This is a genomic window from Saccharopolyspora sp. NPDC049357, from assembly GCF_040677225.1.
GTDB lineage: Bacteria > Actinomycetota > Actinomycetes > Mycobacteriales > Pseudonocardiaceae > Saccharopolyspora.
This window is the reverse complement of record NZ_JBFAQJ010000053.1, coordinates 1-45,447: the sequence shown is the minus strand read 5'-3', so window position 1 is coordinate 45,447 and position 45,447 is coordinate 1. Positions and strand designations below refer to the sequence as shown.

General features: G+C 68.9%; 49 protein-coding genes and 1 pseudogene. 16 read left to right on the top strand and 34 right to left on the bottom strand.

Translation table 11 applies throughout. From position 1 onward, the window contains the following. Positions 1–156: 156 nt before the first annotated feature. Both ggt and AB0J91_RS29825 read right to left on the bottom strand, forming a co-directional pair. The gene (ggt, locus tag AB0J91_RS29830; RefSeq protein WP_363875525.1) at positions 157–1,932 is read right to left on the bottom strand and encodes a gamma-glutamyltransferase; all 1,776 of its coding nucleotides are present in this window, start codon (positions 1,930–1,932) and stop codon (positions 157–159) included. A 168-nt stretch (positions 1,933–2,100) separates the two neighbouring features. Beyond that, the gene (locus tag AB0J91_RS29825) at positions 2,101–3,684 is read right to left on the bottom strand and encodes a putative glycoside hydrolase (RefSeq protein WP_363875523.1); all 1,584 of its coding nucleotides are present in this window, start codon (positions 3,682–3,684) and stop codon (positions 2,101–2,103) included. 176 nt (positions 3,685–3,860) lie between these two features. Here AB0J91_RS29825 and AB0J91_RS29820 point away from each other — a divergent pair, with 176 nt between their 5' ends. The 9 genes from AB0J91_RS29820 to AB0J91_RS29780 all read left to right on the top strand — a co-directional run bounded on the left by AB0J91_RS29820 (position 3,861) and on the right by AB0J91_RS29780 (position 12,783). Then, on the top strand, positions 3,861–4,880 hold the full coding sequence (locus tag AB0J91_RS29820) for a polysaccharide deacetylase family protein (RefSeq protein ID WP_363875520.1): 1,020 nt from the start codon (positions 3,861–3,863) through the stop codon (positions 4,878–4,880). Positions 4,881–5,173: 293 nt separating this feature from the next. After that, positions 5,174–7,276 carry a nitrate- and nitrite sensing domain-containing protein gene (locus tag AB0J91_RS29815; RefSeq protein WP_363875517.1) on the top strand — a complete coding sequence of 701 codons (2,103 nt, stop codon included), beginning with the start codon at positions 5,174–5,176 and terminating at the stop codon, positions 7,274–7,276. After that, positions 7,273–7,653: a roadblock/LC7 domain-containing protein gene (locus AB0J91_RS29810; RefSeq protein WP_363875514.1), complete on the top strand. Its 381-nt coding sequence runs from the start codon at positions 7,273–7,275 to the stop codon at positions 7,651–7,653. The genes AB0J91_RS29815 and AB0J91_RS29810 overlap by 4 nt, the downstream gene beginning before the upstream one ends. Before the next feature lie 5 nt (positions 7,654–7,658). Further along, entirely contained in the window at positions 7,659–8,009 is a 351-nt protein-coding gene (locus tag AB0J91_RS29805; RefSeq protein WP_363875511.1) for a DUF742 domain-containing protein, read from the top strand. Then, the gene (locus AB0J91_RS29800) at positions 7,993–8,589 is read left to right on the top strand and encodes an ATP/GTP-binding protein (RefSeq protein ID WP_363875508.1); all 597 of its coding nucleotides are present in this window, start codon (positions 7,993–7,995) and stop codon (positions 8,587–8,589) included. Before AB0J91_RS29805 ends, AB0J91_RS29800 begins: the two co-directional genes overlap by 17 nt. Before the next feature lie 114 nt (positions 8,590–8,703). After that, positions 8,704–10,002 carry an MFS transporter gene (locus AB0J91_RS29795; RefSeq protein WP_363875505.1) on the top strand — a complete coding sequence of 433 codons (1,299 nt, stop codon included), beginning with the start codon at positions 8,704–8,706 and terminating at the stop codon, positions 10,000–10,002. Beyond that, positions 9,999–11,141 carry an aspartate/glutamate racemase family protein gene (locus AB0J91_RS29790; protein WP_363875502.1) on the top strand — a complete coding sequence of 381 codons (1,143 nt, stop codon included), beginning with the start codon at positions 9,999–10,001 and terminating at the stop codon, positions 11,139–11,141. The genes AB0J91_RS29795 and AB0J91_RS29790 overlap by 4 nt, the downstream gene beginning before the upstream one ends. A gap of 28 nt (positions 11,142–11,169) precedes the next feature. Next, the gene (locus AB0J91_RS29785) at positions 11,170–12,075 is read left to right on the top strand and encodes a polysaccharide deacetylase (RefSeq protein WP_363875499.1); all 906 of its coding nucleotides are present in this window, start codon (positions 11,170–11,172) and stop codon (positions 12,073–12,075) included. 42 nt (positions 12,076–12,117) lie between these two features. Then, entirely contained in the window at positions 12,118–12,783 is a 666-nt protein-coding gene (locus AB0J91_RS29780) for a GntR family transcriptional regulator (RefSeq protein ID WP_363875496.1), read from the top strand. Positions 12,784–12,790: 7 nt separating this feature from the next. Here AB0J91_RS29780 and AB0J91_RS29775 read toward each other — a convergent pair whose 3' ends face one another. Genes AB0J91_RS29775 through AB0J91_RS29765 form a run of 3 tightly spaced genes read right to left on the bottom strand, consistent with a single transcriptional unit; the run spans position 12,791 to position 16,365 of the window. Beyond that, positions 12,791–13,357: a GNAT family N-acetyltransferase gene (locus tag AB0J91_RS29775; protein ID WP_363875493.1), complete on the bottom strand. Its 567-nt coding sequence runs from the start codon at positions 13,355–13,357 to the stop codon at positions 12,791–12,793. After that, on the bottom strand, positions 13,357–15,381 hold the full coding sequence (locus AB0J91_RS29770; RefSeq protein WP_363875490.1) for a primosomal protein N': 2,025 nt from the start codon (positions 15,379–15,381) through the stop codon (positions 13,357–13,359). The genes AB0J91_RS29775 and AB0J91_RS29770 overlap by 1 nt, the downstream gene beginning before the upstream one ends. A gap of 60 nt (positions 15,382–15,441) precedes the next feature. Next, on the bottom strand, positions 15,442–16,365 hold the full coding sequence (locus AB0J91_RS29765) for a YafY family protein (RefSeq protein WP_363875487.1): 924 nt from the start codon (positions 16,363–16,365) through the stop codon (positions 15,442–15,444). A 61-nt stretch (positions 16,366–16,426) separates the two neighbouring features. Between AB0J91_RS29765 and AB0J91_RS29760 the strand changes: the two genes are divergently transcribed. Both AB0J91_RS29760 and AB0J91_RS29755 read left to right on the top strand, forming a co-directional pair. Continuing rightward, complete coding sequence (locus tag AB0J91_RS29760) at positions 16,427–17,125, top strand: SDR family oxidoreductase (protein WP_363875485.1); 699 nt, start codon at positions 16,427–16,429, stop codon at positions 17,123–17,125. Between the two features lie 43 nt (positions 17,126–17,168). Then, complete coding sequence (locus AB0J91_RS29755) at positions 17,169–17,624, top strand: tRNA (cytidine(34)-2'-O)-methyltransferase (RefSeq protein WP_363875482.1); 456 nt, start codon at positions 17,169–17,171, stop codon at positions 17,622–17,624. Here AB0J91_RS29755 and AB0J91_RS29750 read toward each other — a convergent pair. The 23 genes and pseudogenes from AB0J91_RS29750 to AB0J91_RS29640 form a co-directional block, all read right to left on the bottom strand. Continuing rightward, positions 17,611–18,306, bottom strand: a complete 696-nt coding sequence (locus AB0J91_RS29750; RefSeq protein WP_363875479.1) for a TIGR02206 family membrane protein — start codon at positions 18,304–18,306, stop codon at positions 17,611–17,613. The genes AB0J91_RS29755 and AB0J91_RS29750 overlap by 14 nt on opposite strands. A gap of 497 nt (positions 18,307–18,803) precedes the next feature. Continuing rightward, complete coding sequence (gene metK, locus AB0J91_RS29745) at positions 18,804–19,985, bottom strand: methionine adenosyltransferase (protein ID WP_363875531.1); 1,182 nt, start codon at positions 19,983–19,985, stop codon at positions 18,804–18,806. 55 nt (positions 19,986–20,040) lie between these two features. Next, positions 20,041–21,291, bottom strand: a complete 1,251-nt coding sequence (gene coaBC / locus AB0J91_RS29740; RefSeq protein WP_363875476.1) for a bifunctional phosphopantothenoylcysteine decarboxylase/phosphopantothenate--cysteine ligase CoaBC — start codon at positions 21,289–21,291, stop codon at positions 20,041–20,043. After that, a complete protein-coding gene (gene rpoZ, locus AB0J91_RS29735; RefSeq protein ID WP_132627363.1) occupies positions 21,288–21,581 on the bottom strand; it encodes a DNA-directed RNA polymerase subunit omega in 294 nt (97 codons plus the stop codon). Before rpoZ ends, coaBC begins: the two co-directional genes overlap by 4 nt. Before the next feature lie 52 nt (positions 21,582–21,633). Further along, on the bottom strand, positions 21,634–22,236 hold the full coding sequence (gmk, locus tag AB0J91_RS29730; protein WP_363786466.1) for a guanylate kinase: 603 nt from the start codon (positions 22,234–22,236) through the stop codon (positions 21,634–21,636). Continuing rightward, on the bottom strand, positions 22,233–22,550 hold the full coding sequence (gene mihF / locus AB0J91_RS29725) for an integration host factor, actinobacterial type (RefSeq protein ID WP_093154362.1): 318 nt from the start codon (positions 22,548–22,550) through the stop codon (positions 22,233–22,235). Before mihF ends, gmk begins: the two co-directional genes overlap by 4 nt. A gap of 701 nt (positions 22,551–23,251) precedes the next feature. After that, positions 23,252–24,025 (bottom strand): ESX secretion-associated protein EspG, encoded by a 774-nt coding sequence (locus AB0J91_RS29720; RefSeq protein ID WP_363875473.1) that lies wholly within the window; start codon positions 24,023–24,025, stop codon positions 23,252–23,254. 218 nt (positions 24,026–24,243) lie between these two features. Then, complete coding sequence (locus AB0J91_RS29715) at positions 24,244–24,546, bottom strand: hypothetical protein (protein ID WP_363875534.1); 303 nt, start codon at positions 24,544–24,546, stop codon at positions 24,244–24,246. A gap of 648 nt (positions 24,547–25,194) precedes the next feature. After that, positions 25,195–25,413 (bottom strand): annotated as a pseudogene (locus tag AB0J91_RS29710) (hypothetical protein); the annotation flags it as partial. Between the two features lie 69 nt (positions 25,414–25,482). Next, complete coding sequence (locus tag AB0J91_RS29705) at positions 25,483–26,049, bottom strand: DUF3558 domain-containing protein (protein ID WP_363875470.1); 567 nt, start codon at positions 26,047–26,049, stop codon at positions 25,483–25,485. A 6-nt stretch (positions 26,050–26,055) separates the two neighbouring features. After that, positions 26,056–26,457 carry a hypothetical protein gene (locus AB0J91_RS29700; protein WP_363875467.1) on the bottom strand — a complete coding sequence of 134 codons (402 nt, stop codon included), beginning with the start codon at positions 26,455–26,457 and terminating at the stop codon, positions 26,056–26,058. 239 nt (positions 26,458–26,696) lie between these two features. Further along, a complete protein-coding gene (locus tag AB0J91_RS29695; RefSeq protein WP_363875464.1) occupies positions 26,697–26,912 on the bottom strand; it encodes a DUF397 domain-containing protein in 216 nt (71 codons plus the stop codon). Positions 26,913–26,929: 17 nt separating this feature from the next. After that, positions 26,930–27,304, bottom strand: coding sequence for a DUF5753 domain-containing protein (locus AB0J91_RS29690; RefSeq protein ID WP_363875461.1), 375 nt, complete (start codon positions 27,302–27,304; stop codon positions 26,930–26,932). Beyond that, positions 27,291–27,782, bottom strand: coding sequence for a Scr1 family TA system antitoxin-like transcriptional regulator (locus tag AB0J91_RS29685; protein ID WP_363875458.1), 492 nt, complete (start codon positions 27,780–27,782; stop codon positions 27,291–27,293). Before AB0J91_RS29685 ends, AB0J91_RS29690 begins: the two co-directional genes overlap by 14 nt. Before the next feature lie 194 nt (positions 27,783–27,976). Next, positions 27,977–28,447, bottom strand: a complete 471-nt coding sequence (locus AB0J91_RS29680; protein ID WP_363875528.1) for a DUF3558 family protein — start codon at positions 28,445–28,447, stop codon at positions 27,977–27,979. Between the two features lie 265 nt (positions 28,448–28,712). Next, positions 28,713–29,246 (bottom strand): hypothetical protein, encoded by a 534-nt coding sequence (locus AB0J91_RS29675; RefSeq protein WP_363875455.1) that lies wholly within the window; start codon positions 29,244–29,246, stop codon positions 28,713–28,715. Next, the gene (locus AB0J91_RS29670; RefSeq protein ID WP_363875452.1) at positions 29,230–29,580 is read right to left on the bottom strand and encodes a hypothetical protein; all 351 of its coding nucleotides are present in this window, start codon (positions 29,578–29,580) and stop codon (positions 29,230–29,232) included. The genes AB0J91_RS29675 and AB0J91_RS29670 overlap by 17 nt, the downstream gene beginning before the upstream one ends. A 1-nt stretch (position 29,581) precedes the next feature. Beyond that, positions 29,582–29,881 carry a hypothetical protein gene (locus tag AB0J91_RS29665; protein WP_363875449.1) on the bottom strand — a complete coding sequence of 100 codons (300 nt, stop codon included), beginning with the start codon at positions 29,879–29,881 and terminating at the stop codon, positions 29,582–29,584. A gap of 27 nt (positions 29,882–29,908) precedes the next feature. Next, positions 29,909–30,571 carry a hypothetical protein gene (locus tag AB0J91_RS29660; protein ID WP_363875446.1) on the bottom strand — a complete coding sequence of 221 codons (663 nt, stop codon included), beginning with the start codon at positions 30,569–30,571 and terminating at the stop codon, positions 29,909–29,911. Between the two features lie 14 nt (positions 30,572–30,585). After that, positions 30,586–31,821, bottom strand: a complete 1,236-nt coding sequence (locus AB0J91_RS29655) for a hypothetical protein (protein ID WP_363875443.1) — start codon at positions 31,819–31,821, stop codon at positions 30,586–30,588. Further along, entirely contained in the window at positions 31,818–32,129 is a 312-nt protein-coding gene (locus AB0J91_RS29650) for a hypothetical protein (protein WP_363875440.1), read from the bottom strand. Before AB0J91_RS29650 ends, AB0J91_RS29655 begins: the two co-directional genes overlap by 4 nt. A 544-nt stretch (positions 32,130–32,673) precedes the next feature. Continuing rightward, on the bottom strand, positions 32,674–33,093 hold the full coding sequence (locus tag AB0J91_RS29645) for a DUF6578 domain-containing protein (protein WP_363875437.1): 420 nt from the start codon (positions 33,091–33,093) through the stop codon (positions 32,674–32,676). A gap of 95 nt (positions 33,094–33,188) precedes the next feature. Beyond that, positions 33,189–33,866: a hypothetical protein gene (locus AB0J91_RS29640; protein ID WP_363875433.1), complete on the bottom strand. Its 678-nt coding sequence runs from the start codon at positions 33,864–33,866 to the stop codon at positions 33,189–33,191. A 172-nt stretch (positions 33,867–34,038) separates the two neighbouring features. Here AB0J91_RS29640 and AB0J91_RS29635 point away from each other — a divergent pair, with 172 nt between their 5' ends. Next, positions 34,039–34,410, top strand: a complete 372-nt coding sequence (locus AB0J91_RS29635) for a hypothetical protein (RefSeq protein WP_235875311.1) — start codon at positions 34,039–34,041, stop codon at positions 34,408–34,410. Positions 34,411–34,509: 99 nt separating this feature from the next. On the opposite strand, the gene AB0J91_RS29630 is transcribed toward AB0J91_RS29635, so the two are convergent. Beyond that, positions 34,510–35,328 (bottom strand): SDR family NAD(P)-dependent oxidoreductase, encoded by an 819-nt coding sequence (locus AB0J91_RS29630; protein WP_363875430.1) that lies wholly within the window; start codon positions 35,326–35,328, stop codon positions 34,510–34,512. 66 nt (positions 35,329–35,394) lie between these two features. Here AB0J91_RS29630 and AB0J91_RS29625 point away from each other — a divergent pair, with 66 nt between their 5' ends. Beyond that, complete coding sequence (locus AB0J91_RS29625) at positions 35,395–35,688, top strand: hypothetical protein (protein ID WP_363875427.1); 294 nt, start codon at positions 35,395–35,397, stop codon at positions 35,686–35,688. Between the two features lie 216 nt (positions 35,689–35,904). Further along, positions 35,905–36,558, top strand: a complete 654-nt coding sequence (locus AB0J91_RS29620) for a maleylpyruvate isomerase family mycothiol-dependent enzyme (protein ID WP_363875425.1) — start codon at positions 35,905–35,907, stop codon at positions 36,556–36,558. 109 nt (positions 36,559–36,667) lie between these two features. On the opposite strand, the gene helR is transcribed toward AB0J91_RS29620, so the two are convergent. Then, on the bottom strand, positions 36,668–38,842 hold the full coding sequence (helR, locus tag AB0J91_RS29615) for an RNA polymerase recycling motor ATPase HelR (protein ID WP_363875422.1): 2,175 nt from the start codon (positions 38,840–38,842) through the stop codon (positions 36,668–36,670). A gap of 358 nt (positions 38,843–39,200) precedes the next feature. Here helR and AB0J91_RS29610 point away from each other — a divergent pair, with 358 nt between their 5' ends. Together AB0J91_RS29610 and AB0J91_RS29605 are read left to right on the top strand one after the other, a co-directional pair. Further along, positions 39,201–39,410 (top strand): hypothetical protein, encoded by a 210-nt coding sequence (locus AB0J91_RS29610; RefSeq protein ID WP_363875419.1) that lies wholly within the window; start codon positions 39,201–39,203, stop codon positions 39,408–39,410. Then, a complete protein-coding gene (locus AB0J91_RS29605; protein WP_363875416.1) occupies positions 39,401–40,207 on the top strand; it encodes a hypothetical protein in 807 nt (268 codons plus the stop codon). Before AB0J91_RS29610 ends, AB0J91_RS29605 begins: the two co-directional genes overlap by 10 nt. 139 nt (positions 40,208–40,346) lie before the next feature. On the opposite strand, the gene AB0J91_RS29600 is transcribed toward AB0J91_RS29605, so the two are convergent. The 4 genes from AB0J91_RS29600 to carB form a co-directional block, all read right to left on the bottom strand. Beyond that, positions 40,347–40,703 carry a hypothetical protein gene (locus tag AB0J91_RS29600; protein ID WP_363875413.1) on the bottom strand — a complete coding sequence of 119 codons (357 nt, stop codon included), beginning with the start codon at positions 40,701–40,703 and terminating at the stop codon, positions 40,347–40,349. Next, positions 40,700–41,782: a serine/threonine-protein kinase gene (locus AB0J91_RS29595; protein ID WP_363875410.1), complete on the bottom strand. Its 1,083-nt coding sequence runs from the start codon at positions 41,780–41,782 to the stop codon at positions 40,700–40,702. Before AB0J91_RS29595 ends, AB0J91_RS29600 begins: the two co-directional genes overlap by 4 nt. A gap of 401 nt (positions 41,783–42,183) precedes the next feature. Beyond that, complete coding sequence (gene pyrF, locus AB0J91_RS29590; RefSeq protein ID WP_363875407.1) at positions 42,184–43,035, bottom strand: orotidine-5'-phosphate decarboxylase; 852 nt, start codon at positions 43,033–43,035, stop codon at positions 42,184–42,186. A 6-nt stretch (positions 43,036–43,041) separates the two neighbouring features. Further along, on the bottom strand, positions 43,042–45,447 hold a 2,406-nt coding region (carB, locus tag AB0J91_RS29585), incomplete at its 5' end, for a carbamoyl-phosphate synthase large subunit (RefSeq protein ID WP_363875404.1).

Genomic DNA, 45,447 nt, shown 5'->3' with positions numbered 1-45,447 from the left:
CCCTCTTCCCCACCCCCCCGCTCTCCCTACCTCCCCCCCCCGGGCGGCCCGCGCGGGCGGTATTCTATTTCCGCGCGAAGTTCGAGTCCGGAAGTTCCCGGTCAAATTTCGCGCGAAATTCGAATCCCCCACTGCGGTCCGCAGCGTTTCCGCTGGTCAGGGGGTGGGTATGACGACGCCGGCTGCGCCGCCGCCTCGGCGGTGGGGTTCTGCCGCGGCGATCCAGCGTCCGTCCGGGAGGAGTTCGACGCCGGTGGCGGCGCCGATCTCCTCGCTGGTCTTGAAGCGGTGGCCGAGGGCTTCGAGCTTGGCCGCTTCGGGCTGAGACAGGAAGCCGGGCTCGGCGTCGGTCGTGGCGCTGTTGCGCTGCGAGGCGCGGGGCTCGGCGATCGCCTCAGCCAGCGTCTGTCCCCGGTCCAGCCGACCGGTGAGGGTCTGCAGCACCGTGGTGATGATCGTCGAGCCGCCGGGGCTGCCGAGGGCCAGCACCGGCTTGCCGTCCCGCAGCACGATCGTCGGGCTCATCGAGCTGCGGGGCCGCTTGCCCGGTCCCGGCAGGTTCGGGTCCGGCACACCGGGGGTGGCCGGGGTGAAGCTGAAGTCGGTGAGCTCGTTGTTGAGCAGGAATCCGCGTCCGGGCACCACGATGCCGCTGCCGCCGGTCTGCTCGATGGTCAGCGTGTAGGACACGATGTCGCCGCTGGCGTCGGCCACGGTCAGGTGGGTGGTGTTGGGGCCTTCGTAGGGCTCGCCGCCGCCCCGACCGCCGTCGCAGCCCTGCGGCGACGCGGGATCACCCGGTGCTGCCGGGGCCGGGAGCACGGCGTCGTCGCTGATCAGGCATTCGCGGGAGGCCGCGAAGTCGTCGCTGAGCAGGTCCCCGGTGGGCACGTCCGAGAAGGCCGGGTCGCCGACCCACCGGTTGCGGTCGGCGAAGCCGAGCTTGCTGGCCTCCAGGTAGCGGTGCAGGTAGCCGGTCTTGTCGGCGGCCGCGAGGTCACCGCGTTCGAGGATGTTGAGCGCTTCGCCGACGGTGGTGCCACCGGATCCGGAGGGGGCCATGCCGTAGACGTCGTAGCCGCGGTAGTCGGAGTGGGTGGGCTCGCGGTCGATGACCTGGTAGTCCTCCAGGTCGGAGGCGGTCATCGCGCCCGGTCGGACCTTCAGCCCGGCGGCGGGGTCGACGGGCGGCTGGTGGACCGTGCCGACGATGTCGGCGCCGATGTCGCCGGTGTGCAGCGCCTGCGCGCCTTCGTCCCCGAGCCGCCGGTAGGTGTCGGCGAGGTCGGGGTTGCGGTGCACGCTGCCGACGGCGGGCGGCTGCCCGCCGGGCAGGAACAGTTCGCGAGTGGCGGGGAAGGCGCTGAAGCGCTCCTGGTTGTCGGCGGTCTGGGAGCGGAACGTCTCGTCGACGACGAAACCGTCGCGGGCCAGCTCCTCGGCGGGCCGCAGGACCTCGCCGAGGTCCTGGCCACCCCACCGCTCCAGGGCGCGTTCCCAGGTCCGCGGCGTGCCGGGGACGCCGACGCCGAGCCCGCTGGTGACGGCCTCGTCGAACGGGATCGGACGGCCGTTCTCCAGGAACAGGTCTTCGCGCGCCGATGCGGGTGCGGTTTCGCGGCCGTCGATGGTGTCGATCTCGCCGGTCGCGGAGTCGTAGTGCACGAAGTACCCGCCGCCGCCGATGCCCGCCGAGTACGGCTCGGTGACGCCCAGCGCGGCGGCGGTGGCCACGGCCGCGTCGGCGGCCGTGCCGCCCCGGCGCAGCACGTCGAGACCGGCTCGGGTGGCGTCGGGATCGACGCTGGAGACCGCACCGCCGAAACCGACGGCCTCGGCCTGCTTGGGAGGTTCGGGCGCGGCCTGCGCCACCGGCGCCACCAGCGCGCACACCCCGAGCACGCCCAACCCGACCCGGACACTCGATCGCATCGTCCCGAACCTCCTGCTTTCCTCTGCTGTGCGAACCGCTCGCCGCCATCGGCACGCATCAAGATCGGTGCCCGGGCCGTGCTGCGCGACGACGCCGAGAGCAGTTTCCCCCGAACCTGGTGAACGGGCCGCTCGTCCGGTGGAACCGGGACGAACGGCCCGTCGCGGTCAGCCCCTCGGCACCAGTGCCGCGTCGTGGTAGCGGCAGTTCGGCGCCCACAGCAGGAACGAGTTCATGCCGTTGCTGCGCGCGGCCTCGATCTGGGCCGCGACCTCTCCTGGACCGTAGGTGACCCCGAGGCTGAAGTCCTGCAACCACGGGATGATCTGCACGTCGGTTCCCTCCACGGCCTTGCCGAACGCGGCCAGCGAGCGGGCCACGATGTCGTAGGGCTGGCTGTTGGGGTTGCCGACGCCGAACTCACCGGCCGCCCAGTGCGAGGGGTAGACCATCGGCGCGATGTAGTCGACGTAGTGCGACATCTGCCGGACGTCCTGGGCGATCTCGGTCGGCCGGTCGACGGCGATGCCGAACACCGATGCGCCCAGCAGCGCGCCGCGCGAGCGGACCTCGGTCTGCGTCTGGCGCAGGAACTCCGCGATGGAGGTCTCCGGGGTGCCGACCAGGTTCGGGATGCGCATCTGCTCCATGTGGCCGTCCGGCCGGCGCACGTAGTCGTAGAGCACGTCGTCGAACCCGAGCTGGGCTGCTTCGGCTGCGATGTCGACGTTGTACTGGCGCACCACCGGGTCGGCGAAGTTGGTGAAGGCGAACTGCCCGTAGCCGCTGGACCAGGGCGAACCACCCGAGGTCTGCACGACGCGTTCGGGGTGGCCGCTGTTCCAGGAGGCCGCGCCGAGCACCGGGTCCTTGAACGCCACGAGCCTGCCGACGACCCGCACGCCCATGCCGTGCAGCTGGTCGAGCGCCTGGCGCGCGTTGTAGTAGCCCTTGACGGCGCCGATCTGGTGGGCCATCGGGACCGCGGAGTCGTAGACGACCTCGCCGCTCTCGTCCTTGAGGTCGAGCTCGACGGTGTCGATCTTGCCCTGGCGGGCCAGCTCCAGGATCGGCTCGCGCAGCGAGTCGCTGGTCCAGGCCATGCCGGTGACGTGCACCGCGCGCATGCCCGGGTGTTTGATGTGGACGGTCATGACCCGTTCGGACCGGTTGCCTGCCACGTCGGTGGCGACGACCTTGACGTCGCGGTCCGGCTTGTCGACCACGACGCTGAACGCGCCCTGCGGATCGGTCTTGACCTGCTTGCCCGCGACCTCGACGCGGTCGGCTCCGTGGGCCTTGCCGTTGACGGTCACCGGACGGTTGGGGCCTTCTGGCCGCAGCGAGTCCTCGACCTGGAGGTCCGGCGGCGTGCTGTCCACAGTGAACTCGTGACTCGTGGTGTCTGAACCGAGCCAGGAGATGCTGCGCGGTGCGTCGACGACCAACTCGTGCGGCCCATCCGGCAGACCGGCCGGTGCCAGCGCCATACCGCCCGCGACCTGCCGCGCGGCGACTTCCCGGCCGTCGACCGTGATCTTGGCGTTGCTCACTCCCCGGATACCGACTTCGGCATTGGTGTTCACCGGCTGATCCAAACCGGTGATCTTCACGTCCTCAGTGGACAGTGCGCGTAACAGGAAGAAACCGAAGACCAGCACCAGCGCGGTACCGACTCCGATCACGACGTACTTGGGCATTCCGGCGCTGATGGCCTTGATGCGGGCGCGCGCTGAAGCAGCATCCGACATCGGTTTCGCCTCCCCGACTTAGGCGAACTCGCGCGGTGCACGAATTTCCTTGCTGGACAATTGTGTTCCGGCCGCTCCCGGCGTCCGGAAACCCACTGTCGCAGTCGGATCGGGCTAGATCAATTGGCCAGTTGGAGTATCCCGCTACCGGAACCGGATCTATACCGTTGGTCCCGATGTTGCCCTCCAGAACCACGGTTCGCGCCGCCGCGCTCGCGATGTTGCTCGCGTCCGCGGCGTGCAGCGCACCCGCCGCGCCCGCTCCGCCGCCGCCTCCAGCTCCCGCCGCACCGCCCGCTCCCCCGCCGCCACCGGATCCCGCATCGGTCGGGGCCAACGAGCTCGGGGACGTTCCGGTGCTGATGTACCACCGCATCACACCCGCTCCGAGCAGCGTCTACGACCGCACTCCGGCCGATTTCCGGGCAGAGCTGGAACGGCTCGCCCGCGAGGGTTACGTTCCGGTGACGGCCACCGAGTACGCCTCCGGGAAGATCGACATCCCGGCGGGGAAGCACCCGGTGGTGCTGACCTTCGACGACGGCTCGGCCACCCAGTTCACTGTGGACCCGGCGGGGAACCCGGCGCCGGAATCGGCCGTCGGCATCCTGCTCTCGGTGGCTCAGACCAACCCGGGCTTCCGCCCAGTGGCAACGATGTACGTGTTCAATCCGCCGTTCGAGGAACCCACCGGTCGGCGCAGCCTCACCTGGTTGCACGACAACGGTTTCGAGATCGGCAACCACACGATGAACCACCCCAACCTCGGCCGGGTCTCCTCGGCGGAGGCGCAGCAGGAGATCGCCGGGATGCAGCGCGTCATCACCGACGCCGTTCCGGGCATGCGGGTGGACTCGATCGCACTGCCGCTGGGCATGCACCCCGACGACGAGCGGCTGGCCTCCGACGGTTCGGCCGACGGGGTCACCTACCACCACACGAGCGTGATGCTGGTGGGTTCGAACCCGGCTCCGTCGCCGTTCACCACCGACTTCGACCCGGCCAACATCCCGCGGATCCGCTCGCAGGGCCCGGTCGGCGAGGACGCGGGTTACGGCTCGGCGGCCTGGCTCGACAAGCTCGCCGCCGACCCGGCGTCGCGCTACACCTCCGACGGAGATCCGGCCAAGACCTCGGCACCCCACTCGGCGAGCGCCCAGCCGGCGCCGGGCGCACCGAACGTCCAGCGCTACTGACACCGGTTCGCGCAGCTGCGGGCGGGACCTCGCGGCTGCGCGAAGTTGGTTGCACGGTTTGTGGTTCCGCATGCTGATCGTGACCACCGCGTAGCCTGCGTTGGTATGAACGTGTCACATGCGTTGACACGACCTCCACTTCGCGACACGCAGGGTTGATCAGCTGCTAGCGTCCGTGCACTCATCATCGCCGCTGAAACCGGAGGGGGTTTCCGCTGGTGACGTCACAGGACGCCGACACTCATCACCGGACCATCAAGAGGCGTCTTTCGCGCGCGCTCACACTGCCGATCGTGCTGCTGTCGGTCGTGCTGCTGTCCTCGACGGTGCCGCAGGGGGTCGAATCCTTCGTCGTCTGGAGGATCGGAGTCGCGGCCAAGGAGGCCGGTACGTCCGCGATGCGCGGTTTCGAGGCGCTCCAGCACGAACGCGACCTGTCGGTGCGGACCGGGATCCCGGCCGCGGAACTGACCGCCGCGCGTGCCGCGACCGACCGCAACGTCGCCGAGCTCAACGCCACGCTGGACTCCCTGACGGGATACGCGCCGGAGCCGATCGCCGAGAAGACCGCGCAGTTCCAGCGCCGCCTGGCCGAACTGCCGCAGCGCCGCACGCTCGCGCAGGGCACCGAGCTCAACCGGCGCGCGACCGTCGACTACTTCAACTCCGTGATCGACTCGGGCATCGACCTGTTCGACACCCAGTCCCGCCTCGCCCACGACATCCAGGTCACCCAGGACGGCATCACCGCCACCGAGCTGCTGCGCGCCTCCGACCTGATGCAGCGCGCCGCCATGATCGGCGGGGCCGCGGTGGACTCGGGTCGTTTCGACGCGGGCGAGCACCTCGCGTTCGCCGAGCGGGTGTTCACCTACCGCAGCCGGATCCGGGCCGAGAGCGCCCATTCCGCGCCGCAGGTGCAGGAGCGCTACCGCGAGCTGACGCGATCGGGGGCCTGGCAGCGGCTCACCGCTGTCGAGGACCAGCTGATCGCGGCCGGTGCCGACGCGCCGAACGCGATGTCGCCGCAGCAGCAGCGGGCCTGGCACACCGACGTCAGCACCGTGGGCAGCGAGCTCAACGCGATGTCGATGGCCCAGTCCGACCACGCGATCACGCTCGGCATGACGCAGAGCTACGCGAAGTTCGTCTGGACGATCCTGGTGGTGCTGGTCGCGGTAGCGGTGACCGCCGGCTGCTGGTGGTACTCGTGGCGCAACATCGGGGTCACCGAGCAGGTGCTGGCTCGGCTGGCCCGGCTGCGGGACGCGGTGCTGCGCCGCACCAACGACCTTCTGCCGCCGATCCTGGAGCGCGCCCGGGAGGGCAAGCGGGTCGACGTCGACGGCGAGCTGGGCGAGCTGGACTTCGGTCGCGACGAGATCGGCCAGGTCGCCGACGCGATGGAGGTCTCGCAGCGCGCCACCATCGACGCCACGATCAACGAGGCCGCCACTCACGCGGCGTTCCGCAGCGCCATCGCCGCGATCGCCAGCGGGCAGCAGACGCTCATCCAGCAGGCGATCGTGCTCATCGACGCCGCCGAGCACGACGAGCAGGACCCGGCCAAGCTCCGGCGGTTGCTGCAGGTCGACAGCACGGTCACGCGGCTGCGGCGCAAGATCGAGAATCTGCGGGTGCTCTCCGGTGACCGGCCAGGTCGCCGCTGGCGCGACCCGGTGCCGCTGGGCAAGCTCGTGCAATCGGCGATCGGTGAGACCGAGCACTACACGCGGATCAACGTCCGCGCGGTGCCCGCGGTGGCGGTCAAGGGCCCGGCGGTCACCGACACGATCCGGGTGCTGGCGGAGCTGATGGACAACGCCACCCGCTTCTCGCCGCCGAACTCGCCGGTGGTGGTGCGGGTGGAGCGCGCCGACGACGACGGCGTGCTGGTGGAGATCGAGGACCGCGGTCTGGGCATGAAGGATCCCGACCGCGAGCGGATCAACCGAACCCTCGCCGCGCCACCGGATTTCACCGCCACGTCGGTGCAGGACGACGTGCGGCTCGGCCTCGTCGTGGTCAGCCGGCTCGCGCAGCGGCGCGGCATCGCCGTCAGCCTGCACCCCGGTGAGGGTTCGGGAACGCGCGCCTCGGTGGCGCTTCCCGGCGACATCATCGCTGAGCACGTGTCCGCGAAGCGCGAGCGCAGCACCGAGACGACGATCCGGATGCGGCGCCGACCCCACAGCACGTCGACGGTGACCGAACCGGATTCGCCCGGTGGCCTGCCCCAGCGCAAGCGCGGCACCACGCTCGCGCGGCTCAAGGGCAGACAGGGCGAATCCTCCACCGAGGGAACGGTTTCCGAGGATGAAGAGCAGTCGTCCGGGGCGGTAGCGTTCATGAACAAGATCCGACGCGCCCGTGCTGAGCAGGAGGGACGTTCGTGAACAGCGACAACCTGAGCTGGTTGCTCGAAGATTTCCGCAGGCAGGTTCCCGATGTCCGGGGCCTCATCTTGTTCTCGGCCGACGGCCTGCCCACCTCGTTCTCCGGCATGCCCGAGGACGAGGCCGACGCGCTGGCCGCCCTGGGGGCCTCGATCAACAGCATGGCGTCCAGCGCGAGCGCGCACACCGGTTCCGGGGGTGTGCGGAGCACGCTGATCGAGAGCGACGAGGCGTTCCTGATGCTCGGCCAGGCCGCGGAGCGCACCGGCCTGCTGGTCGTCGTCCCGGCGAGCGCGGACCTCGAACTCGCGGCCACGGCCGTCGAGCAGCTGGTCTCGCGGGTGGGTTCGCACCTGGCCACTCCGGCGCGGCGGTGACCGGCATGGCCGAGTGGAACGACGACGAACCCGGACCGCTGGTGCGGCCCTACGTGCACACCGGCGGTCGCACCGATGTCACCAGCGACGAGCTGGACGTGTCGGCTCTGCTGCACGCCGTTCCCGAGACCACCGTCGACGACGTGTCGCTGAGCGCCACGACGGTGCGGGAGTTGTGCTCGAAACCGGTTTCGCTGGCCGAGATCGCCGCGGAGCTGGAGAGCCCGATCTCGGTGGCGCGCGTGCTGGTCGGCGATCTCGTCGACCGCGGCCTGCTGCGGGTGACCGCGCCGCGCACCGACCGGCCTGACGTTTCGTTCATGGAGAGGCTTCGCAACGATGTCCGGAACCTGTGACCCGACCACGACCTCGGCGAAGATCGTGATCGCCGGGGCTTTCGGGGTCGGCAAGACCACGATGATCACCAAGCTCACCGATCGGGAGCCGCTGCGGACCGAGGAGATCCTCACCGAGGCGGGCGCGGGCGTCGACGACTTGGCGGGTGTGGAGCAGAAGAGGACCACGACGGTGGCGCTGGACTTCGGCCGCCTGGACCTGCCCAGCGGCCCGAAGCTCTACCTGTTCGGAACTCCGGGCCAGGACCGGTTCTGGCCGATGTGGGACAGCATCGCGCTCGGCGCGCTGGGCGCGATCGTCATCGTCGACCCGCAGCGGCTGGGCCAGTGCTTCGCCATCCTCGACTTCTTCGAGGACCGCGGGATCCCGTTCGTGGTCGCGGTCAACGAGTTCGACGGCGCTCCGCACCACGAACCGGACCAGATCGCCGGGGCTCTCGACCTCGACCCGGACGTCCCGGTCCTGCACTTCGACGCCAGGAGCAAACCGGCCACCAAGGACGTCCTGGTCGCAGTCCTGGATCGAGCCATCGAGCACCGCACCGGCCGACCGGACGCGGCCCGGGCGACGAGCCCCTAGCACGCCGGACGCGGCTTTTACCCGACGGTTACAACTGACTCTTGTTCATCGGCGGATCAGCTCATACCTTTGTTTGGTATACCGTGTTGGTATACCAAACAAAGGATGATGCAGATGTCCAACACCCGTTGGCGCTTGTTCGGTCTCCTGTTGTTGCTGGTCACCGTCAACTACATCGACCGCGGATCGCTGTCCGTGGCCCTCCCGATGATCAAGACCGAGTTCGGCATCGGGCCCGAGGTCACCGGCGTCCTGCTGTCGGTCTTCTTCTGGGCCTACGCCGCCATGCAGATCCCGGCCGGTTGGCTGATCGACCGGTTCGGTCCGCGCAAGCTGATCACCGCGGCCTGCCTGGGCTGGGGCGGAGCGACCGCGATCTCGGGCCTCGCGCCCAACACCGCCACGATGGCGGTCGGCCGAGCCGCGCTCGGCGTCGCCGAAGCACCCATCATGCCCGCGGGCGGCAAGCTCAACGCCGTCTTCCTCACCGAGAAGGAGCGCGGCCGCGGCGCCACCATCCTCGACGCCGGCGCGCCGCTGGGCTCGGCGTTCGGCGGCGTCGTGATCACCGGGCTCATCGCGGCCACCGGCAGCTGGCGGTGGGCGTTCGTCGCCGCCGGTGTCGCCACGATGCTGCTCGGGTTCTGGGCGTGGCGGGCCATCCGCGACACCCCGGAAGCCCATCCCGGCGTCGACGACGCCGAACGCGCCTACCTCGCCGAGGCCCGGCGCGAGGAGAACGCGCGGCACCAGGCCACCGGCCGCCGGGCCGGCCTCCTGCACTACCTGCGCTACCGCAGCTTCTGGGCGATGTGCCTGGGATGGCTGGGTTTCAACGGCGTCTTCTACGGACTGCTGACCTGGGGTCCGCTGTTCCTGTCGGAGAGCAAGGGTTTCGACCTCAAGACCATCGGCTGGTCCACCTTCGTCATCTTCGGCGCCGGTTTCGTCGGTGAGATCCTCGGCGGGCAGCTCGCCGACCGCCTCCGCGACCGCGGCTACCGCACCAACCCGGTGATGCGGACCCTGCTGGGCTTCGCCGGGCTGTGCGTGATCGCCGGACTGGTCGGCGTCGTGCTCGTGCCGGGCCCGATCGCCGCGATCGCCCTGCTGTCCACCGTGCTGTTCTTCCTGCGCTGGGTCGGCCTGTTCTGGGCCGTGCCCGCGATCCTCGGCGGCACCGAGGACGCCGGGGTGCTCGGCGGGGCCATGAACCTGGCGGGCAACATCTCCGGGTTCATCACGCCGATCGCGGTCGGGCTCATCGTCGGCGCGACCGGTGGTTACACCGGGGCGCTGCTCTACTTCGTCGGTGCCGGGGTCCTCATGACGATCTCCGTGCTGGTCCTGGACTACAGCACGCGACTGGCTCCCCGCTCCGAGTCCAGCCCGATCCGGGGAGGTGCGGCATGACCCGCATCGGCATGATCGTCCCGTCGTCGAACACCACCGTCGAGCCCGCCACCCGGCGGTTGCTGGCCGATCGGTCCGATGTCGACTTCGTGTGCACCCGAATTCCCGTGCACGCCATCGCGCGCGACGGTTCGGGCGCGTCCTTCGACGTCGAGACGATGGTCGACGCCGCGGCGCTGCTGGCCGATGCCGCAGTGGACTGCGTCGTCTGGAACGGCACCGCCGGGTCGTGGCTGGGAGCCGACCACGACCGGCGGATCGTCGAGGCGATCACCGACCGCACCGGCATCCCGACCACCACCTCGACGCTGGCGATCCTGCAGGCCTGCCGCGCCTTCGGCATCACCGAACTGGCCTGCGCCACGCCCTACACCTCCGACGTGGTGGAGGCGATCATCGCCGAGTACCGGCGGCACGGGATCGGCATCACCGGACACCGCGAGTGGGGACTGACCGACAACCGCTCCTTCGCCGCCCCCGATTCCGCCGAGGTCGCCGCGTTGCTGCGCGGTGCGATGAGCTCCGGTGGCCAGGCGGTCGGACTGATCTGCACCAACGTGGACGGGGCCGCGGTCGCCGAGTCCGTCGAGGACGAGCTGGGCGTCCCGGTGATCGACAGCATCGCCGCGACGTCGTGGTGGGCCCTGGAAACCGCGGGCGCGCCCGCGCGCATCACCGGCGCCGGGGCGCTGCTCGACCAGGCGGACCTGCGGCACCGGGCCACCGCGCTCGTCACCGAGCTCCGCGAGCGCACCGGCTGCGACCGGACCACTCTGCGCATCGACGACCCCCGGCGGGGCCTGCACGTCGACCTGTGCGCGGCCGAGTCGCGCGCCGCGGGCGTGCGCTCCATCCAGCACGACCCGTCCCTGGACCAGCGCGGCCTCGACACCGTGCGGTGGCTGGACGAGCACCGCCGGGTCCTCGTCCAGCCCGCGTTCACCGAACCGCCCTTCCCGCCGCAAGCGCTGCGCGAGGTCTACGGCGTGAGCGCGCAGGTGCTGGGCCCGGTCGAACGGGACGGGGACGTCGTGGCGTGGCTGTCGGCGCACAGCATGGCCGAACGCGAGTGGTCCGCGTCCGATGTGGAGGCCGTGAACGCCGCGCGAGATGCGGTGGCCGCACTCCTCGACCGGTGAATCCCCGATGTGGAAAGGGAAAGAACGCATGAAGAAGATCCAGGTCTGCGTCGGCGTCGATGTGGACTCCTGCGCGGGATGGCTGGGCTCCTACGGTGGCCAGGACTCCCCCAACGACATGCAGCGCGGCGTGTTCGCCGGTCAGGTCGGCGTGCCCCGGATGCTGAAGCTGCTGGAACGGCGCGGCATCACCACCACGTGGTTCTGGCCCGGCCACTCGATCGAGACCTTCCCCGAGCAGGCGCGGATGTGCGTGGAGGCCGGGCACGAGATCGGCGCGCACGGATACAGCCACGAGAACCCGCGATCGCTGTCGCCGGAGCAGGAACGCGACGTGATGGCCAAGAGCGTCGAGCTCATCGAGGACCTGTGCGGCGAGCGACCGCGGGGATACGTCGCGCCGTGGTGGGAGATGAGCGAGCACACCGCGGGCATCCTCGCCGAGTTCGGGTTCTCCTACGACCACTCGCAGAACTACCACGACTTCGTGCCGTTCTACGCGCGCGTCGGCGACCGGTGGACCCCGATCGACACCTCGCAGCCCGCTGCCCACTGGATGAAACCGCTTGCCCACGGCGAGGAAATCGATCTCGTCGAGTTCTGCGGCAACTGGTACGTCGACGACCTGCCGCCGATGATGTTCATCAAGTCGCACCCGAACTCGCACGGGTTCGTCAACCCGCGCGACATCGAAGCCCTGTGGAACGACCAGTTCGACTGGGTCCACCGCGAGCTCGACTACGCGGTGATCCCGATGACGCTGCACCCCGACGTCTCCGGGCGCCCGCAGGTGCTGCTGATGCTGGAACGCCTGCTGGACCGGTGGGCGGGCTTCGAGGGCGTCGAGTTCGTGACGATGGCCGAGGCGGCCGACGAGTACCGCCGGCGCTTCCCCTTCGAGGCGCCCGCGCGGCCCGACGGCGTGGGCCGGTGAGCAGGTGATTCGACCGAGCGCACTGCTAGGATCGGGGACGGCATGTCCCGGACAGATTCCCACCCGAACGCGACCGAGAACGTCTTGCTGCGAGGTCGGCTGATCGACACCTTGCGCAACGACGTGATCATCGGTCGCTACCCTCCCGGCTACCGGCTCGTCGAGCGGGACGTCGCCGACACCTACGGTGTCTCGCGGCTTCCCGCCCGGGAGGCGTTGCAGGCGCTGCGCGCCGAGGGCTTCCTCGAGGTCCGCAACTCGCGCGGTCTGGTCGTGCGGACCTGGACCGAGACCGACGTCAGCGAGCTGTTCGACATCCGCCAGGCGCTGGAGGCGGTCGCTTGCCGGCAGGCCGCCGAGCAGCGCACCGATGACGACCTCACCGCGCTGCGCGAAGCGGTCGATGACGCCGACGCCGCCTTCAGCTCCGGTGACACGGCCGGTGCGCACGACGCGAACGCGCTGTTCCACCAGCTCCTGGTCACCGCCGCGCACAACCGCACGCTCAGCGAGGTCATCGCGCCCGTCCTCTACCGTGTCCAGTGGCTGGTCCGGCAGATCCCCGACCCGCACTCGGTCTCCGACGACCACCACGCCCTCGTCGACGCCATCGCCGCTGGTGATCCCCGCCGGGCCCAACACCTGGCCACCACTCACGCCGAGCGCAACCGCACCAAGACCCTCCGGGCGATGTTCCCCACCCGCTGACCCGCGGTCACCCCTGGGCGAGCCACTCGTCGCGGGTGAGGGCGTATTCGACGTCGCCGTGCTCGGAGCCCTCGATGGGCCCTTCCGGCCAGGTGGTGAAGAACGTGCGGACGTAGCGGAGCCCTGCCTTTTCCATCACCCGGCGGGATCCGGTGTTGACCGTCATGGTCTGGGCCCAGACCCGGCGCAGGTCGAGTTCGGTGAACCCCTTGCCGATGAGGGCGATCGCGCCCTCGGTGGCCAGGCCCCGGCCCCAGGTGGAGCGGTACATCCGGTAGCCGAGCTCGAAGTCGTCGGGCTCGGCCGACGTGTTCGGGTGGAACTTGAAAAGGCCCAGGAATTCCCCGGTTCCGCGATCGGCGGCGACCCAGTTGCCGTGGCCGTCGAAGCGCGCGTAGCGGTCCAGGTACAGCGGCATGGTCCTGGACCGGACCTCGTCGAACGTGGTCGGCAGGCCGCCGTTGAGGTAGCGCATGACCTCGGGATCGTTGTTGAGGCGGAAGACCTCGCCGGAATCCTCCTCGGTGAGCTCCCGCAGCACCATCCGCTCGGTCTCCAGGAAGATCCGGACCACTACAGCATCTCCAACGGATCCAGGCGGACCCGGAGCTCGGTGGCCTTCCGCGCCGCGCGGATCGCCTGGGCGGCGTGCAGGGAGTCGGCCAGGGCCCGGCCTTCGGAGCGGTCGACGCGGACGATGAGGCGTTCTCGCTCGGAGTTGCCGTCCTCGTCGACCTCGCCGAGCGGTACCGGCCCGAGGACCTCGGCGCTGGCGGGGAGGTCCGCGGAGTCCAGGAGGGCTTCGATGGCGTCGGGCGTGCCGTCGACAGCCGCGACGCGGCGCGCAGGCGGGAAGCCGAGCTCGGCGCGTTCGGCGAGCTCCTGCGCGGCGTACCAGGCGGGATCCCAGCGGACCAGGGCCTGCACCGGCTGCAGCGAGGACTCGGCCATCACCACGACCCGACCGCCCTCGGAGGCGGGCCGGACGAGCGCGGCTGCGGCGAACCACTTGCGCAGCGCGGTCTCCGAAGCCCGCAGCTCCGGTCGTCCGAGCATGGTGCGTCCGTCGAGCAGCAACGCCGCGCCGTAACCGCCGTCGGCGACCGGTTCGGCGCCGGGCGTGCACACGATCAGCGCGGGCTTGCCGGGCACGTCGGCGAGGATCTCGCCCGCCCCGGAGGTGCGCACCGGGAACCCGGGGAACGCGCGCCCCAGCTCCTCGGCGGTGCGGCCCGCGCCGACGGCGACCGCTCGCAACCGGCGCGACCCGCACTGGGGGCACTTGAACGCGGCTTCGGCCGCCCCGCACCACTGGCAGGCGGCGGGTTTGGGCATGCCGTCCTCGGTTCCGCCGGGCAGCGCCAGCGGCCCCGCGCACCGCCGGCACCGAGCGCGTTCGCGGCAGTCTCCGCAGGCCAGCGCGGGCACGTAGCCACGGCGGGGCACCTGGACGAGCACCGGGGCGCCGTTGTTGAGCGCGGCCCGGGCGGCCTCGAAGCCGACCGAGGGCAGCCGGGCCGCGCGGGCGGCCGGATCGCGGGCCAGCTGGGTGTCATCCTCGCCGATGGAGGTGACGCGCGGTGCGGCGCTGCGGACTTCGGTGCGGTGCGCGACGAGTTCGTGCGCCCAGCCGGATTCGACCAGCAGCGCGGCCTCGGCGGTGCGCGCGAACCCGCCGACGATCAGCGCGGCACCGGCGGTGTGGGTGCGCTGGGTGAGCACGTCGCGGGTGTGCGGGTAGGGCACCTGCGGGTAGCTGTGCAGGTCGTCGCCGTCGTCCCACACCACGGCCAGCCCCAGGTCGCGGACCGGCGCGAACATCGCCGCGCGCGTGCCGATGACGACCCGGGCGGCGCCGCGCAGCGCTGCGAGCCAGTGCTTGTACCGCTCGGCCGGGCCGCTGTCGGCGGTCAGCGTCACCACGTCGTCGCCGAGCAGCGCCGCGCACGCGGAGTGCAGGCGCTTGAGGTCGCGGTGGTCGGGGACGACGATCAGCGCGCCCCGCCCGGCCGACGCCGTGGTCGCGGCGGCCTCGGCGAGCCGGGCGGGCCAGTCCTCCCCCGGCAGCGCCTGCCACACCGCCCGCGCGGGACGACCGGCGTGCAGCGCGTCCAGAAAGGACTGGCCGTGCTGATATCGCTGCCACGCGGGCATTTCCGGGCGTTGCGGTGGCGGGAGCGGCTCGCGGCGCGCGGACTTCTCGGCAGCCGCGCTGCGCGGCGGGATCGCCAGCCGCAGGACGTCGACGAGCATCCCGCCGTAGCGGTGGGCGACGGCCTGGGCCTGGGCGAGCATGTCGGGCGTGAGCACCGGTTCCGGCGAGGACACCCGCTCCAGCCAGGCGAGATTGCCCTTGAAGTCGGAGGTCTCGACGCGTTCCAGCAGGTAGCCGTCGACGAGCTTGCCGCGGAAGCGCACCCGCACCCGGCAGCCCGGTTGCGCGTCGGCGTCGAGCCGGTCGGGAACGCGGTAGTCGAACGGGCGGTCCAGGTGCACCGGGAGCGGGACGTCGACCAGCACGCGCGCGATGGGGCTGGTCGCCGCCGCCGTGCGCTCGGTCTCCTCCCCCTTCCGCTTCCGGGGCTGCCCTGCTGCCATGCCTCTTCTCTACCATGCACCCCCGTCGTGACCGGGCCCCGGAGTCGACCGGCGAGTTGGTCACCGCGAGCCGGCCTGGCCGAGCCGGTGGGCGAGCTGAGCCGCCGCCTCGCGCAGCTCGGGGGCGTCGATGATCGTGAAGTCCCGGTCGAGCGCGGCGAGGTAGACGGCGAGGTCGTGCGGGGTGTCGGCCCCGGCTTCCACCAGGCAGCTGCCAGGCCCGAGCGCGGTGACGGGCCACGCGACCGGGAGCAGGCCCGCGACCTCCTCCGCCGAGCCGTGGACCTTGACGTCGGCCCGGTAGTTCCACAGCACCTCCGCGACGCCCCGCGTGACGAACCCGGTGAAGCCCCCGTCCGGCGGCTCCCTGGGCTCGAAGCGGGGACCGCCCGGGGTGCGCAGCCGCATCCGGTCGACCCGGTAGGTGCGCCAGTCGGCCCGGTCGAGGTCCCACCCGACGAGATACCAGCGGCGGCCGGTGCTGACCAGGCGGTGCGGCTCGACATCACGGCTGGTCACGGCCTCGTCGCGGACGCGGTAGTCGAAGCGCAGCCGCTCGTGGTCGCGGCAGCTGCGGGCGATCTCGCCGAGGACGTCGGGGTCGACATCAGGGCCGGGGACCGCCGCGCTGGTGGCCTGCAACGCCCGCACGCGCGCACCCAACCGCGGCGGGAGCACCTGCTGGAGCTTGGTGAGCGCGCTGATCGCCGCTTCGGTGCCCGCCGAGCGCAGCGCGACCGCCACGGCGACCGCCTCGTCGTCGTCGAGGAGCAGCGGCGGCAGCGCGGCACCCGCGCCCAGCCGGTAGCCGCCGCCGACACCGGACGTGGCGTGGACCGGATATCCCAAGCCCCGCAGGCGTTCCACGTCGGCGCGCACCGTTCGGGTGCTGACCTCCAAGCGCTCGGCGAGCTCGGGCCCGGGCCGGTCCGGCCGGCTCTGCAGCAACGTCAGCAGGCGCAACAACCGCGCGGCGGTGTCCATCGGTCCATTGTCGCCGACATCGCGGAAGCGTCCTTTCCGCGATTGCCGCGATTGTGGGTTCATGACGACAGCAGTGGTGACGGGCGGCTCGCGCGGCATCGGCGCGGCCATCGTGCGCAGGTTGACCGCCGACGGAGCGGAGGTGCTGTTCAGCTACGTCCGGCACGAGCAGGAGGCCGTGGAGCTCGCGGCGCGGACGGGAGCCCGGGCCGTGCGCGCCGACGTCGGGGTCCCGTCGGACCTGGACGCGTTGTTCTCCCAGGTCGGCGACCTCGACGTCCTGGTCAACAACGCGGGCATCGCCTCCACGACGCCGATGGCGGACCTGACCGAGCAGGAGTTCGACCGCGTGCTGGCGGTCAACACCAAGGGCCCGCTCCACGCCATGCAGCGCGCGGCGGGCCTGATGTCCCGGGGCGGGCGCATCGTGAACATCTCGACGATGACCACGGTGTGGGCTTCTCCCGGCGAATCCGCCTACGCGGCCAGCAAAGCCGCGCTCGAACAGCTGACGATCGTGGCCGCGAAGGAACTCGGCGAGCGGGGCATCACCGTCAACGCCGTCTCCCCCGGCCCGACCGACACCGACTTCCTGCGCGGCGCCGTGCCGCCGTCGGCGCTGGAGGCCGCGGCGAGCATGATCCCGCTCGGTCGGCTGGGCGCGCCGGAGGACGTCGCCGACGTCGTCGCCTTCCTTGTCAGCGACCAGGCCCGGTGGGTGACGGGGCAGAACGTGCGCGTGACCGGCGGTCTCGTCTGACCCGTGGTGGGCGCTGCGTGCGGACGTGTGAAAACATTTTCGAGTGTTCCACGTCGTCTTCTACCACCCCGAGATTCCCGGGAACGCCGGGAACGCGATCCGGATGGCCGCCGGTTCCGGCGCCGCGCTGCACCTGATCGAGCCGCTGGGGTTCTCCGTGGAGGACGCGAAGCTGCGCCGCGCCGGGCTGGACTACCACGACCGCGCCGCGCTGCACGTCCACCGGAGCCTGGAGGCCTGCTGGGAGGAGCTGCGCCCGGAGCGCGTCATCGCGTTCACGGCCCGCACCGAGGCCTCCTACGTCGACGTGGACTACCGGCCCGGCGACGTCCTGCTGTTCGGCCCGGAGTCCACCGGGCTGCCGGACGACCTCATCGATGCGGCCTCGCTGCGGGTGCGCATCCCGATGCTGCCCGGGATCCGCTCGATGAACCTCGCCAACTCCGCCGCCGTCGCCGTGTACGAGGCCTGGCGGCAGCACGCCTTCAAGGCGCCGTGACGGGCTCGCGGCTGCGCGTCCAGGGCCAGGTGAGCAGCGCCCAGGCGGCCATGCCGACGGCGAGCTCCACCGCGAGGTAGGTCGGCCAGCCGCCCATCAGGTCGAGCAGCGACGGGTTCTCCGGCTTGCTGCTGACGAAGCCGTAGTTGGTGCCGGCCACCTCGTTGAACACCAGCATCGCCAAGCCCCACGCGACGGTGACCCCGACCGAGATCCAGTACCCGCGCCACGTGGGCCGGAGCCCGACCACCCAGGTCAGGAAGGCCGCCGCCCAGATCACCAGCAGGTGCTGGCCCCAGAACTCGACGAAGTTGACGTGTGGGAAGTCGGGTGCGTCCAGGGCCGGGGTGATGATGGCCTGCGGTGTCAGCGTCAGGCCCCAGAAGTAGAGCAACGCGTGCGGCGTCGCCCGCCGCGTCCACAACGCCCAGGCGGCCACCATCCAGGCGAGGTCGCACAGGTGCAGCGGCAGCGACTCGGCGACGTTCCACTCCCCCGGCATCAACCGGAACGCCAGCAGCGGAACGTTGAACCCCAGCACCACGACCGCGAACGCCCGGCACCACCGCTCCAGGGCCTGCTCGTGCAATCCCCGCCCGAGCGCGACGAGGATCACCGACCCGGCCACGATGAGCACCATCAGCACCCAATGCGACGGGCCGTAAGGCTCGAACCGATCCACAACCGGCCCCACACCCCCAGAGTCACCCACCCGAGAGACCACGTCAATCGGGCCCCAGAACCACCCTTCAACCCCAACTGAAACCACCAAGAGCCTGGGCGTGAGCCGCTCCTCTCGACGCCCAGACACGCCCAAAGCTCCCCCACCCCCACCACCCGTCCAGACCACCACGCCACACGACTCCCCGCCTCCAGCCCCCAGCGGACCGTCTCGTCCCCGGCTGAGTTCCCGGATTTCAGTGGAAACGCGTGGTCGGATTTCAGTGGAAATCGGGATCCGGAATTCAGTGGAAATCGGGATCCGGAATTCAGTGGAAAACGGGATCCGGAATTCAGTGGAAAACGGGACTCGGATTTCCACTGAAATCCGGGAAGCTGGGCGACCACCACGCGTCTGGGGCAGCCCTGAGAGACTGCGGGTGTGCGCGAAATGGGAGGCGCCCCACGGACTTTGAGACCGTGGGGCGCCTGGGTTGCTGAGTTTCCCGGGGTCGGCCGTTAGAGGCCCGCTGCGGTCTTGAGGGCGTCGGCTCGGGAGGTGGATTCCCAGGGGAGGTCGACGTCCGTGCGGCCGAAGTGGCCGTAGGCGGCGGTGGCCGAGTAGAGGGGGCGCAGGAGGTCGAGGTCGCGGATGATGGCGGCCGGGCGGAGATCGAAGACCTCGTTGACAGCCTGCTGGATCCGGTCGGGGTCGACGGTCTCGGTGCCGAAGGTCTCGATGAACAGCCCGACCGGGGCGGCCTTGCCGATGGCGTAGGCGACCTGGACCTCGATGCGCTTGGCGAGTCCGGCGGCGACGACGTTCTTGGCCACCCACCGCGTCGCGTACGCCGCGGAGCGGTCGACCTTGGACGGGTCCTTGCCGGAGAAGGCGCCGCCGCCGTGGCGGGCCATGCCGCCGTAGGTGTCGACGATGATCTTCCGCCCGGTCAGGCCGGCGTCGCCCATGGGACCGCCGACGACGAACCGGCCGGTCGGGTTGACCAGCAGCCGCGTGTCGGAGGTGCTCAGCGCCAGCGACGAGATCTCCGGCTCCACGACGTGGGCCTTGATGTCGCCGACGAGCTGCCCGTCGAGGTCGATCTCCTCGGCGTGCTGGGTGGACAGCACGACGGTGTCCAGCCGCACGGGCTTCTCGCCGTCGTACTCGATGGTGACCTGGGTCTTGCCGTCGGGCCGCAGGTAGGGCAGCACGCCGTCCTTGCGGACGCGGGTGAGCCGACGCGACAGCCGGTGGGCCAGCGCGATGGGCAGCGGCATGAGCTCGGGCGTGTCGTCGCAGGCGTAGCCGAACATGAGGCCCTGGTCGCCGGCGCCCTGCTGGGCGATCTCGTCGATGACGCCTTCGACGCGGGTTTCGTGCGCGGTGTCGACGCCCTGCGCGATGTCGGGCGACTGGGAGCCGATGGCGACGTTGACGCCGCATGAGTTGCCGTCGAAGCCCTTGGCGGAGGAGTCGTAGCCGATCTCGAGGATCTTCTCGCGCACGATGGCGGGGATGTCGGCGTAGGCCTCGGTGGTGACCTCTCCGGCCACGTGCACCTGCCCGGTGGTCACCATGGTCTCCACCGCGACGCGGGAGCGCGGGTCCTGCGCGAGCAGCGCGTCCAGGACGGAGTCGCTGATCGCGTCGCAGATCTTGTCGGGATGCCCTTCGGTCACCGACTCACTGGTGAACAACCGCTGCTGGCTCAACGACTCTCCTCTGGTGCTTGCGGCCTGTTGCCGACAAACACTACTGGTCGGAGAGCCGCCGACCGACCGAGTCCCACAATGTGGACGCCAGCAGGGACTTGGCGCCGAAGGCGATGCGCTCCTCGGTTCCGTCGTCGCCGAGCAGCCAGCCGGAGTTGTCCTCGACCTCGAAGGCCATGCCCTCGCCCACGGCGTTGACCACGAGCATGTCGCAGCCCTTGCGCGCGAGCTTGGCCCGACCGTGGTCGAGGACGGAGGAGGTGGCATCACCGGTTTCGGCGGCGAACCCGACGATCAGCGACGCCGAGAGCTTGCCGGCCGCCCGCGCTTCGACGATCTCGGCGAGGATGTCGGGATTGCGGGCCAGCGCAACGGGTTCCGGGTCCCGATCGGTCTTCTTGATCTTGTGCTCGACCCGGTTGACCGGTTTGAAGTCGGCCACGGCGGCGGCCATGACGACCGCGTCGGCGCCGTCGGCCTCGGCGAGCATCACCGACCGCATCTCCTCGGCGGTCCCGACCCTGATCAGCCGCACTCCGGCGGGCGTGATCAGGTCGGCGGTGTGCGCCGCCACCAGCGTCACGTCGGCGCCGCGGTGCGCGGCGATGCGCGCCAGCGCGTAGCCCTGCCGCCCGGAGGAGCGATTTCCCAGGTAGCGGACGGGATCGAGCGATTCCCGCGTGCCACCGGCGGAGATGACCACCCGGCGACCTTCCAGGTCCCACGGCAGCGCGGTGGAGGAGGTCAGCAGCAGCCGGGCCAGGTCGACGATCTCGGCCGGGTCGGGCAGCCGCCCCTTGCCGGTGTCCTTGCCGGTCAGCCGACCGCTGTCGGGCTCGGCGACGATCACGCCGCGACTGCGCAGCGTCGCCACGTTCTGCCGGGTCGCCGGGTGCTCCCACATCTCGGTGTGCATCGCCGGGACCATCAGCACGGGGCAGCGCGCGGTCAGCAGGGTGTTGGTGAGCAGGTCGGGCGCCTGCCCGTTGGCCGCACGGGCCAGCAGGTCAGCGGTGGCGGGGGCGACGACGACGAGGTCGGCTTCCTGCCCGAGGCGCACGTGCGGGACCTCGTGCACGTCCGAGAACACGCCGGTGACCACCGGCTGCCCGGACAGCGCCTCGAAGGTCGCGGCGCCGACGAAGTTCAGCGCGGCCTCGGTCGGCACGACGCGGACGCTGTGACCGGACTCGGTCAGCCGCCGCAGGACCTCGCACGCCTTGTAGGCGGCGATGCCACCGCTGACGCCGAGGACCACCCGCGGGCGGTCCTCGGTCGGTTCAGACGTCACTCGCCTTCGGTGTGCTCGAGCACGCCGGCGTGGATCTCGCGCAGCGCGATCGACAGCGGCTTCTCACGCGGGCCGGGCTCGACCAGCGGGCCGACGTACTCCAGCAGGCCCTCGCCGAGCTGCGCGTAGTAGTCGTTGATCTGCCGCGCGCGCTTGGCGGAGTAGATGGCCAGCGCGTACTTCGAGCTGACCTGCTCCAGCAGGTCATCGATCGGCGGGTAGGTGATGCCCTCGACGGTGTTGGTCGACGGGCTGCTGTTGAGCGCAGCCAGCGCGCTAGGGGTGCTCACAGGTGTGGCTCCTGCTCAGTAGTAGGTCGCTCGGACAACGGGAAGGGAGACGTCACTTCTCGTGGCCGAGTATCAATCGTACCAATTCGCTGGTCGCGGACTGCACATCGGCGTTGACGACCGTCTCGTCGAACTCCGGTTCGGCTGCCAGCTCGTCCCGCGCGGCGGCGAGTCGCTTCTCGACGACGTCGGCCGGTTCGGTGCCGCGGCCGGTGAGCCGGTCGACCAGCTCGTCCCAGGACGGCGGCAGCAGCATGACCAGCTGCGCGTCCGGCCAGGCGCTGCGAACCTGGCGGGCGCCTTGGAGTTCGATCTCCAGAACGGCCGGTTTGCCCGCGGCGATCGCCTCTTGGACGGGCTTGCGCGGCGTCCCGTAGAAGTTGCCCGCGTAGCGGGCGTGTTCGAGCATCTCGCCGTCGGCGATCATCCGCTCGAACTCCGCGACGGAGACGAAGTGGTAGTGCACTCCGTCGATCTCACCGGGACGCGGAGCCCTGGTGGTCGCGGACACGCTGAAGTACACCTCCGGAACCTGCCTGCGCACCTCGCTGAGCACGCTGGACTTGCCGACTCCAGAAGGCCCGGAAACGACGGTGAGCCGAGGCTCGCCCTGACGGACGATCCTCGGCTCAGCGCCGGTTTTTGCGTCGATCACTCGCCGCTGAACTCGGTGAGCAGCGCCTTGCGCTGCCGCTCGCCCAGCCCGCGCAGCCGACGGCTGTTGGCGATCTCCAGCCGCTCCATGATCTGCTGCGCACGGACCTTGCCGACGCCGGGAAGGGCCTCGAGCAGGGCGGAGACCTTCATCTTGCCCAAGACCTCGTCGTTGTCGGCGGTCTCCAGGACCTCCGCCAGCGTGGTTCCGCCTCGCTTGAGGCGCTCCTTGAGCTCAGCTCGGGCGCGACGGGCGGCAGCCGCCTTTTCCAGAGCTGCTGCCCGCTGCTCCTCAGTCAGCTGGGGAAGGGCCACCATGTCCTCCGTGATGTGGGGTTTCTCTTGATCGGTGCGGGCGACGGTACCGAGTCCCGAAAGGCGGTTGCCCACGGGGGTCCCGGTTTTGTGGAGCAGATCAGTCCGCCCCACCGCCCTGGCCCTTGAAGTTCTACCCGTACAAGGCGTGCACGAGCACGGGGCCGCTGCAAGTCCTATCAACAAAGCCGCTGAAGTGCACTAATCTCAGCAAAACTTATCGGAATGTGTCCGATTTCCGCACAGTTGAGCCACGTGAGGGTTGTCTCCGCAGGTCACAACCGCGTTAAACGGTCCCCGAACGCACGCCGTTCGAGAGCCTGTTCTATGATAGAAGTTGATCTTGTTTTCTTCCACTCAACGGAAAGGGCGGTCCCCGTGATGCGGCACCGAAGCACCCGGTGGCTCCGCCCGTCCAGACGCGGCGGGGCCCGGCCCTGACACGGTCGGGGCAGCTGGCGGGAGCCCGTTGGAGCCTGTCCACGGGGTTTGCGCACCCTCGCCGACCGCCTGACCGGCCTCTTCAGCGCTGCGCAGCCCGCTGGGCCCTCCGAGCCCCGGTCAAGCGCTTCCGCAGCGTGCCGTGCACCTGCGGGCCTGGCCAGGGCCTCAGAGCCCGCGAAGGCGGGCCGGCGAGCCGCGGACGAGCTGTTCCCGGACGCGAGAGAGCCCCGGGCGCTCGACCCGGGGCCCCGCTCTGGCTACAGCGTCTTGACGAGGTCGTGCACGCGGCTGGCCATGCGCTGCCGGTCGATCGGCGCGATGGTCGTCCATCCTTCGTCGCTGCGGCGGCTGTTCTCGATCATGTACCAGCCCTTGGCGTTGGCGAAGAAGTTGGTGACCATCGGGGCCCGGTGCCGCTTGCCCTGCCCGTCCATGACGGCGTAGCCGACCTGCGCGTAGGCGTTGCGAGCGCCGCCGGCCATTTCCACCAGCGTCTTCGCCTCCTCGCGCCGGATGCCTTGCCGCACGAGCGCCTCGCCCATCTCGCGGTCGTTGCCCGCGGACTTGGCGGCGGCTTCCATCGCCGAGCTGCGCAGCGACACGCCCCGCCCGGGACCGGCCTTGACGTCGTCGGGCAGCACGCTCAGGAGCGCCCGCACCATGGAGTCGGCGGGCAGCGTCTGGACGGTCACGGCTTCTTCGGTGAGCACCGCGAGCGTCGCGTGGCCCCGGGTGCACGCGACCATGCCTGCGACGATGCTCTGACCACCGTCGGGCTTGCGCTGCCGGAAGTTGATGTCGAAGGCCCGCTCGTAGCGCGTGAGCGGCAGCAGGGCCCCCTGGATGTCCTCTTCGCGCATCTCGTTGCCGAAACCGAGCGCCTGCAGCTCATCTCGCGCGCGAGCCTCGACCTGGCGCCGCTCGGTTTCGAGGATGCCTTCGGGCAGGACGTTGAGCACGAGCGGCTTGGTGCCGAGGTTGAAGTACTTCCACGCCTCGTGGAAGCCCTGCTTCGACAGCTCGATCTTCACCGGTTCTCCCCAGCCAGAAAGTGTGGACGGCACCGCCCCGAGAGCGTCCACGAATTGATCCGAGTTGTTCACTGATCCGTCCAGTTCTCAGCCGTTCGGAAGCCCACGACGCACGGCCGTCCCCCACAGTCCGAGCCCTGATCGTCCACGTTCTCGCAAGAACCAGTGGGCGGCACCGAAGCGGTACCGCCCACTGGCTGATCTGCGTTGACGAGCAATTACCGCTGGTTGTCCCAGTCACCGAAGACCGGCGGGGCGACCTTCGGCAGGTCCTCGTCGAAGACGCCCTGGTCGCCGATCAGGTAGTCGGGAGTCTCGTGCTCGAGGTCGTCCTCGCCTTCCTGACCCCTGCCGCGCGCACCCGCGCCCGCACCGGCGGTACCAGCACCACCGCGGCCACCGGCGGCACCAGCACCGCCGGCCCCGGCAGCTCCACCGCCGAGACCACCCATGCCCGCACGACCACCGGCGCCCATGCCGGGCCCGCCAGCGCGACCACCGGCACCCGAGCCGGCCCCCACGCCACGGCCCGCACCAGCGCCACCGCGGCCACCAGCGCCGCTACCGGCACCCGGCCGCGCACCAGTGCCCGAACCCGGGCCGGCGCCGAGACCGGGAGTGCCACCGGGGACACCAGGCCCGTTCGGCACACGACCGGTGCCACCGGGGTTCTGGTTCGAACCCGAGCCACCACCAGGCGGAGTCGCCCAAGCAGCACCGGTACCAGCAGCACCACCGCCGTAAGCACCACCGCCAGCACCACCAGCGCCGCCACCGGTGTAACCACCAGCGCCAGAACCGGCCCCACCAGCCCAAGCACTGGAGGTGGAAGACGGCGACGAGGAGCCAACACCACCGACGCTGGGGCCGGGGGAGCCCGTCACAGTGGTCTTCATGCCGCCGTCTGGCGGCGGGGTGAAGACGGCACTGCCAGCAACGTTGTTCTGGCTGGTCTCCTGGTACGTGCTGAAAGCCTGTACGGCTTCCTGACGCAACTTCTCGTTGTGAGCCTTGGCATCCTCGGCGTCGGTGGACCCGGTTGTGAGGGTGTCCCACCCTTCCTCGAGCCAGCCATCATCCGGAACGGACTGCTCTTCACCCTTGCCCGGGATCGAGGTCTGAACCTTGCCGAAAGCGTCACCCTGAGCAGTCATCTGCTCGGATTGAAGCTTTGCGCTGTCCGCCGTGACCTCAGTCCACAGGACGACCGGCATGGCCTGGTTCTTCATTGCCTCGCCAGACTCGGACTGCATGACCGCGCCGACCTGCTTCAGCTTGTCCTCAAGCCGGGTCTTCAGGTCACGGAGATACTGGTCCTCACCGTTCCAACCGGTCGAGACCTCGTAGAGCCCTTCAGCACCAGCTCCGCTGCTGACCCACTTACGCATCTGATCGAGCTGCGCACCTTCAAAGTCCGCAGGCTCAAGTTGCCTACCTGTCACCGCCTACCCCCTCAGTCAGGCATTCGGAAGATTCTGAACAACCGCACCTGCGATTTGCTTGCCGACATCGCACGCATTAACCGACTGGACCCGAGAGATGGCGTTCACGAACACGGATCCCTGATCTGAGACGTCGACGGAGACCATGCAGTTCCGTCCTTCGTTTCCGGACTGCGCAGCCGGATAGCCTGCCACCTCAGTAGGCACAACGTCAGCCGTGGACTCCGTGAAGTCCTTCATCGTCTCGGTCGTCGTAACAGCGACGAAGACGTTCCAGCCCTGATCCGAACCGCCCTGCCCGGAAACGTAAGTGCAACCGGGCATGCCATTCGACTCGCGGGCTTGCGGAGGCAGCGTGACCCCCAGGGCCTGCTGCTGCGCCTGCGGCAAACTCGCGCACTGATCCGCAAGCTGCACCGACTTGGCGGGCGCTTGGCGCGACGAGCTCGGCGGAGCCGGAGGCTCGGCCGGAGCGCTGCTGGGGGTTCCCGCGGTCCCACCGCTCCCCGAGCATCCAGCCAACACGAAGCTGGCCAGAACCGAGCCGATAGCGAGCCCCTTACGCAAGGTTTCCTCCTCCATCCGGCCTTAGGACCGGAAGCTGTCCGCCGAGTCTTGGTCGTTGGTACGCGTCTGAGCAGCGCTCGCGCGCAAGTTCGCGGCCGTGTCCTTGAAGACACCCGCAAGCTTCCTGTAGTTGTTCAGATACGCCTCTTCGTCGCCGTCAGCGACCTGCCCGTAGGTCGAAGCCGACCGCACACTGACCGGGTCCTTGCCAGCAGTCGGGACTTGCGCCAGCCGGTAGACGTCCGCTTCACGGTTTTCCATCGCGATCGCTTCCGCCTCGAAGAACGATGCGAGCTCATCCACCTTGTCCGGCTCGATGCGCATAGAACCGCCAGCAGACTGCGAAGCAGCAAGTGCCGCCTTGTCCGCCATCCGGTCGAAAGTCTCGCCGATCGTGCCCCAGAAGCTGTTCGGGAACGTCATGCCTTGACCCCCTCGTTGCTCACGCCGAACTCCCCTTGTCCACGTGCCGTCGCGACGAGGGCGACGGACATCCACTTGCCAGCGTGGCAAACGTTAGCGCACGGGCCTGCGCGCGTGTAGCGAAGTTGGTCAAAACAGGAACCGGCAAACGAGTGAAATGGATCTCAGATCGCCGCTAGGGGCTTCCCAGCCAGTTGATCTTGTGTTCCAGCCCCTATCGACCCCTAACAATCGCTTCCTCAACTGCGACGAGGGTCGCCGAACCGGCCATCCCGCAGCCCCTGTACGAAGGACGACCACGCCGGCTGCCCGAAAATCAGGTGTTGACCAGCAGGATTCTTCGAGTCACGGGTGTGCACGTCGTCGCCCGCGAAGGCGACCTCAACGCAGTTCGCGTAGTTGCTGCTCCGAGTGCTCTTGCGCCACTGAAGCGTATGCCGTTCCGGCGCAGTCACAATCCGCTCCTTGAGTTTTAAACGAGTTTGTCGGCGATGTCGTTCATGAGCGCGATTGAATCGTGAGCGGGCAACGCGGCCTCGTGCAACCGCCGAAGGGCTTCTCTCGTCGCGGCGACATGCTCGGGCTCTTCCAGGAACGCACTGCTACCGCGGTTCTCAAGAAGGACCAGGCTCGGATGCTGGTCGAAGTCGAAGAGGACGAATGGCCCGTCCAAACCGGGGTGCGCACCTGCGCGGGTTTCGACCACCCGGACCGTGATGTTGTCCTGCCTGGCCGCAGAAACAAGGTGGCGAATCTGCTGGTACATCACACCTGCCTCGCCCACTAGGCGTTCAAGCGTGCTCTGTTCGATCAACGCCTCGAAGTGCGGAGCATTAGCCCTGTTCAAGACCGTCTGACGGCTGAGACGAGAGGTAACCAACGTTTCGATCTCGGCGATGTTTCAGATCAGGGTCCGTTCCGCCGACGAGCGCCGATGCGTACCCAGCTGTCTGCAACATCCCTGGTACGAGCGTCGTCTCGTAGTTGAAGATCGCCGCAGCTTCCCGCTCGAATCTGGTCGCCTCTTCCCACATCGCAGGCAGACGCCCTTCCTGCACCTGCCACCAGTTGGGCATCGCTGCGTTGCGCACCAGGCTCAACAGCTCTTCCCGCCGCCGCGCTGGAACGCGGTAGAGCCCGAGCAGCGCCGACACGTCATCGGCCTGCAGCCCGCGCTGCCCGGACTCCATCCGAGACAGCTTGCTCATGGACATGCCAAGAGCCCCGGCAACCTCCTCGGCCCCGAGCCCGCTCCGCAGCCGAAGCTCCCGAAGCTCGCTCGACACCCGCCGAACCCGAACCGGCACACCCACACGACCGCTCATCAATCCTCCCGATCAAGACCAACAACGCGATCACGATCGGCACTTGCCCAGCGGGCACGTAAGAGCACCGCGAACGATTCAGCCAGCAGGTACAAGCAGGTGAACCCGACGGTTTGGGAGATCACTCCACGTAGCAACCCGGGGATTCACGAGCCACTACCCGGCCGCGGGCACGGGCGCCTCAGGAAGGTTCATCACGGCCATCCCCCCGAACTGCTCCGCCAACACGCAGGGATCGACGCCATGCTCGTCCGAACCTGCCGTCTTGCCGTGGCCACCAGGAACCCCAGGTCCGAGATGTCCGCGATCAGCGTGCAGTCCGTGCCGCTCCGGAAAGTCTTGCCCGGGTAGCCCTTGAGGTCCGCGCCACCGGTTGGTTCGGCGCGCCGATTGACCTCAGCCTTGTAGCTCCGCTCCCCGCTCACGCCGACGAAGACGGACCACCCCGCATCACCGCTCAACTGGTACTCGCACCCCGACGTCCCGTTCCAATCGCTTTGACGCGGTGGTTGGTCAACGCCAACTCCCCGCCACTGATCCTCAGCGACGACGGCGCACTTCTCAGCCACCTCCGTCACCTTGGCCGGACCAGCTCGCGGCACGAATGCCGACGACTCACTCTCAGGAGGCCGAGGTGAAGTCTCAGAACCCCCACCACACCCCACAGCGAGCAGACCGAGAATTGCGACAAGAACCCCAAATGTCGTACGCGTCAACTGTTACCCCCATCGAAATCACCTGCTGACAAAGTTGCGGATGAACCTCAACCGTCACGAACCTCCCCCACCAGGCGATCAACCAGGGAAGACCCCGGACGCTAGCCCACCCCACCCCACTCACAGGTCAGATCGAGCAAAGAGCCGACTCAAAGACGCAGGCAGGTACTCACAGCAGCCGGGGACCCGGAGCGCAGGTATCGATCATGCGGAATTAGCGCTCAACGAGATGACCGATCTCTTGCCAACGCTTCCTGCGCGCGCCGACGGCCTTGAACACAGCAAGAACGAACAGGAGCAGCAGGGTGATTCCGACGCCGAGCGTCGCGAAATAGCGGCTGCCATCAGCAGGCCCGAAGGAACGTAGAGCACTGACCAGGATGATCAAGCCGAAAACCGCGTGGAAGAACGCCAGCCCAATCTGCCTGTTGAACTTCTTAGCCCAGACCCTGTGACGCTCACGAGCCCAGTTGAGCTCGCTGGACGACAGTCCAACCCTCGGTACGAACGGGCCGTCACTGACGGACAACGTCGTCGTCTCGGGATGGGCGAGAACCAGCATGCGACCAGTTGAACTAGGGAGGCTGCTGACCACGGTGAACCCTGCCGCATGAATCCCCGCCCCGATGTCCGCCAGTGACAAAGCCGCGTACTGCGAGGTATCCAGGTGGTATCGGCCTTGAACGTCCAACTCCGCTTCCCTTAGCTCCGCGTCGAGTCGGCGTCGGGAGTCAGCCTTGTCCAGCACTCGTCCGGTTCCTCGTCGAGCTCAAGTCGAAGCGCAGTAGCCACTCCTTGTCTCCCAGTTCCTCGTCCCGATAAGCCCACCCGTGCTTGCTGAGGATCGACACGATCTCCGGCTTCGAAATCTCCCGGTAGTCCAGCCAATCGATCTGGAAAGTGTGCTGTCGAACCCTCTCCTGCGCCGCGCCCTGATCGAGCTGAGCCATCTGGCGCTCTCTGCGGGTGTCGCGGACGCCGCGCGGCGTACCCAGCGCTGTCCCGACCGTGATCACGACAACGAGGATCAGGGAAGGGACAAGGATCCATAGCGCGATGGCGTTGGCCGTTTCCTGCGACACGTCAGACCGCTCCCTTCTCCGTTGCCTTGACAAACCGCAGCACCAGGCTGCCGTACCTACTCGTCTCGCCGACGAACCTGAACCCCTTGGAGGAGGCGATCTCCTTGATCATGTGGTCGGACAGTGGATGCGCTCGCCACACAGTGACTTCGATGTGCCCATCCCCGGTACGTCGACCGGCTAATTCCCGTCGCACGGAATCGGCGCCGCGCCCGGCGCTCTGAAAACGCGCGAGCACACGCTCAGCAGCGATCCACAGTGCGACCGCCGCGAAAAGCGAGCAGCCAATGATCGTGCCCATCCGTCATTCCTCCTGGTCATCCGCCTGCTACAGGCCGGCGAGCAGATCGCCGATGGACGGTTCCGCCGGGTCGGTGAAGGAGATGCTACGGGCGATGCCATCCAGCATCGTCACGAAGTGCTTCCAGTCGGCCAGGGTCTCACTGGATACTCCGACAATGGCCAGTCGCTGATTTCCCGGGAAAGGCAGGACAATCTGGACCTGCCGCACACGGTGAGTGTTCTCCACGGGTTTCCCGGTCAACGTCGTGGGCAGCGTGACCTCGACTTCTTCTCCGACAACGAGCGCTTCTCCTGCCGGGTAATCAGCAAAACCGACTTCACGCCTCATCCCAGGCTGCTTGAGGGCACCCGCTAGCGCATGTAGAGGCCGACGCGCTGAGAGATTTGCAGGTTGGACCAAGATGCTGAATTGAGCCGCAGTCAGCTTAGCCGGGTCAGCCTCCGAACGAGCGAGACAATGCCCCACGAAGACCGCTCCGTTGGCCAAGAGCTGAGACAGCATTTGTTCCTGGAGGTAGACGACGTGGATTTGCTCGGCCACGTCGGCTCCCTCCATGAGCACGGAGACGTTCTCGTAAGAACGCTGAATCCGACTCGCAGGAGATCCGTAGAGGTCTACCTCATGCAGTTGTTCCGGGATCTTGAACCAGAGCGGAAGCGTGTTTGCGGTTCCGGTTTCAGCAGTCATCACGATTGATACCTTTACCTGACGGCGATACCGCTGAGGATGCCGCTCGCAACACCGCCGGCGTTCTTCGCATCCGTAGTGTTCTGATCATTACCGACCAGTCCCGCTCCTGACGGAACCTGGAGACCAACAGCAGTCCCGCCCTGGACGGCCTTCGCGACGGATTGTTGAAGGCCGTCCGAAGCTGTCGGCCCGAGCGCCTTCTCCGCAACCTGGGTGAATGCCCTCGCTGGTTCCTGAGCTGCTTGCGCAGCCTCGTCGGCGAAGGCACGACCACCCTTCACCGCGGCCTCACCCGCCGTGTCGAGCATTCCTGCAGCTCCGGTAGCTCGGGTTACGTCAACCATGCGGTCCGCACCCGCAACGACGTCGCTAGCTGCGTTGAACCCCTTGGATATCGCTCCAACCCCCGGAACCAGTCCCAACACGTCACCGCCAACCGAAACCCAAGCATTCGGATCGTCAAACTTCCCGTTGACGGCCATATCGGCACCGTGAGCGGCGAGGGCGACACCACCTGCAATCAGAGCCACTGGGCCCGCCACCGGCGCAAGCACAGGGATGAATGCCAATGCTCCAGCAACAGCGGAAACGATCCCTGCGATATCACCGATGTCACCCAAGTGGTCCTTGAACCACTTTCCCGCGTCATCGAACAACTCTCCGAAAGACTCGAAAAACGCTTTGTTCGGCGCCTTTTCTGCCGCTTCGTTCAGTTTTTCGGCACAGGATCGTGCGTCCTCTTCCCACGTGTCTTGAAGGTCAGCTGCCTTGCGCCGGATCGCCTCGACTTCATCCCAAGCGTCATTCGCCGCGTTGATCTTCTGGGTTGCGGCATCCCGCATTTCTGGGTTGTCGGCGTTCTGCTGCGCCGCGTTGCGCGCACCCTCAGCAGCCTTGGTCTTAGCCTCGTAGTCCTGCAACGCCCGGCGTGCCTGTTCCTCTAACCGCGCAGCTTCCCGCTGGTGCTCCTGCAGGCGGTCACCCCAGGTCGACAACGCCTTACCTGCGTCCCTGAGGGACGTATGCGCATCGTCCAGGTATTTGGGAAGCTCGCCGAGACCATCTGCGAAAGCCTTTGCCGCTTCACCTTGCCAAACGTCCTTCTGATTCTTCACCGACATCAGGACTTCATGGGCTTCACGGGAGTAGGTCGCGGTGTCTCCCAGCTGCTTGGCAACTGACCTCACCCCCGCAACATCGCCGCGCGCCGGGTCAAATCCCAGAGAGGGGTACGTTCCTCCGCTCATCGAGCACCCCCAGCGCCACTGCTCTGGGACTTCTCAGCGGCACCAGCCGCTACGTCCCCAGACATCTTCCGCAAACTCGCAGCGATCGAGCTGTCCAGCTCGGCGTAGGTCTGCTTGGACGCATCGAGGGCGCCCTTGATCTGTTCGACAGCGCCGCGAAGCTTGTCCAGCCCCTCTTCCCAGTCCGCTCGGAAGTCGGAGCACGCCTCGTTGAGGTCCTCTGGCCCGAGAGAGCCCGACCCCATGTCCTTCACGCGCTTGGTCGCGCCGTCGATGTTCTCGATCGATCGATCCAGGTTCTTGCTCAAGGCATCCAGACCGCCGATGTCTACCGAAAAGTCCGGCAACTTGGTGTCCCCCAGAGACAGAAGTCCGTCAGCAAGCCGTCGCACACCGTACCCGCCACCGCGCGCTCTGCGTGACGATTCCCGCAAGAATGCTCTTTATCACTCGAACGCCATCCGCCCGGACTTGGCGATAACCCCGCGAGGGTTAAAAAGGCAGCCGAAGCAGCAACCCAGCAGGCCGTCGCTGCTGGTCGCCGCGCATCTCTTCCTCTGGACGCATCGACCAGTTCGTTCTGATCGCGAGCAAAAACAACACGTGCATGCCAGCACCAGTAGAAGTTCTCTGGCTTCGCGTGCGGATGCAGTCCGACATGCTGCCCGGCGAGCCGGAGTCCACCGATTTGTTGCCCTCCGCAGAGCCCACATGCGGGCAGCTACGGCTGTGATGATGTGGTCATGAAGCCATCTCCTCCACGAGTCCTCGTCACGAACGCAGAGTGCGGTGCATTGCGATCAGGCTGCGCAGCCAGCGCCAGCCAGTCCGGTTGGCTGCGGGACGACGGCATCACCGGCGGGCCTCCTCGTTCCGCTTTTGCTCCTGGACGTCGAGGTCGACGACGTAGGCTGTGATGCCCTCGTCTTCGTCCGCGGTGATGTCGTCGTGAGCATCGGAGTCGTGGAGCCACACGAGTCGGCCGGAATGCGGGACCGGGCGTCTCTCGCGCGCCGAGGTTCGTTCGAAGCGGCTGTAGAGCGCGTGGATCCCGGTCACGACACCGGAAGCCTTGGGGACGTCCACTACGCGCTTGCCGTGAAAGATCGCGCTGTGCGTGATCGGAGCGCCTGCGTCCTCCCCGAGCCGCTCCTGCACGAAAGCGAGGCCCTCGGTGTCCAGGTCGAGAAGCGGCCAAGTCACCGTGTCGCCCACGCGGAACGGTGTGCCGCAGCACTCCATCTCCCAAGCAGCCATCCACGCGCGAACCATCATGCACCTGCAATATCACAGCCGCCGAGAAGAATTCCGGCACTTCTCGTTCTCAGCACCCCGAGCGCTTCGAGTGGTAGCCCGCACGCGCGGGGTCAGGACGTCACTGCGTCGAGGAAGCGGTTGTGGCGGAGTCTCGTGGCGCGTTCGAGGGCTGCGAGGGCTCCTGCGGTGATCAACGTGGCGTTCGCCCAGGTGGGAAGGTGGATCGGTGAGGTGAACGTGCCGACCTTCTCGGCGATGACCGGGCTGTGGGTGAGGACCTCGGCGCCGTGGAGGAGGTTCACCGCGAGCGCCACGACGAGGATGACCACCGCTGCTGCACCGATGACCGCGCTGGCGCGGGGGAAGCGCTGCCCGAACCTCGCGCGGAGGCCTTCTTGGGAACGGCGGTGCGGGCGCAGTGCTCGTTCCTCGCCGGCTTCGGAGACGAAGTGCATGCGTTTCAACCCGAACCCGGTGGTGGCGACCTCGATGACGCCGCCGGGCACTGGGAACGCCGTCGGCACGTTGGAGCGCGACACCTGCACGCCGTTCCGGTACAGCGCGGCAGGGGCATTGCCTTCCCCGTCGTCGTGCTGCTTCCTCGTCTTCGCATCGGCGAGATACCGGACGTCGACAGCGTAGGAGTGGCTGATCCCGTCGTGGTCGGCGAGTTCGAGGAAGAACAGGGAGCGGGAGAAGAGCTGCCAGAGCCGGTAATCGCGAAGCGGGCTCCCGTCGCCGGATCTGACCTTGGCGAGCTGCCAGCGCCTCTTGAGCTTGTTGACCATTCGGGTGCCTCTCGTCGTCGAACCATCCCCTTCGCCAGTCAAGGGCGTGCCCTCGGGGCATGGTCAAGAGGCGCTGCGGGACGCGTCCAGCGAGGTGAGGGCGTCAACTCCCTCGAGAACACACCTGATCGCTCGACTTGTTCTGCGTGCGGGGCGTGACACAATCCGCACCATGAGTTACCAGCCACACGATCCCTACGACCGGAACGACCCCGGGCGGTACCCGTACGGGGACGACTACGGCGACCGACGCCCTCCTCGGCGTCCGGGGCAGGTCGGGGACACCATTGCGCGGATCGTGCGGATCGTGGTGTCGATCGTGGTGCTGGTGTTCGCGTTGCACGTGCTGTTCGTGGTGCTCGACGCGAACCAGGGCAACGGCTTCGTGTCGTTCATCTACACCCTCGCGCAGACCTTCGTGCTGGGGCTCGGTGACGTCTTCACCCCGGATGATGCGCTGCTCGGCGTCGTGCTCAACTACGCGCTGGCCGCGTTGATCTGGTTCATCGTCGGGCAGATCATCATCAAGATCATCCGCCGCTAGCCGCCGGGATCTCGTCGACGACTCTGAGCGGCCACCTCGGGCCGTTCATGATCGATGTCTTTTTTGCCCGGTCAGTTCGGACCAGAACAGCCTCCGGCGCTAGACGAGAGCGAGGGTGCGGGCGCGCAGCGTGGCTCTGGCCTCGGCGTCGTAGGCCTGGGCGTGAGCCCGAGCGGGACGGAGGCGGTCGAAGAACTGGCCGGTGACACCTTCGAGCGACTCGTCCACCGCGAGCCTGCGCGTCGCCTCCACCCCGGTTTCCAACGAGTCCGAACTCCTGCCGACCTCCGACAAGACGATCTTGGTCGGCATGAAGGTGGCCGGATGCAGGCAGGTCGCGGCCAGCTCGGTGGGCGCGAACCGCTCGGCGAGGTCGAAGCTGTGCATGATCTGCGCGAGCTTGCTCTGTCCGTAGGCGCGGGAGCCCGAGTAGTCGCGTTCGAGCATGAGGTCGTCGAAGTCGAGCGGGTCCTGCGCCAGCGACGCCACGTGCACCACGCGAGCGGCACGTCCCTCCTCCGACGAGGAGCGCAGGAGCGGCAGCAGGTTCTCGGTGAGCGCGAAGGTGGCCAGGTAGTTCACGGCGAAGCGCAGCTCGTGACCGTCCTCGCTGGTCCGGCGGTCGCGCCCGTCCGGCTCGCCCGATCCGATGCCCGCGTTGTTGACCAGCACGTCGAGCCTGTCGACGCTGCTGCCGATGGTGTCGGCCATCTTCGACACCTGGGCGAGCTCGGCCAGGTCGGCGGTCGCGGTGACAGGTGCGGCACCACCCGCCGCCCGCACCTCGGCTGCTACCTCCTCGACCTTGCCGGCGTCACGGCCGTGCAGCACGAGCCGGACGTCCCCGCTCGCCAGACGCAGGGCCAAGGCCCGGCCGAGCCCATCGGTAGCACCGGTGATCGCGATCGTCTGCGGCATGTGGTCCTCCCCATCGTTCGGAAGCTCCGGTCAGGAGATCAGAGCGCGCGCTCGGAGGAGTCGCGCGTGACCGAGGTCGTGGCGAGCAGGGTCAGCTTCTCGGACAGCGTAGGCGCGCGGCTGTGGGCGTGCCTGGTCCTGCGAGCCCCAGAATCGCAGGACCTCTGGCTGAGGGCGCGGACCGACGGCGACGCGGGTCGGCGCATCGACGAAGGGCGTCGAAACCCGGATCACGTGCGTCACCTGGTCCCTGATTACCAGGGTATTCCGGGTCCCGACCCCGGACGGGAGCGTCCAGACGCGTGGTGGTCACCCGGCTTCCCGGATTTCAGTGGAAATCCGGGTTCCGATTTCCACTGAAACCCGACCACGGATTTCCACTGAAATCCGGAAACCCAACCCCGGGCGGCGAGACAGTGGGAGTGTCCGGACCAGTTGCACCGATCGACCGGCAGTGCCCGACGGACGTGGTTGGGGCGTTGACTGCGGTTGGGGGACTGCGGCTTTGTCCCTGGTGGGGTTGGGGAAGTTGGAGAAGACGGGGTTGGGTGTCGGTGGGTGTCGTAGGGTTCTGTGGTGACCAGGGATTTCGAAGAGCTCTTCCGGATCTCGGAGGAGAATCGTCGGCTGGCAGCCGACATGTTCGCATCGTTGACGCCGGAGCAGTGGGCGACGCCGAGCCTGTGCGCGGGGTGGACCGTGCGAGAGGTGGCGGCGCACCTGCTCGCTCCCCTCGAAACCCGGTTCAGCTGGTTTCGCGTGCTGCGCACGGTCATTCGCTACCGCGGCGATCTCGACCGGTACGTCGACGAGCAGACCCGCGAATGGGCCCGACGTCCCACGGACGAGCTCGTGGCCGGTCTGCGCCGGCTGGCCGGTCGGCACATGAACGTGCCGTTCGTCGGGCCCTTCGGTCCGATGACCGACACGTGCATCCACCTGCGCGACGCCGCCCGGCCGCTCGGTCTCGACGTCAACCCGCCACCGAGCTCGTGGCGACCGGCGCTGGACTTCCTCGTCTCGAAGCCGGGCGCCCGCGCCTTCCTACCCGCCAGCCGCCTCAACGGCCTCCGATTCATCGCCACCGACCAGGACTGGACCTGGGGCGAAGGCACCGAGATCCACGGCCCGTCCGAGGCCCTCACCCTGGCCATCACCGGCCGCCCCGTCGCCCTCATCGACCTCGAAGGCCCCGGCGTCGAGCTCCTCCGCGAACGCATCACGGACTGACCTCACCTCGTGGTTTCGGATCTCAGTGGAAATCGGGAACCCGGTTTCAGTGGAAATCAGGGTCCCGACTTCCACTGAAATCAGGGTCCCGACTTCCACTGAAATCCGGTCACGCCAGCTGCGCGGGGTGTGAGGCGGTGAGTCCGGCGAGGGCCTCGGGGAGGGGGTCTTGGTGCAAAATTCCCAGGCGTTGGGTCGCTCGGGTGAGGGCCACGTAGAGTTCGGCGCCGCCTCGGGGGCTTTCGGCGAGGATCCGGGCGGGTTCGACCACCAGGACCGCGTCGAACTCGAGACCCTTGGTGTCCGCCGGGGACACCGCGCCGGGGATGCCGGGAGGTCCGATGACGACGCTGGTTCCTTCGCGTTGCGCTTCGTCCCGGGTGAACTCCTCCACGGCTGCGGCCATCTCGGATGCCGTGACCTGGCGGTGCCAGGGCGCGACTCCGCAGGAGCGGACCGACTCCGGGGGCACCACGTCGGGGGCGAAGTCGGCCAGCAGCGACGCTGCGACCTGCATGATCTCCGCCGGAGTGCGGTAGTTGACCGTGAGCTCGCGGTACGCCCAGCGGCCGGGGACGTAGCGGTCCAGCATCGCACCCCACGCGCCTGCGCCCGCCGCTGAGCGGCGTTGCGCCAGGTCTCCGACGACCGTGAACGAGCGGCTCGGGCATCGGCGCATCAGGACCCGCCAGTCCATTTCGGACAGTTCTTGCGCCTCGTCGACGACGACGTGCCGGTAGGTCCAGTCCCGGTCGGCCGCGGCGCGTTCGGCCAGGTCGCGGGTGTCGTGCTCGACGAATCGCTCCGCCAGGTCCTCCGCGTGCAGCAGGTCCTGGGCGAGCAGGTGGTCCTCGTCGTCCATCATGTCGTGCCGCTCGGTCTGCATGATCTCCAGGACTCCGGCGGCGTACTCGGCCTCGGCCGCTCGCTCCGAGGCCACCGGGTCGGACGTCTTCACGACGCCCAGCAGGTCGACGAGCTCGTCGAGCAGCGGAACGTCGGAAACCGTCCACGCCTGGCCATCAGCGCGGTGCAGCGGCTCCGCGCCCACAGCCCGCAACCGCTCCGCCGATGAGTACAGGTCGGCCAGGAGCTGCTGCGGGGTGAGGATCGGCCACAGCTCGTCGAGGGCCTCGGTGAAGGCCGGGTGCTCGCCCAGCTCGCTGAGCAGATCGGCCCGCAGGTTCTCCCAGACCTCCTCGTTGTCCCTGGTCAACCAGCCCTTTCCGATGCGGCCGATGGCGCGTTCGGTGAGCACGTAGGTGACGATGTCGGTGAACACCGCGCGGGCCTCGTTGTGCGGCAGGCCGCTGTCGCGGGCCTCCTCGCGCGCCCACTCGGCGGTCGCGGCGTCGATGCGGACCGTCACGTCCTCCAGCTCGATGTGCAGCGGCTGCTCGGGCAACCGCTGGCGGTCGGCGACCGCGGCCTTCAGCACGTCGAGGATCTTCAGCGAGCCCTTGAGCTGCGCGACGTCCGGCGCGTCCTCGGCCGTGACGTGCAGGCCGGGAACCAGGTCTCCGGTGGTGGCGAACACGACGTCGGACTCCCCCAGCGACGGCAGGACGCGGCCGATGTGGGTGAGGAACGCCGGGTTCGGGCCGACGACCAGCACGCCGCTGCGCTCCATCCGCTCGCGCTGGGTGTAGAGCAGGTAGGCGACGCGGTGCAGCGCCACGACGGTCTTGCCGGTTCCCGGACCACCCTCGATGACCAGCACACCCGCGTGGTCGAGTCGGATGATGCGGTCCTGCTCGGCCTGGATGGTGGCGACGATGTCGCGCATCCCCTCCCCGCGCGGAGCGTTGACCGCGGCGAGCAGCGCCGCGTCACCGCCGGACTCCCCGTCCGGTCGTCCGAGGACCTCGTCGGTGAAGTCGGTGACCTGGCGGCCTCGGGTGTGGAACTGGCGGCGTCGGCGCATGTTCTCCGGGCTGGCCGCGGTGGCGATGTAGAACGGACGTGCCGCCGGGGCACGCCAGTCCAGCAGCAGCGGCCGGTAGTCGTCGTCGGAGTCGAACAGCCCGATCCTGCCGATGTAGCGGCGCTCACCGTCGACCGGTTCGAGCCGGCCGAAGCACAGGCCCTGGTCGGCCACACCCAGTCGTTCGAGCTCCCTGGCCTGCGCCCGGACCTCCACGTCGCGTTCCATCGCGGACGCGCCGGTCCCCCGCAGCGCGTCCGCGTAGCGGGTCTCGACGCGCGCGCGTTCGGCGTCGAGCTGTTCGTAGAGCCCCGCGACGTAGGCGCGCTCGGACGTCAGCTCTTGTTCGTGCTGGGACACGTGTTCCTCGCAATTGATCGATTCCCCCAGCCGGGCACCGCGTTTTCGCTGGTCTCGGCCCAGGCGGAGGATTGTGCGGCATACCCGGGGTCTTGCCGCAAGTCCCCCTGCCCGCTGTAAAATGAGAGCGGGAAGAGGGATGCGTTCTTTTCCTGTCCCATTCCGCGGCAATTCTCCGGCAAGTCCGCCGTGCCTTTTGCCGATCACCGATCGCATCCGATCGTTCCCGCTGATCGCGCCGCCCCGGGTGTGCCCCGAGGTCACGTCGCTGCGGTCCCCGGAACGTGATGTTGCGTGCCCGACCGTCACGCGCGGACATTCGATCCCGTCACTGTTTCCACTGTGGAGGGACCAGAACATGTGCGCCAGTTGGCGAATTCCGGCTTGCGAGCGCCGCGGCGAGGTCGTGGTGACGCTGCTGGTGCGGGACGAGATCTCCATCGCCCAGGACGGCGTGGAGGTCGTGGTCGCGCGCAGCCAGCTCACCGACGTCGCCGACAAGCTCTACTTCCTCGACCAGGCGTTCCGCGCCGAGGCCCGCGACGTGGTGGAAGCGCTGTGCGACTGATGACCTGCCTGATGCTGTGGGCGCTGCTGGCCGGCTGCGCGACCGAAGCGCCGGAGAGGCCCGAGGAGCTGTTCTGGGAGGTCTACCGGCGGCAAGCCACCCAACCCGTCGTGCACACCCGCCGCGAACGCTTCGACACGCCCGAGGCCGCCGTGGCGCGGAGGATGGTGCGGGTCAGCGACGAGATCTTCGACCACCGGTCGGGGCACCACGTCGGGACGAGCATCGAGCACTGGCGCGGCGAGAGCGTCGTGCGGACCCGGTGCGTCGACGGCCTCCGCCACGGCTACCTGCCCTCGCGCAAGACGTGGGACGGACCGGAGCCGAGCTCGTTGTGCCAGGTCAGCACGCGTCCGCTGCTCGGCGACGGGATCATTCCCGGGGGCCTGTCGGACGCGCAGGCCGACGCGGTGGTGGAGTCGCTGCGCGGCGAGCACCGGTTCCTCACCCCGCTGCCGCCCACTCCGGTCGACGTCGGCGGCAAGCGCTACCTGCGGATTCCCGTGCGGGCGCGTCCCACCGAGCACGACGGCACCGCGTGGGACATGCAGCACCTGCTGTTCGCGCTGCACGACGCGGGCGTGGACCCGAGGACGTACCCGTTCCAACCCGCCGACGACACCGGGGCCGGAGCGGACCTGACCTACTTCGTAGATCCGGCCACGCTGCTGCCCGCCTTCGTCCACCGCCAGATGCTGCCCTCACCGGGCCCGGTGGTGCGGGTCGAATACGTGCGTCCGGCGCGACTTCCCGCTGATCCCCTGGCGGACGTGACGCCCTGGGCGCTGCGCTGGTGACCCACCCTCGCGCCCGTCCCCGTCCCCGTCCCCGTCCCCGTCCGCCGGAATACCGCCGTAATCAGGTACCCGAAAACCGCCGTATTCCGGTCCCCGAAAACTGCGGTAATCCGGGGGTTGAGGACTCCGGTGGGGGTGGTTAGCCGTTGCCGCCTCGGGACTTCTTGTCCTCGCTGCGGGGTTCCGGTGGGTTCACCGTCACGGTCACCGGGACCGTGTTGGGTGCCGGGATCGCGCGCACGTCCTCGGCGACCCGGTCGGCGGCGGCCATGATGGATCCGGCGCTGTCGGAGTCCAGCGCGCCGTCGGCGACCGCCTCGGCGATCTCGCGATGCAGGGCAGCCAGCGCGGTCTCGGTGTCGAGGCGGTTCTGCGCCAGGGCCGCGGCCTTCACCTCGGCGACGCGGGCGCTCAACCGCGCCCGCACGTGCGGGTCGTCACCGCAGCCGACCAGCACGAACCCGACCAGGAGCAGAACGGGCAGCAACCGGTTCATCCGCGCACCAGCCTCTCCAGGTTCTCCAGGTCCACGGGCAACCGATCCACGCCCGGACTTCCGGAAACCGGTGGTAATCCGGGTGTTTCGGACCTGTCGGGCCATAGGGCGACGATGAGCGCGGCCAGGGTCACCACCAGCAGCAGTCCGGCCGCGATCGGCGCGACCGGTGGGCGCGAGGGTTGCGGCCGGATCGGCATCGACTGCGTCGGCGGGCGATGTGCTCGCTGCTGCGGGACGCGCGGTGGCGGTGCCGGAAGCGGCGGCGGGACCGGGGCGATGACCTCCGTGGTGCGGCCGTTGAGCAGGTCACCGGCCTGCTCGGCGGTGATGCGGCGCGCCGGGTCGGTGGCGAGCATCGCCAGCAGACCGCGTCGCAGGCGGGCGGGGATGCCGAACGGGATCTGCGGCGGTCGGACCAGCCGCGCCACCGCGGCGTCCGGCCCGCCCGGGTACTCCACGCGGCCCGTCACGCACTCCAGCAGGACCAGGCCCAGCGCGTACACGTCGGCCGGAAACCCCACGTCACCACCGGAAACCTGCTCCGGAGCCATGTAGGTCGTGGTGCCGACGACCATGCGCGAGTCGGTCAACCGACCCGCCGCGTCAGCGAGCCGAGACACGCCGAAGTCGGCCAGGTAGGCGCGGCCGTCGTTGCCGATGAGCACGTTGGTGGGTTTGACGTCGCGGTGCACGACGTCGTTGCCGTGCACGTGGGCCAGCACGTCCGCGAGCTTGCCGCCGATGTCGGCGACGTCCTCGGGGGGCATCGGCCCGGCCTCGGTGGCGTCGGCCAGCGTGCCGCCCTCGATCAACTCCATGATCAGGAACAGCTCGTCCTCGTCGGCGCTGAAGTCGTGCACCGTCACCAGACCCGGGTGACTCAGTCCCGCCAGGATTCGCGCTTCCTCCGCGAAGCGCTTGCGCCCCAGCTCATCGGTCGCCGAGCGGAAGACCTTGGCCGCGACCAACCGCTGCAGGCGGGTGTCCATCGCCCGGTGCACGTCGGCCATCCCACCGCCGCCGAGACGAGACCCCAACCGGTACCGCGCGCCCAGCAGCGGAGCATCGTCGGTCATCGAGCCAACCCTCCGAACCCCTCAACACAGCGACCCTAACGGGTGAAGATCACCCCGTGATCACCAGCTTCCACCCCTCCAACGAGCCGGCCGGACACCAGTGATCAACGGAGGAATCCCCGCTGCTCAGGCGATTCCAGCAGCGACGGGGGCGTTCGGAGCATCCACCGAACAGCACCCGGCAACGGTCACCCGAACGGAGCAGTTCATTCAAACTTCGCGCGAAATTCGAACGGCCCGGCCGCGCGAAGCCGACCAGCGCACCACGAAGGTCGGCGGAAGCGGGTCCTGGGGCTACCGGCGGTCGGCGCGTCCGGGATCGACGATGTAACGGGAATCCGACGCAGAACACCCGTCCCCGGCACGAGAGCGTCGTGCCGGGGACGGGTGTTGCGATCGGATCAGTCGTTGAGCTGGTGGTCGATCTCGTCCGCGAGGCGGGCGTGGGTGTCTCGCAGCGAGTTCACCTCGGGGCCGTGGCGGAGCACGTCCCTCGACGTGGTCGGGAGGACGTGCGGCAGGGCCCGGCCGAAGACCGCCTTGAGGTCCCGGACGGTGGCGCCCTGAGCACCGAGGCCCGGGGCGAGGATGGGGCCGTTGAGGTCGGAGAAGTCCAGCTCCCCCGCGGGAATGGTGGCGCCCGCCACCACCCCCACGTGACCCATCGGTTCCTTGCCCAGGTTGGTCTCCGCCGCGGAGTCCACGATGTACTGGCCGACGGTGTCGCCGCTGCCGTGGACCGCCTGCTGCAGGCCCACGCCCTCCGGGTTGGAGGTGCGGGCCAGCACGAACACGCCCCTGCCGTTCTGCTCGGCCATGCCGATGGCCGGGGCCAGCGAGCCGTAGCCGAGGTACGGCGAGACCGTGATGGCGTCGACCGCCAGCGGGGCGCGCTCGTCGAGGTAGGCCATCGCGTAGGCCGTCATCGTCGAGCCGATGTCGCCGCGCTTGACGTCCAGCAGCACCAGCGCACCGGCCTGCTGCGACTCCGCGATCACCTTCTCCAGCACGGCCACGCCTGCCGACCCGTAGACCTCGAAGAACGCCGACTGCGGCTTGAGCAGCGCCACCCGGTCGGCCAGCGCCTCCACCACGGTCATCGCGAACCGCTCCAGGGCCTGGGGGCTCTCCCCCAGCTGCCACGCGTGCAGCAGCGACGGATGCGGATCGATGCCCACGCACAGCGGCCCGCGCCGGCTCACCGCATTGGTGAGCCGGGCGCCGAAGCCGGCGCGCAGCGGAGCATCAGGCATCGCCGCTCACCGCCCCTGCCGCAGCGCGGCCTGCAGCGCCTGCAGCGGGCGGACGCCGATGTTGCCCTGGATCGCGGCCTCGATGCCCTGCACCGCGGCCGCAGCGCCCTGCACCGTCGTGATGCAGGGGACGTCGCGGGACACCGCGGCCGTGCGGATCTCGTAGCCGTCGACCCGCGGACCCGGGTTGCCGTACGGGGTGTTGATGATCATGTCGACCTCACCCGCCTTGATCAGGTCGACGACATCGCGATCGCCCTCGACCGACTCGGTGTGCTTGGCGACCACGGTGGAGGTGATGCCGTTGCGCCGCAACACCTCGGCAGTGCCCTCCGTCGCCAGGATCTCGAACCCGAGATCGGCCAGCCGCTTGACCGGGAACACCAGCGAGCGCTTGTCCCGGTTGGCCACCGAGACGAACACCTTGCCCGACGTCGGCAGGGAACCGTAGGCACCGGCCTGCGACTTGGCGAACGCCTGGCCGAACGAGGTGTCGATGCCCATGACCTCGCCCGTCGACTTCATCTCCGGCCCCAGCAGCGAGTCGACGCCGACGCCTTCGCGGGTCCGGAAGCGGTGGAACGGCAGGACCGCTTCCTTGACCGCCACCGGCGCCTCGACCGGCAGGTCCGCGCCGTCGCCCTCTTCGGGCAGCATGCCCTCGGAGCGCAGCTCGGAGATCTTGGCGCCCAGCATGATTCGCGCGGCGGCCTTGGCCAGCGGAGCGGCCGTGGCCTTGGAGACGAACGGAACCGTCCGCGACGCGCGGGGGTTGGCCTCCAGCACGTAGAGCACGTCGTCCTTGAGCGCGTACTGCACGTTGAGCAGACCGTGCACGCCCACACCGCGGGCGATCGCCTCGGTGGAGCGGCGGACCATCTCGATGTCCTGACGCCCCAACGTGATCGGCGGCAGCGCGCACGCCGAGTCGCCGGAGTGGATGCCGGCCTCCTCGATGTGCTCCATCACGCCGCCGAGGTAGATCTCGTTGCCGTCGCACAGCGCGTCGACGTCGATCTCGATCGCGTCGTCGAGGAACTTGTCCACCAGCACCGGGTGCTCCGGCGTCACCTCGGTGGCGCGGGCGATGTAGTTGGCCAGCGACGCCTCGTCGTAGACGATCTCCATGCCCCGGCCGCCGAGCACGTAGGACGGGCGCACCAGCACCGGGTAGCCGATGTCGTCGGCGATCCGCTTGGCGCCCTCGAAGGACGTCGCGGTGCCGTACTGCGGGGCGGGCAGACCTGCGGCGACCAGCACGTCGCCGAACGCGCCGCGCTCCTCGGCCAGGTGGATCGCCTCCGGCGGGGTGCCCACGATCGGCACGCCCGCGTCCGCGAGGCGCTGCGCCAGGCCCAGCGGGGTCTGGCCGCCCAGCTGCACGATCACGCCCGCGACCGTGCCCGACTGCTGCTCGGAGTGCACGACCTCCAGGACGTCCTCGAAGGTCAGCGGCTCGAAGTACAGCCGGTCCGAGGTGTCGTAGTCGGTGGAGACCGTCTCCGGGTTGCAGTTGACCATCACCGTCTCGTACCCGGCCTCGCGCAGCGCCATGGCCGCGTGCACGCACGAGTAGTCGAACTCGATGCCCTGGCCGATGCGGTTCGGGCCCGAGCCGAGGATGATCACCTTCGGCTTCTCGCGCTGCTCGGCGACCTCCGACTCCGCCGCCGGGTCGGACTCGTAGGCCGAGTAGTGGTACGGCGTCTTCGCGGCGAACTCGGCGGCGCAGGTGTCGACCGTCTTGTACACCGGACGCACGCCCAGCCGGTGGCGCAGCGCGCGAACGCCGTCCTCACCGGCCAGTTCCGGCCGCAGCGCGGCGATCTGGCGGTCCGACAGGCCCGCGCGCTTGGCGACGCGCAGCAGCGAGGCGTCCAGCACCGGGGCGTCGACGAGCTCGCGGCGCAGCTCCACCCACGCCGAGATCTGGTCGACGAACCACGGGTCGATGCTCGAGGCCTCGTGCACCTGCTCGACGGTGGCGCCGAAGCGCAGCGCGCGCTCGACGGTGTAGATCCGCCCGTCGTGCGCGGTGCGCAGCTCGTCCAGGGTGGATTGAAGCGTCGCGCCTTCGGGGTCCGGCTTGGTCCAGAACCCGACGGACTTCGTCTCCATCGACCGCAGCGCCTTGCCCATCGCCTCGGAGAAGCTGCGGCCCACGGCCATCGCCTCGCCGACGCTCTTCATGGTCGTGGTCAGCTCCTGGTCAGCGCCCGGGAACTTCTCGAAGGCGAACCGCGGCACCTTCACGACCACGTAGTCCAGCGTGGGCTCGAACGACGCCGGGGTCTCGCCGGTGATGTCGTTCTGGATCTCGTCCAAGGTGTAGCCGACGGCGAGCTTCGCGGCGATCTTGGCGATCGGGAAACCCGTCGCCTTCGACGCCAGCGCCGCCACCGGACCGCCGTT

Excerpts from the sequence above, each read along its gene's own strand:
- AB0J91_RS29665 (WP_363875449.1), bottom strand. The coding sequence starts at position 29,881 with ATGGGCACGATCATTGGCTGCTCGCTTTTCGCGGCGGTCGCACTGTGG.
- AB0J91_RS29760 (WP_363875485.1), top strand. The coding sequence starts at position 16,427 with ATGACGACAGCAGTGGTGACGGGCGGCTCGCGCGGCATCGGCGCGGCC.
- AB0J91_RS29700 (WP_363875467.1), bottom strand. The coding sequence starts at position 26,457 with ATGACGTTCCCGAACAGCTTCTGGGGCACGATCGGCGAGACTTTCGAC.
- AB0J91_RS29660 (WP_363875446.1), bottom strand. The coding sequence starts at position 30,571 with ATGACTGCTGAAACCGGAACCGCAAACACGCTTCCGCTCTGGTTCAAG.
- AB0J91_RS29685 (WP_363875458.1), bottom strand. The coding sequence starts at position 27,782 with ATGAGCGGTCGTGTGGGTGTGCCGGTTCGGGTTCGGCGGGTGTCGAGC.
- AB0J91_RS29630 (WP_363875430.1), bottom strand. The coding sequence starts at position 35,328 with ATGCCGCAGACGATCGCGATCACCGGTGCTACCGATGGGCTCGGCCGG.
- AB0J91_RS29645 (WP_363875437.1), bottom strand. The coding sequence starts at position 33,093 with ATGGTTCGCGCGTGGATGGCTGCTTGGGAGATGGAGTGCTGCGGCACA.
- AB0J91_RS29600 (WP_363875413.1), bottom strand. The coding sequence starts at position 40,703 with ATGAACCGGTTGCTGCCCGTTCTGCTCCTGGTCGGGTTCGTGCTGGTC.
- AB0J91_RS29770 (WP_363875490.1), bottom strand. The coding sequence starts at position 15,381 with ATGGCAGCAGGGCAGCCCCGGAAGCGGAAGGGGGAGGAGACCGAGCGC.
- AB0J91_RS29800 (WP_363875508.1), top strand. The coding sequence starts at position 7,993 with ATGTCCGGAACCTGTGACCCGACCACGACCTCGGCGAAGATCGTGATC.
- AB0J91_RS29635 (WP_235875311.1), top strand. The coding sequence starts at position 34,039 with ATGAGTTACCAGCCACACGATCCCTACGACCGGAACGACCCCGGGCGG.
- AB0J91_RS29610 (WP_363875419.1), top strand. The coding sequence starts at position 39,201 with ATGTGCGCCAGTTGGCGAATTCCGGCTTGCGAGCGCCGCGGCGAGGTC.
- AB0J91_RS29655 (WP_363875443.1), bottom strand. The coding sequence starts at position 31,821 with ATGAGCGGAGGAACGTACCCCTCTCTGGGATTTGACCCGGCGCGCGGC.
- AB0J91_RS29795 (WP_363875505.1), top strand. The coding sequence starts at position 8,704 with ATGTCCAACACCCGTTGGCGCTTGTTCGGTCTCCTGTTGTTGCTGGTC.
- AB0J91_RS29785 (WP_363875499.1), top strand. The coding sequence starts at position 11,170 with ATGAAGAAGATCCAGGTCTGCGTCGGCGTCGATGTGGACTCCTGCGCG.
- AB0J91_RS29640 (WP_363875433.1), bottom strand. The coding sequence starts at position 33,866 with ATGGTCAACAAGCTCAAGAGGCGCTGGCAGCTCGCCAAGGTCAGATCC.
- ggt (WP_363875525.1), bottom strand. The coding sequence starts at position 1,932 with ATGCGATCGAGTGTCCGGGTCGGGTTGGGCGTGCTCGGGGTGTGCGCG.
- AB0J91_RS29595 (WP_363875410.1), bottom strand. The coding sequence starts at position 41,782 with ATGACCGACGATGCTCCGCTGCTGGGCGCGCGGTACCGGTTGGGGTCT.
- AB0J91_RS29765 (WP_363875487.1), bottom strand. The coding sequence starts at position 16,365 with ATGGACACCGCCGCGCGGTTGTTGCGCCTGCTGACGTTGCTGCAGAGC.
- AB0J91_RS29825 (WP_363875523.1), bottom strand. The coding sequence starts at position 3,684 with ATGTCGGATGCTGCTTCAGCGCGCGCCCGCATCAAGGCCATCAGCGCC.
- AB0J91_RS29790 (WP_363875502.1), top strand. The coding sequence starts at position 9,999 with ATGACCCGCATCGGCATGATCGTCCCGTCGTCGAACACCACCGTCGAG.
- AB0J91_RS29805 (WP_363875511.1), top strand. The coding sequence starts at position 7,659 with ATGGCCGAGTGGAACGACGACGAACCCGGACCGCTGGTGCGGCCCTAC.
- AB0J91_RS29780 (WP_363875496.1), top strand. The coding sequence starts at position 12,118 with ATGTCCCGGACAGATTCCCACCCGAACGCGACCGAGAACGTCTTGCTG.
- AB0J91_RS29820 (WP_363875520.1), top strand. The coding sequence starts at position 3,861 with ATGTTGCCCTCCAGAACCACGGTTCGCGCCGCCGCGCTCGCGATGTTG.
- AB0J91_RS29705 (WP_363875470.1), bottom strand. The coding sequence starts at position 26,049 with ATGGAGGAGGAAACCTTGCGTAAGGGGCTCGCTATCGGCTCGGTTCTG.
- pyrF (WP_363875407.1), bottom strand. The coding sequence starts at position 43,035 with ATGCCTGATGCTCCGCTGCGCGCCGGCTTCGGCGCCCGGCTCACCAAT.